Genomic DNA, 57,671 nt, shown 5'->3' with positions numbered 1-57,671 from the left:
TAGAAGTTAATAACGAAACTATTCCTGCTAGTATATATAAGAATTCTAATGCCATTTTAACACCTCTTTTTAGTTCTTATTTTTAGATTTTTCCAATTTTCTATCAAATATTCTAAACTGTATAACTGCCAATATTATTCCAATTATAGCTATTGGTATAGCCGCTTTAGATACATCTTTTTCTGAAACTTCTACTCCTAATTCATTTAAAGTTCCTACAATCAAAAGCACCCCTCCTGCAGCAATAAATACATTTTGTCCATAAAAATTGGCGTAGTTTTCAACAGATGCTGACAAGCCTTTTATATCTTCTGTTTCTTCTTCTGAAAGCTCTCCATATTTATTTTTTGCTGCTCCTTCTGCCATTGGATATATAAGGGGTCTTATAAATTCAACATGGCCTCCTATTCTTAAAGACAGTGCTGCTGCTATAGTTCTAAGCACCATATAAAATGATAATATCTTTCCTGTAGTAGCCGCTTTTAAATTGCTTATAAGGGAAGCTGCTCTTTCTTTTAATCCGTACTTTTCTAAAAGTCCAATTATAGGAAGAGTAACAAAGAATATAGTCATATATCTATTGGTTATAAAGGCTTCTCCCAATGTTTCTAATATTTCTCCAAAGCCTAATCCTCCAACTATTCCAGTAATTACTCCTGCTGTTAGTACTACTGCTATAGTATCTAATTTAAGCAAAAAACCTATAATAATTATTAAAATTCCTATAAGTTTTATCATATTTTAGCTCCTTTCTATTTATAATTATCTTAATATTAGGAATCATTCTATATGAATAAATATTCTTTTTCTGTATCCTAGGATACAGACTATTTCCATTTAACATATTTAGATAAAGCTTCCTCGTTCCTTATAATAATCTTTCCCATTTTTATATCTATTATTTGTTTTTTCTTAAACTCATTTAATGCCCTGGTTACAGATACCCTAGAACATCCTATAAGTTTAGCTATTTCTTCATGGGTCAATCTTTCATTGACCATATTTACATTTCTATCCCCATTGCTTTCTTGACTAGATAGCCTAATGAGAGTATCTGCAACCTTTCCATAGGAATCACTAAATGTCATGTTTGCCATTTGAAACATTAGGATTCTAAACTTTCGCGTTATACTATGAATTATATATTTATATATATAAGAATCCTTGTCCAATATATTTTCCATTACATTCTTATTGATTATAGATATAGTACTTGGTTCTATTATCCCATTTATAAAATGGGAGTCTCCTTCACAGAAATATTCCATTTCTCCAAATATTTCACCTGGTTGGAGAATATATAGTATTTTTTCTTCACCTTCCTTACTATAGATAGACTGTTTAATTTTCCCTTCCATTACTATATAAAAATTATCAGTATTATTTATTTTTATAATTTCGTTTTTCTTATAAGATTTATAGATACCTTTTTTACCAATTTCTAAAAACATATTTCGCATTTCCTCTTGCCTATCTTCATCGAAAAAATCATTATATATATTTTCATCTTTAAAATTTTTCATATTTATCACCCAATATAATTATACCAACAGTAGATTATTTTGAATAACTTTGTGCTATAATATAAAAAGCAAATTATATGAAAGGGAGCGTATATAATGGAGAAAAAGAGAATTATATTGGCTTTAGGAGGAAATGCACTTCAAAGAGATACAAAGGATAGTTCGGCAAAATCCCAACTTGAAATGGCAAAGCTTACAGCAAAATCTGTTGTAGACCTAATATCAGCTGGACACGAAATAGCTATAGTACATGGAAATGGTCCTCAAGTAGGTCAGATAGTATCGGCGTATGAAGAAGCTAAAGATAGGGAAATGCCTTTTCCTGAATGTGGAGCTATGAGTCAAGGCTATATTGGATACCATCTTCAACAGGCTATAAGAGGAGAAATGAGAAATAGAGGTATAGATAAGGGTATAGCTTCAATAGTTACACAGGTATTAGTAGATAAAGATGATCCAGGCTTTTTAAATCCAACAAAACCTATAGGCTCTTTTTTCACAGAAAAAGAAGCTAAAAAATTAGAAGAAGTAAATGGATATACTATGAAAGAAGATGCTGGCAGAGGCTTTAGAAGGGTAGTTCCTTCTCCAGAACCTATAGATATAGTTGAATCTTCCACTATTAAATCCCTTGTAGAAGCAGGTAATATTGTAATTGCTGCTGGTGGAGGAGGAGTTCCTGTTATAGATAAGGGAAATAACTCCTTAGAAGGCATAGCGGCAGTTATAGACAAAGATTTTGCTGCTGCAAAATTAGGAGAAATATTAGAAGCAGATATGCTAATAATACTTACAGCAGTAGAAAAAGTTTATATAAATTATAATAAACCAGAACAAAGAGGACTGGATAATTTAACAGTAGCTGAAGCAGAAAAACTTATGAAAGAAGGCCATTTTGCTGCTGGCTCTATGTTGCCTAAGATCAAAGCTGCAATAAAATTTGTAAAAAATAATCCAAATAGAAAAGCCCTCATAACTTCCCTGGAAAATGCAAGTGAAGGAATTGAAGGCAAAACTGGAACTTTAATTATAAATCAATAAAGCTATAGACGTGGAAATCCACGTCTATAACTTATTTTACAGGAATTTTTATCCTATCTCCTGGATAAATTTTATTTGGATTTTTCATTCCATTGTACTTGGCTATTTCACTCCATCCCACACTATATTTTTTCCCTATTCTAAATAGTACATCTCCTGGCTTTACAATATATGTTTTTTCCCTTGGTTTCCCAGTTACCTCTGCTGATTTTTGCTTGTTTTCCTCTATTATCTCATCTATTAACTTTTTAATTTCCTTATCTTCTTCTAATTCTACTGCCTCATCTTTTCCAAACAATCTAGCTTTTTTAGATATTATTCTACTGCCTAAAAATTTAATATCTACTATACCTAGATTTTCAGTATATTTTCCTGATTGGACTATTAAAGTATTTCCTACTTTCAATCCTTTATCCAATTCTTTATGGCTATGACCATCTACTATTATATCTATACCTTTTACATTTTTAGCTATATCTATAGAAGAGTAGTTTCCTCTTTTACTTATACCTATATGGGTCAATCCTACAATCATATCTACTTCCTTATCTTTTAGTTGTCTTACTATTTCCCTAGAAGCTATGGTAGGATCTAAAAATGTTATTCCTTCTATGTTTTTAGGACTAGTTGCATATTGGGTATCTGGAGTAATAACGCTAAATATCCCTATTTTTATACCATCCACTTCTTTTATAATATAAGGTTTAAAATCTTTCTTTCCATATTCATTTGAAATATTTCCCGATATCATTGGAAAGTTTGCCATATCCTTTATTTCTAGAAGTCTCCTATATCCATAGTCAAATTCATGATTACCAACTGCCATCGCATCATATTTCATAGCATTCATAAGTTTTATAATACTTTCTCCTTTTGAATCTTTAGCTATTTCAGAGCCTTGAATAGCATCTCCTACATCTAATAATATTGTATCTGGATTTTCTTTTTTCATCTGTACAATCTTTGTATTTAGCTTTCCAAAACCCATTCCACCATCTTCCTCTAGTATTCTTCCGTGCATATCTGTAGTGTGAAGAATGGTTATCTTCCTTATTCCTATTTTTTTCATTCTATTTTCTTCAGCAAAAGTTTTGTTATTTAATGAAAATATACTTAGTATAAATATTACAAACAATATTAGTCTAATTTTTTTCTTATATGTGAAAGACAATTTTTTGCCTCCTCTGATGCAAATAGTATATTGTTCTGCATATCTTTATTTTTTCTATATATAGATTAAAAATTCTTTATAAACTATTAAAATAATGTATAAACCACCTTAGGTAGCCATATGTCCCAATGTCTTCCACAGAATTTTTTATAAAAAAATGGCGAATAAGTAGTTACAATCATTTCTATATACATACCCTAAAACCCTTTTAATAAAGTGAAAATTCTTAATACTATATATGTACTAGTTCATAAAATAAAAGGAACAAACTTTTGACAACTATCAAAAGTTTGTTCCTTAATATTTATTTATTAAATCCAATCCGGCTATCTACTACTACTCTATAAGTAAAATCTGGATAACTTTCCTTATCAACATCAATACTGCAAGGCATGGCGGAATAAGACGGAATTTCTAATGGCGACTTAAGCTTGTACCCTTTCATATCTAATATATATCCTTCTTTTGCTATAAATTTTACTGGTATTTTTTCTAATTTTATAATTTCAGAAGTTGCATTTCTTATAAAAAAACCTAGTTTTGTATAATCTTCTTCATCTTGAATGTGAGTAGTATTTATAGATACCTCTCCATCTTTAATTGGTCTTTTCATATTTAAATCTTCTAGTTCTTTTTCTAAAAACTTAACCCTTTTTTCTTCCTCAGCTAAATTTAATTCTGTCTTAATAAAAACCTCAAGTTTCTTATTCATACAAACCACCTTCATAGTTTTATAAACATAATAAAAAAGACTCCCTTCTACATTATACATTATTAGTGAAAATTTATCTTTCTTTTTTTCTTTAGTCTAAAAATTGTAATAAAAAAAGCAATAAGCTAAAATTTCTATTTTAACTTATTGCCTTTTTATTATTTTAATTTATCTATTTTATAAATAGTTTCTAAAGCTAATTTTATTTCTCTTTTTTCTCCTTCTATACAGATCTTTTCTTTAGATACATAATCTGCAACTCCATCTTTCAAATCACTTTCATACTCTACTACTGTATTCAATATACTTGCTGCTTTCACCCCTTTTAGTTGAGCCAATGAAAGGAATTAATAAAAAAGATAGTTGAATACATTAAATTTTACAACGAAAAAAGATTTCAAAAAAATTGGTATGTATAGATTCTTTAGAATATCGAAACCATGCATCCAGATTTGCATAATATTTTAATTAAATTATATGTCTACTTAATATAGAGCAGCTCACCCAGATTCTAAAGATTTTTAAATTCGTGATTCGTTTTATATTTTTTATTTCTTATTTAAAATTAATTTTCGTTTCTGCTATAACAAATACTATCTGTTTCTACTGTAATAGGTGCTACCTGAAACTGTATCATAAAAATTTTTAGCTCTACTAATATTAAAATTAACAGTTTTACCTTGTCCTACACTTGCTTGTCCTCCTCCACTAATAGTAGTGCTACCAGAAGAATATAATTCTCCCGATACTGAAAAATATATTCTCAATGGTGACTCCAATTTATAATAAACTTTTCCTTTAAAAGCTTTTTTACCAGCATCAACGCGGACATGTTCAATAGATTTTATTCCCCCATATGGTCCCCATGAAGTATATTCGCAATAAGCATATAGATATATCTTATGTTTCTTTCCTTTTGATAAAACAGGTTTACTTGTTTTAAATTCCATATATTTTTTTCTTGATGAACTGTAAGCTTGTCTATTATATGAATTTTCACATTCTAACCCAAGTTGTTTTATAGCTTCTTCTTTTGTATAACCATCTTCAACTAAAACTTCTACCATTTCATCATAACTTAAAGTCCTAGATTCGATCATCTCTTGGGAATTTAAATTAACTAAATCATTCTCAACTTCTTCTGAACTTAATTCTGGATATTGTTCATCTGCAAAAGATGCTAAAGAATTTGTTAGTATCATAGTTAAAACCAAAGCACATCCTAATACTTTTTTAAACTTCATAAGCAAATCATCCCCTTATCTATTTTTAATTAAGTAACCGCTTCGAAATCTATCATATTATTTACCATTTAGTTTGTCAAGTGATTTCCATATAAGTAATAAATAGTAAGTTGCTATCAATTCACTTTTAGTTAATCCTTCATAAGCAGTCTAATAGCACCTGAATACCTGATATTACTATATTCTTTTATTTTGTCAGGTAGATTAAAAGCCTTAAATTATTACATATATTTAATACGCTTTTTTCTATTCATTGTTGTCATTAATTTTTTCAAAAATAAATTAAGACCTATTACTAAACAAGGTCCCAATCTAATGCATTATGTTCTATAATGTTTTTTTAATTCTCCTTGTGCTTCCTTTATATATACTTTAAAATATATACCCATTTTTATTAATACTAATATTCCTTTATATATAAGGTTATATATTCTTTGTCTAGATACTCCTAGACTTCATTTGTATCCATAATATTTTCATCAATAAGCTTAATAACTCATCTCCATTCATAATTCACAAGAACAGGAATTTGACCCATATATTTTATCATATTATAGTAGTTTATTTAAAAATTATGTCATACTAAAAAATATACTAAATTCCTTTTTTGTCTATGAAAATCTAAGAACAGTTATATCTATTATATATAACTTCAAATAATAATCATACTATAGAAGAAAGTTTGTACCAAGAGCAAAAGCCTTCTTGATACAAACCTTCTTAATATCCTTCTAATATAACTAGATTATTAGTCTTTCTTTATGAGTCCTTTAAATTCCTTAATATAGACTTTATCATCTTTTCCTACATGTGCAAAAAATTTCACTCCCACATCTTCATCTACTGGCTCTATTTTGGCTATATAATTAATTATACTTCCATCTTCTGACTTAATAGGCTCTATAGTTATTAGCTCTTCATTTTCCGTAGTCCAATTTAAAATATTATACCCTTCTAATGTAGTTCCTGGAAGTTCTATATCTTCAGCTATTGCTTCCCAATCAAAAGATACTTCTATATTAAAATCTTCCTCAGTCTCATCAACTTCTTCATCAACTATATCAACTGTCAACACTTCTGATATACCTCCATTGGAAGCATAGTCAAATCCTACTATCTCTATATTGTATTCATTCCCTTCTTCAATAAATTCTCCTATATTATACTTATACTCTTCCATGCCCTCTTCTGCTTCTATATATTCTACTGTTTTCTTGTCATTGGACCAGATGGTGAAATATCTTATTCCACTGCCTTCATCTTTCCCTTTCCAAGTCAAATCTCCACTTTCCTTATCAAAAGCTATATCTGTTATTTCTGGAGCTTTTGTATCTACATATACTGGTATAGACTTTTCTTGCCATTTAGCCTTATTGCCATAATGGATTTTAGATTTTATTTTATAATAGTACAGTCCATCTTCTACTGTACGTATCTTGCCTCTACCATCCCACCTTCTCAATATGCTATAAGAATAAGGTGTGTTTTGTCCTCCTCCAACATAGTGCTTCCTTACAAAACTTTCATTCCTAATATTTCTAACAAGATTTCCCTCTTCGTCTTCTATACTATATTTCACTTCTTCTGCATTTCTTAAGAAAGACAGTATAGGCGTTATAGAATCTGTTCCATTCTTTCTACCTGTCTTAATTCCTGGATTTATAGCAGCTTTTCCTGGCTCCATATAATAATCCTTGCCATTTACCATTCCAGATATATTATAATAAGACTCTTCATTTAAATCCTTCATGCCATCTAATATTTCTGGTCCATTCCAATCACCATAGAACCCTACAAATGGGATACTTAGCTCTGGGTAAGTATCTGTTATTTCTTCTAATTTAACAAACCCTTCTATAAACATATTTTCATATATATTTGAATCCTTTGAAAAATCTATATTAATTTTCAAGTTTTTAGATCCATTTGCTGGAACAGTAATAGTTTCTTCTGATGAAATATTGGAATCTACAACCCTAGATTTTAAAGTATTTACCTCTTTACCTTCTACCTCTTGAATATCATCTGCAAGTACAACCCCATCTATTTTATAGCTTATATCTTCTTCAGAATCATTGAAAAGACTAAGCTCTACACTAATTTCTTTGCTACTAAAGTCTTTTAATTCTAGTTTTGCTTCATTATCAGCCCTATTAACTACCCTTACAGGGGTATTTACTGCTCCATTTAGATTCATAATACCTGCACCTTGTCTTCTTGGTGAATAAGGTATTCCATTTTCATCTTCCAATATTTTAGCTGTATTCATCATAAGTTGTTTTGCAATTCTAGACTGTAGCTTTGGATTTAGTCTTCCATATTGTGAACTTTCTTTTATATACTCCATTACTAACGCAGATCCACCTGCTACATGAGGTGCTGACATACTAGTACCGTTCATACTTCCATATTTATTATTGTTCAATGTAGAATATATCTTTCCTCCTGGTGCCGTAATTTCAGGTTTTAACTCTAGACTTGGTGTAGTACCCCAAGATGTGAAATCAGACATTTGCCACTCTTCAGGATTAGGAATATCTATAGTATCTTTATTAAAGGTAACAAATTTTTTCTCTTTTTTAACCATTTCAGAACCAGAGCCATGTCCTATAAATACAGCTGGAATTTTCCCTTTATTAGGATACATCATATTGATTAACTCTTCTCCACCTGCTTCATTGTTATATATAATAACTGCCGCAGCTCCTGCCTTTTGAGCATTCATTATTTTGTCTGTAAAGGCTAGTTCTCCCCTCTCAATGAGAGCAACTTTTCCTTTGACTTTCTTTCTATTTATTTCATCTTTATTACCAAGACCACAGTCTATATATTCTACTGGTCCATTAAATACATCTGATGGCTCTATAGTACTAGCCAATGCCATTGGAACTATAGCTTCCTCCACTTTCTTGCCATTATTTTTTCTTTCCCTTATTCTATTTCTAATAAAGCCTCTTTCCTTTTCTTTCTTTCCCTCAATCTCATAGGTTAAATAAGGAGTAGTTATCTCAGTATTTTCAACAGATGCTACTTGAATAGACTCATAAGCTAGTCCTGGTGTCCCTACAAGGCCTATATCTGGATTTTCTTTAAAAGGAAGACCGTCATACCCTTCCCATCCCCAGGTAGAATATCCTTCATTTCCTGCAGAAATAGAACATACTATACCATTATTTACAGCATTTGTGATACCTACATTTACAGCACTATCCTCTTGGTAAAATCCAGCTGGACTACCTAAGCTCATATTTATAATATCAGATTCAAGTACTATTGACTCCTCTATAGCATCTAAATATATATCATCAAAAGTGCCTATATCGATTTTATTGCTAAAAACTTTCATAGCCAAAACCTGCGCTTCTGGAGCAACTCCCTTTATACCATTGTCCTCTATATTTCCATTGGCTGCAACAGTTCCTGCCACATGCATACCATGGGCACCACCAGTTTTGCTCTTGTCTACTATTTCATTATTCCTATCAAAATAATTGTATCCATATGGTACTTTTTCTGTATAGTATTTGCCTTTTAAATTCTTTTCTCCTATAAGTTTATTTATATTATCTTCGTCTAATTTAGTCTCCATTCCTTCACTTATTACAAAATCTTTATGGTTAGGATCTATACCAGAATCTATAATAGATACAACCATACCTTCACCTTCGTAGCCAATATCCCAGAGAAGTTCAGAACCTACCATACTATTGCTAGAACTCATATCTGGTTTAGCTATAGGACGTTTATACTCTTTAGATATATAAACCTTTTTAACCCCTGGCAATTTTTCTATAGCTTTTATATCTTTAAATTTAGTCTTCCCACTAAATCCATTAAATGCTGTAGTATAATTAGTCATTTTTTTGAAACCTATCCTTTTAGATTGAATATCATTTTTAATTTTCTCCTGATTATTTAGCAGTTTCTTTTCTTCATTTCTTCTTTCTTTCACAGTCATTTTAGAGTATCTTTTATTAGATTTTGTGGCCTTGACAACTATTGGATCTTCCTTTAATTCTACAATAACCCTTACCTCATCTTCATCTTTAAATTCTTCTGTAGTATTACCTCCAAACTTATTCCTATCTGGAAACTCATCTACAAGCTTTCCATCTCCTTCGGCAAATACTAAACTAGGTAAAAGCAATGTTAAGATAATAAGAATAGATAAGAATTTTCTGACATTTTTCAAAAGATCTCCCCCTTATTTTTTAAAAAAATACAAACTATCCCCCTTTCCTGTCATTTTAAATATAAAAAGGCCGCAACTATCTTAAAGAGGTTGTCCTTAAAAGTTGCAGCCTTTTTATTAACTTAATTGTCTTATTTAAAATAATAATCATTTATAAATAGCTAACTCTACCCCTTTTGAACTATTTATACATTATTAAATCTGTATTGAATACATTCACAAACCCTGATTAAACTTCATTATACTACAACAATGTATCATGAATACTATAAAAATGGAATAGGATGTATTTACCATTTTTGTCCTACTATGTTACTATAAGAACCTTATAGTTTGAAATATAAATGCCTCAACTATTTATCCTGACAACATCATCAGCACCCCACATGCCAATGAAGAAAACCCTATAGTTTTATTTGTTAATATATATACATACAAGTATTGGATAAATTAAAATACTACTTTAAAATAACTTATTCCTTGTAAACTTCTTATTATTGTAGTATAGCTATATTAAATGATTTTATAGAATTTAAAAATATTATTTTTTGTAAATTTTTTCAGTTTTTTAAATTTCACTCTATCATTTTATAAAGTACTATGATATAATATTAACATATAACGTTATATTTTTAACTATTTGGATGTGGAGGAGGTATTTATAATGTATAAAGAGAAACCACAATACAAAAAATTTAGAGTAACCAGTTTGATCATAGCTTTTGTAATGATAGCTTTAATAATAAGTTTTTGCCTAATAGAAAACGATTTCACTAAATCTGAAAACTTTAAGTATAGAAAAAATACCCCAACTTACTTTAGCTATGTAAATATAGAAAGTAATCCGACAACTGTAGATAATAACTTTCTACATATTATTAGTTAAAATAATATAGATTATAAAACTAAAAAGCCTAAAATTATCTCTAGTGTACAACACACTAGAGATAATTATTTTTTTGAGATTTAATATACCTCTTTACTTTTATTGACTTTTATGGATTTTATGTTAAAGTATATGTAATAAGTACCAAAAAATTTAAAGGGGGAGTATTTAATGAAAAAGAAAAGTTTATTTTTGCTTTCCTTGTTACTTATAACATTTAGTACAAGCCATGTTCTAGCTAGTAGTGATGACGTCATCCCAACAGATGAAGTGGAAGTACTGGAGTTAGAGGAGGAAATTGAAGGTCTCATTGAAGAAGTGGATGAAATCATTGAAGAAAATCAAGAAATTATAAACGAAGAAGAAGAGATTGAAGAAGAATTGGAAGAAATCGAAAATCTAACTGAACTTGGAGATAAAATTGAAGATAGCATAAAAAAAAGCAGATTTATTCTAGATGCCATTGAAAATCAGTATAATATGAAAAGACAATTTGTTCATAATTCTAAAGATGCCTATAATCTAACTATTCAATTAAAAAACAATTTAAATGAAGTAAATGGAGAGATAAAAAATATAATAAAAGATAAGGATAAAACTATAGATAAAGAAACCTACGAAGAAATTAGAGAAATAACTAGCCATATTAGCTCTGCTATAAAAGAAAGTGAGTATATCGCTGGAAGCATACTACGTGAAACCAAAAATTATGCAGGATATCTAAAAAACAGACAGTTTAAAGAAGCATCAAAAAGTTTCCAGAGAATATTGTCACTCCAAAATGAACAAATAAATTTATTAAAAACTGTAAATGAAGATATTGAACAACTTAATATAATACTTGAAAATATTTAATTATAAACTTTATTTATGCCCAATAAGAAAGCTACTCAACAATTGAGTAGCTTTCTTATTTTTATATCATCTTTCAACAAAATAGGAAATAAAACAATCTTATTATTTCCCGAGAAATATTTCTTGTCATCTAATAGGAAAATATAGATATATTAGTCAAAATATTTGTCTAATATATGGAATACTCCTTCTTCATTGTTGTCATACTTAGATACTTTGTCCCATTCTTCCAAAAGAATTCTATCTGAATTTTTCATTGCTATACCAGTACCAGCATATTTGAACATCCCTAAATCATTTAAGCTATTACCTATTGCCAATATTTCTTTGCTTTCAATACCATATTTATCAGCCAATACCTTCAAAGCATTCCCTTTATTGACTCCCGGAGCACCAAATTCTAAGGATCTAGGAGTAGACATTGTATATGAAACATTTTTTATATCCATACTATCAATCTTTTTACGTATTTCCCTTATCCTTTCTTCATCTTCTATGAGAATAATCATTTGAGCACCTTTTTCTATATTTTCACTTAACTTTCCAATAACTTTATAGTCAATCTTATGGTTTTTACATATTTCCCTTGTTCTTTCATCATCTTCTTCTACATAAAGGGTATCATCTGTATAAACCTTTATATCCAGTTTTTCTTTTTCTCCAAATCCTATTATTTTCTTCGATATATCTAATGGTAGTCTAGCATCATATATAATATTGCCATTGGAATTGTCCTTAACTAGTGCTCCATTATAACAAATAATGGGATCATCTATATTTAATATATCTGCATATTGTTTTGCCGATCTATAGGTTCTTCCAGTAGCAAGGGTTACATTTACCCCTCTATCCCTTAAAGCCCTTATTTTATCTACAGTTCGTTTTGAAACTTTAAAGTCATCATCTATAAGAGTACCGTCTATATCTATAGCTACTAATTTAAACAAATCACTTCCTCCTTTGTTCAATTATTTTCAAATTAAAATTAAATCACATTAATATCCTTTACCCTTTAACTATTTTATTAAACTTTCAACTTATTTTTATCTATTTCTACAATATAAAAGCAACCTATTTAAAAATAAATTCCTGTATATATATTTATTATTTTACCTCTGTATTATAAAGCTTAGTTACATAGTCCCTCATTATAGATGCACCATAGTCAGGATTTGGAGCCCATTTTCCTCCTAAATCTTCTACTAACTGTACTTGGCCTTTCCATCCAACAGTACTTGTAATATACCATCTAGGATGCGGCTCTCCTACTGGATCTACTCCACAATATATTCCCAATATATAGGAGCTATATTTATAAATCTTTCATACACCTAATTATTCCTAGCCCAAGCCTGGGCTTGTCCAACTGTTGTTCTTGTTTTAGATATTATAGAGGTTTTTACTTTTGGTTTAACCTCTTCTTCTTTAACTTCTATTTCCTTTATAAAAGCATCAAATCCTTTACTTTTAACATCATTTAAAAAAACTTCTGCCTTGTCCTTTGTAGGAAATTTGTCAACAATAACAAGATAACTATTATTATCTAGGTTTTGCAAAATGAATGCATCATTAAATCCAGCATTTATTAGATCATTTACATGTATTAAAGCATTATCAAGTCTGTAAAATAGTTTGTGCTTTTAGTGGAAAAGCAATATCTCTATTCTTACAGGAAATATTTAATTGGACATAAATGTTAAACTTGTATCTTTATTTTAGCTTGCCAAAGTTTTAGGATAATATACATAAAATCTTATAACTTTGGCAATAATTCTTATAATGGATAAGTGGGCTTAATAAGTAAGAGGTAATGCTACTTTTTTACTTATTAAATTGCTAATTTTCAATAAAATTATAGTCTTATTTTATAGGTAAGGTTCTATCCTTCCCTCAAAATATACAATTAGCTGATTGAGAATATAATCCCAATTTTTATAGCGCCTACTCTACTTTTTCTAAAGATTGATCCGAAAGAAAGACTGATTTAGTCTTTGTAACCTTTCTAATATGTTAGATACTATTTACGTACTACTGACTTTTCAGTTCCAATCATTTTAGCAATATCATAAAAACTACCATAATCTTTCTCATAATCTTCACAAACTTTAATTTTTACTTCTTTACTATACTTTGGCTTTCTTCCCATAAAAAATACCTCCAAGTAGATAATCTAATTTTAATTAATTAGACTGTTTACTTTGGAAGTATCATATGATTCTCCATTGGGGGCCTTCTTTACCTCATTAACAAATATCGACAAAACTTGGGTGGAACCAGGTATATTTATTGTATCTGCACCAGTGCACCATTAGCTTTTGGTAATTTATTTCCATTTATATGGTTAACTTTACAAAAATATTCAAAAAATCTCTGTGCAACCTCACGTTCTTCAGGTTTCTTTTTCAAAGAAACAATATCCTGTAAAATTTGAGCCATCCATATATTATCAAAATAACGTTGTCTTCCTGAATTCCATGTTATCTTAGTAGGAAAATTTTTATTCATATAGTATTTCCAAAAAAGCATCTTATGCGATTCTTGTTCTGAAAGACGAAGTCTATACTCTGGATGAGCTGGAATATATCCATCCTTACATGTCTGTCCATTAAAACCTTCCTCTGCCATAAATACACCTAAGATGTGCCTATACTTTTCTGGCATACCAGGTTCTCTTCTAGTTAAAAGACATCCGCTTTTCCAATTTATTCGAGCCAGTCGCCTTGGCTGTCCTTTGTTTTTCCCACTTTTAACTTTCCCTATAAAAACCCTACCCTCTGTGAAAATCTTATCCTCTTCTCCTGTTTCACACCAGAAGACGGCTTGTTGTTTGGGATGAACTTTACGACTTTGCATAGTTTTTTTCTGTTCTAAAATATGTTGACGTTCCCGTTCTAAAGCTTTATCCTTTCTTAGCCTTAATTCTTCTTTCTTTTTTTCTTCTTCTCTTTTTTGTATTTCCATCTTTACTAAATTAACCGCTTCTTGATCAACAAGAGTCATATATTCTCCAAATACATCAGGAAAAATGAACTTTTTAACACCTGATTCAAAATCTATTTTTATATAATTATCATTGTAGTCAACCACACTTCCTTTACCAAAAATCTCATGTATTACTTCCTTATCAACTAAATACATTAACTTATACCCCTCCATTTTATATATGCAACCTTTTATAAAAACCACCTTATTTTCATTTATATTTAATTTAAACCTGTTCTTACCAATATTATAACATTAAAAATAAAATAATTCAAATTTCTATTGACACAACTATATTCTTTGTTGTATAATATATTATTTAAACAAAAATATCTCACAAAAGTACCGAATATCACCCGACTTTTGTCGAAACTTACTGACGAGATAAATAAGGGGAACTGACCTTTCAAGGTTGGTTCTCTTTTTTTTATGCAAAGAAAAAAGGACTATGCCTTATTTAGCATAATCCCTTAAAATAGAATGTCATCATAAGCATTGTCCTTAGCTACTGCATCTTCATCTTCTGCTTTATTTAATTCAATTATATTTTTAGCCTTTTGCCAATCTTTTTTAATAAGCCCTCTTCAAAGAAGGTAGTTGGCATTCCACATAATCTAGGTTGTTTCCATTTGGATCAACTATAGTTTCACCAAGGCAGTAATTATAGAACCTAAAGCCACAGATTTTGCAGTATTCGGCGTATGCTTTTTTATGTTAATTTTATAAACTTGTTATTTTTCAGTATAATCATATATTCTATAAGCCGATCATATAATGGCTCTGCATCTTCTCCAAATTCAGCCTTTACAAGTTTTGATATTTCATATACAGATTTTTTCCCATCTATGGAGTGCCAAACGAAACTCCCTAGATTATCTAGATCGACTACATATTTATCTGGAGTAAAGAATAACTTTCTCATAATTTTATCTAGAAGGGAATCCCTATATATAATAAGCTGAGTAAGACCATCATCTCTTTTTCTCCAATCTATTTTTTCAGATTTTAAAGGAATATAGTCTAAATAGTTTTCTTTCTTTTTAGCCAAGTTTTCCCCTCCTAAGCTAGTTTTATTCTTTGTCTGTCTTTAACCAGAAAGAACGTCTTATAAGGGTTATGCATAGTAATGCAAAGAATATAAGTGAACCCCATTGGCCCAATGCATTATTACCAAAGGCAATTGCATCTCCTAAACTTCTAGGATCTCCAGCTGCAGTTACTCCTGCAGGTATTATTGCAAATATTGCAAGTAATATACCTATTAAACCTTCACCAGCTATTAATCCAGAAGAGTATAGTACTCCACTATCAACTTTCTTTCTAATAGTTATTTCATCTTCTTTTCTTCTTTCTAAAAGACCTCTCAAAACTCCACCTACCATTATAGGTGTACTTAAGTGGATGGGTAGATAAAGTCCTACTGCAAATGGAAGAACTTGAATACCTAGAAGTTCAACTACAATACCTATTCCTATACCAGCAAATACTAGTACCCAAGGAAGGTTTCCACTCATAACTCCTTCTATAACCAATTTCATAAGGGTAGCTTGTGGTGCTGGAAGTTCTGCTGAACCAAAGCCCCAAGCCTTGTTTAGTAATGATAATACAAAACCTATAGCAAGACCAGAAGCTAACACTCCTATAAGTTCTCCATATTGTTGTTTTTTAGGTGTAGCTCCTACTAAGAATCCAGTCTTTAAGTCTTGAGACATATCTCCTGCCATTGCTGATATAATACATATTACAGTACCTACAGATAGAGCTCCAATCATTCCTGCCTCTCCATCAAAACCTATTGCTTTAAATATAGCACTTGTAATAAGAAGTGTAGCTATAGTCATTCCTGAAACTGGGTTGTTACTACTTCCTACAAGTCCTACTAGTCTAGCTGATACTGTAGCAAAGAAGAATCCAAATATTGCAATTATTATAGCACCTGCTATACCTACTGGTATAATAGATGTACTTGCTATGAATACAACTAAAATTATAATTCCTATAAGTGCAACTTTTCCTGACATATCTTCATCTGTTCTAATACTTCCACTAGTACCTCTAGATTCTTTAAATCCTCCCATTGCTTCTTTAAATGTTCTAAATATTAAAGGTAATGATTTGATCAAACTAAATATTCCTCCAAATGCAACTGCTCCTGCTCCTACATATCTTAAATAATTAGACCATATATCCCAATAACCTAATTGGCTTAGTGGGTCAGTTGCTGGATAGATTATATCTGGTATAAACTGTCCTAAGTGGGTCATTAGTGGAATAATAACTAACCATCCAAGTACGGCACCAGATAACATATAAGCTGAAATCTGTGGACCTACTATGAAACCAACTCCCAATAGTGCTGGAAGAGTATCCATACCTATAGCAGCGCCTTTATAGCCTTTTAATCCATATTCTATTTCACTTGGGAAAAGCTTGATTCCATCAGTTATAAATTTAAACAATGAACCAATTCCCAATCCTTGAAATACAGTCTTTGCTTGATTACCACCTTTTTCACCTGCCATAAGTACTTCAGCACAAGCTGTACCTTCAGGATAAGGTAGTACTCCATGTTCGTTTACTATCAATGCTTTTCTGAGAGGAAGCATTAAAAATACTCCCAATGCTCCACCTACTAATGCTATAACTATTATATTTATCATACTAGGTGGGGCCATGCCTAATTCTTGTGACCAAATAAATAGTGCAGGTAATGTAAATATAGCACCTGCTGCCAATGATTCTCCAGCAGAACCTATTGTTTGAACCATATTATTTTCTAGTATAGAGTCTCTTTTTAAAATACCACGTATAATTCCCATAGATATTACAGCTGCTGGTATAGAAGCACTTATAGTCATACCAACTCTGAGCCCTATATAAGCATTTGCTGCTCCAAATATTACAGACATTAATATTCCAATAATAATAGATGTTGCAGTCATTTCTGGCATTACCTTATCTGCTGGTACATAAGGTTTAAACCCTTTTGGATCTTTCACATTATCACTCAAAATTTCCCCTCCTTATTAAATAATTTTAATATTTTTAATACTTTGTTAATAAGTATAAGCTTGTGTTTTACAAGCTTATAAAACTTATCAGAATATTTAGATGTAACTTTATTATATGACAATTCATTTTCCTAGTCAACTTTAATTTGAAATAAATCTATAGTTTTACTTTAATGACTTTAACTAGGAAAATGTTTTAGGAGGATATTTAATATATAATAAAAAATTATAACACTTTATCATGGTAATGTAAAGAAGAAACAAGCGGAGAAATCCTCCGCTTATTTATAATACTTAATCCTCCTCAGTTTTAGAAAAGTTTCTTAATAAACCAAAACATTCCTCCTCTTGTACTTATCCTTCCTTCAGCTACTTCTACTACAGTATTTCCATAGGTATCTGTAAATTGAATTTCTACTATGGCTTCTTTTATAGATACTCCCTTTGGTACAGTCCAGGTTCCCTTGTAGAATCCCGGCTCTTCTTCTATCATTTCTATTCCCGAACCATTACTACTTTGTAATGTAGCTGGAAGTAGTATTCTAAATTCACCTTTTCCTCCTGTTGTTTCACTCCTGAAACTAACCTCTACTTTACCCCCTGGTCTAACTTTTATATTTTTATCTGGTTTAATATCTGTTATAGTTGGTACATCATTACTTAGATATACCTTTCTTTCCACTACAGTTTCATTTCCTGCCAAATCTGTAGCTTTAACAACTATATTGTTTTCACCTGAATTTATTAGTACCCTTTCTTCAAATGTTCCATCTTCATTTACTTTTATTTCTTTTTCATTGACAAACAATTTACTGAAGTGTTCATCTTCTGCCGATCCTACTATATGAACTACCTCTTTATTTGTCTTCATGCCTTCTTCTGGTGATAGTATATTTAATTCTGGAGGAGTTTTATCTTTAATAACTTTTACTGGGGTTGACGGTTCTGTTTCTTTCCCGTTTGCTGCCGCCGTTACAGTAATATTGTTTTCATCTTTTGGTAGCTCTACCTCTCCTGAGAACTTCCTGTTCTTTGATTGCACTTCCAGTGCTTTCTCCCCATTAATATATATATTCACCTGGGCATCTTTTATTACTGAACCTTCAACTTTTATACTGTCCTTATTTACATAGTTCACTTCTTTAAGGTTGGTTATATCTGGTGCTTCTAGAGAGTACTCCATTATTCCTCTAATCATTACATTTCCATAGTCTTGTGTTAGCTTTTGGAAACTGCCATCTGAATGTAGATAGGATCTGCCTTCAAATTTACCATTTTCATCTATTCCAGTACCTGGCGATTCATCTCCAATTTTATTTTGGAATGTAGCTATATAGAAATCCCTATCTGTAGCAAATCCAAAATCTGATAGTTCTATATAGTTCCATTTACCCCTTTCAATAGTTACATATTTAGGTTTTCCTATCATTTCTCCTGGTTCTCCATCTGGTTTGCTATCAAATAGTACTACACCTATTTCATTACCACCAGGGCTTGGCCAAGAGTTGTCCCAGAAATATATATTTGCTCCTTTTACCTTTCCATATTCTGAAGGGGTCATCCTAGTTGCTAGTCCATCACCAGCAGCTCTCAATACCAATGCATTTTCAGCAGTCCCATCATCATAGACTAGATCTTCTTCATAGCCTACAAACCTTTTAAGGGGTATCTCTACTTCATTGTCTTTATTTGGCTCTACCTTTATAGATATCTCTCCAGGTTCAAATCCATCAGCAATGACTTTTAATGTGTAGCTTCCTTCAAATATATCTGGCATTATAAATCTTCCATTTTCATCTGTTACTACTTCTTCAATTCTTGAGTCTTCTTTAATCCTAATCTTTGCATTTTTAGCTGGTTCTTTTGAATGTCTATCAAATACTTTTCCTACTATTCTTCCTGTAGGTATTGGATCTAGCTTGAAGTTCTGCTTTATAGTTTCCCCATCTTTTAGTTCTACTTTTGCTTCTTTTGGATAATATCCATAGGCTTCTGCTCTAAGGGTCCAATTTTCTCCAGTTTTATTGGCAGCATGTTTCAACATATAGCTTCCATCTGCCGGATTGGTCCTTATACTTTTACCTGTTTCTAAAACTGTTATTACAGCATCTATTGGAAGGCTTGATGTTTTTATTTCTCTATCTTTAGCTTGGTCTAAAATCTTTTCATATTTATCTATAGTTCTTTTGTTGCTTTTTTCAATCTTATATTCTAAATCTCCAGGTTCTACATAACCTTCTTTTATTTCTTCTCCGTCTTCCAATTCTTCATTATTTTCCATTTCTTCTTTCTCAATTTCAATATTTTCATTGGCTTCTACTGATTTTAAAGATACACTATCTATATACCATCCAAGTTTATTTACAGATATATCTGATGTAAATCTAAATCCTATAAACACTGGATCTTTTGAGCCTATATAATCATTTAAATCAATAGATACTTCTTCCCAACTCTTCCCATCTCCTGAATATTCAGGACCTATTTTTGTCCAATTTTCCCCATAATCATTGGTTATAAGAACCTGTCCTTTATCATATCTGGCCTCAGTCTCATACCAATGGAAAAAATTAAAGGCAACCGATTCTAAATTTTCATTCCTTAAATCTATAGGTGGAGTAATGAGCAAGCTGTCTTGCTTGTTAGAATATTTTCCATCTAATTTTGTGCCTATTAGATTTTCTCCAGCATATGGCTTTGGTCCTCCACTATCTGAAGGGGTTCCCCACTCCCATTCTCCCGCTATTTTCCAACCTAATGGATAATCATCAAAATTGGTTTCATATTCATCTGGAAGTATACCAAACTTCACCCCTATTTTATACTCTTCTGTCTCTACTATATTTCCCCCAAAGTCTCTTGCCTTAATTTTATATGAAATACCTGGTTCCTTAACTAAATCTGCAGGTATTGTTCCTTTATATATACCTTCTTTTTCATTTCCCGATTCTAATTTTAAAGGTAGTACTATCCAATATTTACTTGAATCCTGTTTTACATATAGTTGAGATTCTACTATAGACACATCATCTTTTATCTTAGCTTCTATAGATATATCTGAGCCTATAAAGGTTTCCTTTATAGGTTTATGTTCTATTTCTGGATCATCTAAATCTTCTCCATCTATTGAAACCCTTCCTTTAATAGTTCCACTGCCTGTTGAAACCTTTGAAACTGCATCAAATACATTTAAAAGCCCATAACCATATCCAAAGTTTGGTGACTCTTCATATTGAGTATCTGTAAGTGGAGTAGCTGTCTCTTGAATAATATTTTCTATCTCATCTGGTGAAAGAGAGTTATTTGCTGATAATAACAAGGCTGTAGCTCCTACTACATGTGGAGTTGCCATACTTGTACCATTCCATCCACCTTCATATCCTCCTGGTACTGAAGATCGTATACCTACTCCCGGTGCTGATATCTCTGGTTTTATATCCTCACCATAAGGTCCTGGACCTTGTTTAGAGAAACTTGCTCTTTTATTCGATTTATCTGTAGCTGCTACTGCAAAACTTTCTGGATAGTTAGCCGGGTTAGGGATTGAACCAGGTTGTGATGGACCAAGTCTTTCATTTCCTGCTGCAAATACTGGAAGTATACCTGCCGCTCTCCAAGCTTTAACCATATCCCTATACCATTCATCAAGGGTATTTCCACCACCACTACTCCAAGAGTTATTTATTACATCTGGTGCCAAGGATGGATCTCCACCTGGTGCCAGCATCCATTCTCCTGCTGCTAAAAGCCAGTTATCATATCCACCTTCTTCACTAAAGGCTTTTGCTGCAATCCATTTAGCTCCTGGAGCTACACCTATTTTATTTTTTCCTTCTGGTCCCTGCCCAAGTATAGTTCCTAAAACATGGCTACCATGAGGTGAACCAGCTTCATCATAAGGCATATCCCTATTGTTTACAGCATCGAACCAGTTGCCTTCTGAATTTGGTTTTTCTGGATTGTTTGGATCGTAGCCTCTCCAACCCTTTCTTAAAGCTTCATGGGTCCAATCTGCTCCTGTGTCAATCAATCCTATTACTGCTCCTGAACCATCTATACCTAGATCCCAAGCTAGTGGTGCTCCTACTTTTTCTATATTCCATTCTATTTCATCATCACTTTCTAATATACCTTTCATATTCTTAGGATTAGGTCTATTATTATCAATTTTTCTATTTAGATATATTTTTTCTACTTCGTCCATATAAGATATATTTTTCACAACATCCCTATTCCCTTTTACATATACCATATTTACTATATAGTAGGACTCAAAATTTGATACCCTGTTTTTTTCCTTTTCCTGTTCTAAATACTTTATTAAATCTAACTGGCTAGTTTCTGCTTTGTCCTTTAAAGTATTTAGTAGAGCTTTTCTACCTGATAGTTTCCTTTCATAAGGAGTTTTCCCCTCTAAATTTGCCTTTGCTACCTTATCTGGATCTACTCTATCTTTTAAATAAACCAAAACCTCTACATCTTCATTTTTGTCAGTGACCTTCTGTACATCTGGATGGATCTTTTTCTTTGCTTGTTCTTCTAGCTCTTCTTTTAAACTATTTACACCTTCATTTAAATTCTTTTCGGTAAATGCTGTAAAAGAGCTAAATAAAAGTATAAATACAAGCAAAGTTGAAAGTACCTTTCTAATATCTCTTTTCCCTTTCATATATCCCTTTACCCCCTGTTTTATATTAAATATAAAAGATATACCTATGATTGATCCTTATCTCACCACCTTATAAATATATTTGTATATCTTTTTTATTTGTAAACTTCTTATCTGATTTCCAGGGTTTTCCTTATATGAGATTATAACACTTGCCTTTTTTATCTACAATGAAAACCGTTCTAAATTTTCTGACATTTTAGGATAGTTTTTTAACCTATTTTGAAAATATCAGATTTTTATCTTAAAAAGAGACAAAAGTCTCATGAAGACTAGTAAAAATGAGTCCTTTGTCTCCTTGTTTTTTGTCTATATGTCAAATAAGATAACAATAGTAAGAAAAAAATAGCAATTTTTAGAAAAGATTGAGGGGGATATTTAATGAAGGAAAAAACCTTAAAAACAGTTAAAGTAAGGCGTTGGAAGTTTACTATTCTACTTATATTGGTAGGGATTTTAACAGCTGGGCTATTCTATACCTCATACTACGAAATATCAAATTTACTTAAAAACAATAACCTTCAACTTACAGGTTTAAGCAAATACATAAATAGTTTCACAATTAGTCTATCCGTTGCAATTGTTTTGGTCATATTTTTATTCTCTTTTCATAAGGACTTTAGTCACATTTCCTCCCATATTAGAAAAGTGAGAAGAGGAGATTTTACAGAACAAATTGATGTAGATAGAATTCATAAAAACAGCAAATTATATAATACTGCCAGAGAATTCAATGTTATGAGCAATAAGTTAAACAATACTATTAAAGATGTTGTGAATATGACCAATAGTGTAAAACATCATTCTAAGACCTTAGAGTTGATATCAAAAGAAGAAGAAATAAATGGTGGAAAATTAAACTATATGACTGAAGATATCAAACTTAGCTTAGAAGCTCAAGGTGAGTATTTAGATGATGCCTTTAATGGACTTTGTGGGGTATATGAAAAGGTTGATGTAGTAGATGAATCTCTTTTGGTTATGAGAGATGATGTAGAAAAAAAGATCAAAATAGCTTCAGCAGGAAAGGATTCTTTTAACTATTTAAACCGTGAAATCAACAGTTTAGTTAATCTATTAGAAGAAAATATAAGTAGAGCAGATAGTTTAAAACTTCATATTCACAATTTAAAAGAGTTTGTAGAAAATGTTGAAAATGCAAATGAAAAAGTTGGTATCTTAACTTTAATTGCAAATGTAGAAGATGATAACGATAAACAACCTGAAGCTAATAAAGAAATTAAAGCCTTAAGTGATGAAATTGAAGAATCTATAAAATCTATTTCTACTACTTTTGAAGATATAGATAAGGATCTAAGAAATTTGCATCATGATGTAAAGGGGACTAAGGATACTCTTCATAGTCAAAATAAAAGATTTAATAGTATTAATAAATATAGTTATGCAATTGATGAGTTTTTAAAATATAGCCAATACAATATAGATAAAAACTTGGAAGTATTAAGGGACATTGTAGATAGCAAGGAAGAAATATTTGCTTTTAGAGAAAATATTGCTAATGCAAATATTTGTATAACTGAGAAGGTAGAGAATGTTTCCTCCATCTCTAATAGACAATTAGAAAATACATGGAAAATAAAAGATTATTCTAAAGATTTATTCTCCCTATCCAGGAACTTGAAAAAAGAATTAGAAGAATTTAAAGTAAAGTAGTATAATTAAGATGGGACACTAAACAATATAGGAAGGAGAATTTATATGAAGTATAAAACAAAGGACTTAGTTATGGCTGCTGTATTACTTGCAATAGGTATTGTACTACCAATGGCTTTTCATATGTCTGGAATTAAAGGATCTATTTTTTCACCTATGCATCTACCAGTATTACTTGCAGGACTTATACTAGGCCCATCTTTAGGATTAGTTGTAGGGATACTTGCACCAATACTTAACTCTTTAATAACTGGTATGCCTCAAATACCATTTCTTTGGATAATGGTTGTAGAACTAGGGTTTTATGGACTTATATCTGGATTATTATATAAAAAAATAGGAATGAAACTTATGCCATCTTTAATATTCTCTATGATTATAGGACGAATAGGAGGAGCCCTTTCAATAATACTTTTTACTTTAGTTTTTGGGCTAAAATTGCCTTCTCCTATGCTTTTTCTTAAAGGATCAACTATTACTGCAATACCAGGGATTATAATTCAAATTTTACTTATCCCGATTTTAGTTAATTTTTATTCTAATAAAAATAGGAGCATCCTGGGCCAGTGAGACTTTTCTCACTGGTTTTTATTTTAGAATAAATAAATCCAACTATATAGTACTATATAGTTGGATTTATAGTATAAAACTTTCTATTTCTTCAATATATCTATCCCATTCCATTTTAGTTGTATCTATAATTAACTTTGAAAGGGATGTTTCTTTTGAAAAATTTAAAAGTGTTCTCTGCATATTCACATATTTTTCTACTGCTCCATCTATTCCTCCAAAGGATAAACAATAGTTTTTCCAAGTTGCAGGTCTTCTAGGAAAAGTATCTATAAGCCTTTCTTTCACTACATTTTCATCCATCATAAGGAGTATAAGTTTAAAGTTCATATTGTTTAGTCTATTGTCTATATCTTTAAAGGCATTGAAAGAACTACCTTCTACACTATGGGTCATATGGAACCTCTCTAGTATAAAAAAAGGTTTCACCCTTTCCAAACTAGTATTTTTAAATCGGGAATTATAGAAATTGAAATAAACTTTTTCTAAGATATCCACATATCCTTCTAAAAGCTCTACCCTTTTATCCACAGTTGGCTCAATATTTTCCACAATTCTTTCTGTTAAATATTCACTTAATTGTATCTTACTCTGCTTTTCTCTATACCAGTCCCTATTAGTTAGCTTTTCAAATATAATGGATTTTCCTGAAGCAGATATTCCTTCAATTATAACTCCTGACATCTACTATTTAATTCCTCCAAACCTTTCCAGTTTATTTATTTCTCTTTCCATTTTTCTATTTAATTCCTTTACTTCTTTTGTTAATCTCTCAATAGATTCTATGCCATCCCTATCCCCACTACAGATTGTCTTTAAATCCTTATCTATTTTGCTATCCAATCTGAGAACATACCCTTTTAAAGATGTAATATCGTTTTTTATTCCAGAAACTTCAGATCTTAATCCTAAAATATCCCTTCTAAGCTGAGATATTTCCATTCTCATATTATCGTCCATATCTTCACCTTCTTCTAGTTTTATGTCTATATAGACTATAATATCAAATAATACTAGAATTTAAAAGCAAGTATGCTTCAACTTTTAAAATGGATATGCTCTTTTTAATTATCTTATTTAACTTTTTCTAAGGCTATTTTCAATGTATGCCAAGACAGGACTCCGCATTTTACCCTTGCTGGCATATTAGAAATGTTCTTTAAAAATATAGCATCTCCTAATATCTCTAGTTCTTCCTCATTATCTATTTCTTTCCTTATCATCTTCAAAAATATATCTACAATTCTTTCAGCTTCATATATTTTTTTACCTCTTATCAGGTCTATCATCATAGAAGTAGAGGCTTGTGATATTGCACATCCCACTCCTGAAAAAGAGGCGTCTACTATTGTATCTTCTTTTACTTTTAAATGGAGTATTATCTCATCTCCACAGCTAGGATTATGTCCTTTTTCTGAAATAGTAGCATCTGGCATTTCTACTTTATTTATAGGATTTTTATTATGTTCCCTTATAAGCTCTGTATATATTTGATTAAGATCCATATCCTAAAACACCCCTTACTTCTCCAAGAGAATCTACTAATCTATCTATATCTTCAAAAGTATTGTAGAAATAGAAACTAGCTCTACATGTTGAATTAAGTCCCATATATTTCATAAATGGTTGAGCACAGTGGTGACCTGCCCTTATGGCTACATTGTTATTGTCTAATATAGTTGCTACATCATGAGGATGAACGTCTTTAATATTGAAGGATAGTATACTCTTCCTATTTCTTAAATCTTCTCCTCCATAGACTTTTACATATTTATTCCTTTTTAATCTTTCCAATGTATATTTTAATAGTTCTTCCTCAATAGCCTCTATGTTTTCAATTCCTATATTTTCAATATAGTCTATAGCCGCTGATAAAGATACTACTCCTTCTACATTTTGAGTCCCTGCTTCAAATTTATATGGAACTTCATCAAAGCTTGTCTCATAAAGATCTACATATTCAATCATATCTCCACCTGATAGGAAAGGTTCCATTTCTTCTAGTTTTTCAAGTTTTCCATAAAGCACCCCGATCCCCATAGAAGCTAGCATCTTATGTCCCGAAAACACTAAAAAGTCTGGTTTCAAATTTCCTATATCTACTTTCATATGGGGTACACTTTGAGCTCCGTCTATTATAGTAGTTGCTGAATATTCTTTTCCCTTTTCTATTATATATTCTATAGGATGAACCATTCCAAATACATTGGTTAGGTGGGACAAGCTTATGATCTTCGTATTTTTATTTATCTTTTTATCTATATCTTCTTTATACATCTGTCCATTTTTATCACAATCTAAATATACAATTTTAGCACCAGTTTTTTTAGCTACTATCTGCCATGGAACTATATTGCTATGGTGATTAGTAATAGCTAAAAGAATCTCATCTCCAGCATTTAAATTATTCACGCCATAAGAATAAGCTATAAGGTTTAGAGCTTCTGTAGCATTTTTGGTAAATACTATTTCTCTTGGATTCTTTGCTCCTATGAACTTAGCTACCTTTTTCCTTGTATTTTCATATAGTTTTGTTGCATTGATACTTAAATAATGGGCTCCTCTATGAGGACTCCCATTATAAAGTTTATTGTATTCTTCTATGGCTTCTATTACTTGTAAAGGCTTTTGAGTAGTGGCCCCATTATCCAAATAAGCTATAGTACTGCCATTTATTTTTTGTTTGAGAATTTTAAAATCTGCTTTATAATCTTTCACCTAATCCCCTCCTAACCTATCCTTTACAAGATTTATTATGTTTTTTTTCGTATTCTCTTCAGGTAAACCTTCTAATATTGGGACAAAGGATGATTCTACTACGAGGATTTTAGCTGCTTCTTTATCCAATCCCCTATTCATCAGATAAAACATTTTGTTCCCATCTAATTGACCAGCACTAGCTGCATGATCCCCTATTACATCATCTTCTGTGCAAAATAATGCTGGAATAGCATGGCTTTTTACATCTTTATTCAATAAGGTTACATATTCCTTAGCACTGCCTTCTGATTTTTTGCAACCTTTTTTAAAGTTTTCTGTACTCCTAAATACTTTCCAAGCCTTATCTGTTAGAGCCCCTACCGATTCTACATAACCTTTAGCATTTCTACCTAAAAAGTTAATATCATAATTAAAATCCATTTTATCCTTATCTGTTCCTAGATATACGTTCTTTATATCGCAAAAACTCCTATCCCCTTTAAGCTCTACATCATAATTAACCCCTTTTAGTTTCGAGCCTAGTTGAATATCTATTATATTTACTTCTGCATCTTCATTTACAAATATTACACTAGAATCAAAATGTTGAATTTTTTGAGAATAGTTCTGTATTCTATATAGATTTAATTTTGCCCCTTTTTCTACATATATCTTTGTGAATCCATTATGAAAACCATTAGTCTTTTTATCATCTTCATAATTTATAAATATATCTAACTCACTATTTTCTCTACATATAATAAGGTTATGATCTACTAAAATAGGGTTTTCTGAATCTATATTCAAATCTATTCTTGCCCTATTTCCTTTATCTCCAGCTTCAATATCTATAAAAAGACCAGTATTAGAAAAACCTTCTGAAAATCTTAAAAACTTCTCTCCTAATCCATAGTTTTTATCTAGTTCTAAATACTTTATATATTTAAAGCATAGCTCTTCATCTACATCCATTACATTGTTAAAATTCTTTTCAACTATAATATCCTTGTTGTAATCCAACACCTTTTCTGGGAATAGTATCTTTTCATTTATTCTCTTCCAATATGGATTAGGAAGCATTTCATATTCTTTTATATTCTGAGCCCTATAATTTTTCAACATATTAATCCTCCTAACCTATTGTGCCTTCTAATTCAATATCTATAAGGTTATTTAGTTCTACAGCATATTCTAGAGGCAACTCTTTTGTAATAGGTTCTACAAATCCTCTTACTATCATGGCCTTAGCCTCTTCTTCACTCATTCCTCTACTCATAAGATAGAATATACTTTCGTCAGATATCCTTCCAATTTTTGCTTCATGCCCTATATCTATATTGTCATTTTTAAATTCCATAATAGGGAGAGTATCTGATTTTGAATCATTATCTAGCATCAACGACTCACAGTTCACTGCAGCTTTAGCTCCACTGGCTTCTTTAGTTGCTTGAAGAAGTCCTCTATACATTGCAACTCCTCCTGATTTTGATATGGACTTTGAATTTATAATGCAAGAGGTTTCCGGGGCAGCTAATAATACTTTTGCTCCAGTATCCAATATTTGACCTTCACCTGCAAAAGTCACTCCTGTAAATTCTGATTTAGCTCTTCTTCCTTTCAGAATACTCATAGGATATAGCATAGATATTCTGGAACCAAAAGAACCAGATACCCATTCTATTGTTCCTTCTTCTTCAACTAATGCTCTCTTAGTGTTGAGATTGTACATGTTTTTTGACCAATTTTCTATTGTAGAATATCTAAGTTTGGCACCCTTTTTTACAAATAACTCTACTGCTCCAGCATGGACATTTTGAACATTGTACACTGGTGCTGAACAGCCTTCTATAAAATGAAGTTCTGCACCTTCATCTACTATAATCAATGTATGTTCAAACTGGCCTGCCCCTTTTGCATTAAGCCTGAAATAAGATTGGATAGGTATATCTACTTTTACATCTTTTGGTACATATACAAAAGAACCACCAGACCATACTGCACCGTGCAAGGCAGCATACTTATGGTATGATGGGGGTATTAGAGTCATAAAATATTTCTTCACTATATCTTCATACTCTTTAACAGCAGTTTCCATATCAAGGTATACTACGCCTTGTCTAGTTAGTTCTTCTTTAGTATTGTGATAGACAACTTCTGAATCATATTGGGCACCTACACCTGCTAAAGATTCTCTTTCTGCTTGAGGTATTCCAAGTCTTTCAAAGGTATCCTTTATATCTTCTGGTACTTCTTCCCAACTATGACTCATATCTGTATCTGGTCTAATATAGTGGACTATATTGTCCAAATCAAGTTCAGAAAGATCTGGTCCCCAAGTAGGTACAGGCTTACTATTATATATTTCTAAAGACTTCAACCTAAGGTCTAACATCCATTTAGGTTCATCTTTCTCTTTAGATATTTCTTTTATTATGTTTTCATTTAAACCTTTTATAGTTGCAAATCTATGTCTCTCTTCATTAGCTATATCATAAATAGTTCTATCAATATCCTCTACATAAGTCTTCTTCCTAGATTCCATTATTATCTCTCCTTATTCAAATTACTTCTTGAAGTGTTCATAGCCTAATTCTTCTATCCTATTAGCAAGATCTGCACTTCCTGTTTCAACTATCTTTCCATCTACCAATATATGAACAAAATCTGGATCTAAATAGTCTAATATCTTATTATAATGGGTTATAACCAAGAAGGATTTTTTACCATCTTTTAAAGTCTTTATACCTTCATATATGACCTTTATAGCATCTACATCTAGTCCAGAATCAGTTTCATCCAATATAGCTAATTTAGGATCTAGAATGGCCATCTGAAGTATTTCATTCTTTTTCTTTTCTCCCCCTGAAAACCCTACGTTTAAATATCTTTCTTTATATTCTTCTGGAATTTGTAATAAGTCCATTTTTTCTTTAAGCTGTTTTTGAAATTTTAATATTGGTATATTCTCTCCTGTAACAGCCATTTTTGAAGTCCTTAAAAAATTTTCTACAGTTACTCCTGAAATTTCTTCTGGATATTGAAAAGAAAGGAATAATCCTTTTTTAGCCCTTTCATCTACTGAAAGCTCATTTATGTCTTCACCATTGAAGTAAATACTTCCATCATCTATCTTATACTCTGGATGCCCCATCAATACATTGCCAAGAGTAGATTTCCCTGCTCCATTTGGCCCCATTATTAGATGGGTTTCCCCTTCATTAATTTCTAAATTGAGTCCCTTTAATATATTTCTATCTCCTGCTGAAACTTTCAATTCATCTATTTTTAATAGTAGGTTATTATTCATAATTATCCCCTTCCATTTGAGAATGATTTTCATTGTTAATAATATTATATATCTACTACTAAAAAAGTCAACTATATAAAATAAAATCAGGGGAGGTTAGTACTAACCTCCCCTGATTTTAAAAAAATGGATAGACTTCCGGACGTCTATCCATTTTCATAATATTTTATATTGTTATAGTCTTATATAAGGTCTCTGTTAACTATTTCTGTAACTATAAAGCTAGCTACGTCTTCTGCAAAGCTTCCTGTTCCAAATCCTGCATCATAGCCAAGTTCTTTTGCTAATTCATGGCTTAATCTTGGTCCACCACAGCAAAGAACTACTTTATCTCTTAAACCTTCTGCTTCTAATAGTTCAACTAATTCTGTTAAGTTTGGTATATGAACATCTTTTTGAGTTACTACTTGGGAAACTAATATTGCATCTGCATTTAATTCTATTGCTTTTGCTACTAATTCTTCATTAGGTACTTGGCTTCCCATATTTACTGCTTCTATTCCTTCATATCTTTCAAGTCCAAAATGGCCTGCATAGCCTTTCATGTTCATAATAGCATCTATACCTACTGTATGAGCATCTGTACCTGTACAAGCTCCTACTACTACTACTTCTCTTTTTATATTTTCTGCTATATATTCTTCTACTTCTTCTTTACTCATAGTATCTACTTCAACTTTTGGTACTTCTATCTTTGAATAATCAACAGTATGTTGACATTTTCCATAAGCAACAAAGTAAGTGTATCCTATGCCTAAATCTTGGTGATAAACCACACTTGGTTCATTTAATCCCATTTTCTTTAATAATTGTTTTGCTGCTTCAACTGCTTCGTCTCCATCTGGTACTGGTAATGTAAATCCAAGTTGCATCATTCCATCGTTCATTGTATCCCCATAAGGTTTTACTTTTGTTAAATCCACTTTTTCAGTTTCTATTGTTGCCATTATCTTTCACCTCCAAGCATTAATTCAATGAATGGGTTAAAGTATCCTTCATCTTTTTTAGCTACACCTTCAAGTCCTTTTCCGCCATCTCTAGCTCTCTTAACGCCACCGAATTTACCTTTTTCGATAGTTGAGAATAATCCTTCTTTTTCAATTTGTCTTAGAAGTTCTTCTGCATCTCCTAATACTTTTTGTGCTCTCTTTTGAATGATTCCGCCATCTTTAAATGTTATTTCATTTCCTAAATCTCTAGCATTGTTAAAGATATACTCTGCATTTTCTATTGATAAGAATCTATCATGTAAATGTGGAGTATGAATTGCTTCAGTAAGCATTCCAAGAAGTTGAATTCCTTGGTTAGTCATTATAGCTACCATGTTAAACAATGCGTCTTGTACATGTCCTTTGAATATATTACCTGTCATAAATTTAGTTGGAGGCATGTATTTTAATGGTGCATTAGGGAATATTTCCCTTGCCATTTGAGCTTGTGAAAGTTCATATAAGAATCCATTTTCTACATCTGGATCCATTTCAAATGCATGACCAAGTCCCATTTGTTCTTCTGGAAGTCCTGCTTTTAGTGCAAATTGTTCATTTATAAATTGACTAGCAAGTACAGTATGAGCTGCTTCTACTGCGTCATCTGTAGTTAGATAGTTATCTTCACCAGTGTTTATAATAATTCCTGCATATCCGTTTATAACTCTTGAGAAGTATTGGTCAACTAATGTTCTTTGCATGTTGATATCTCTAAATAGTATTCCATAAAGAGCGTCATTTAACATCATGTCTAGTCTTTCCATTGCTCCCATAGCTGCAATCTCTGGCATACAAAGTCCTGAACAATAGTTACAAAGTCTAATGTATCTTCCTACTTCTTCTCCTACTTCATCTAATGCTTTTCTCATTAATCTAAAGTTTTCTTGTGTTGCATAAGTTCCACCAAATCCTTCTGTTGTTGGACCATAAGGAACATAGTCAAGTAAACTTTGGCCTGTAGTTCTAATAACCGCTATAACATCTGCACCTTGTTTTACTGCTGCTTTAGCTTGAATGATATCTTCATATATATTTCCTGTAGCAACTATAACATAGATATAAGGTTTTTCTCCTTCACCTATTGTATTTAGATATTCATCTCTTTTTTCTCTATTAGCTTTAATCTTTGCTACATTTTCTTCTGCTATTGGATAAATAGCTTCTCTAATTTTTTCTTCACTAGCTATATCTAATCTAGTTATATCTAATTCGCCTCTTGAAATTTTTTCCGCTATAGTTTGTGGGTCATCTCCTGTTTGAACGATAGCATTTCCAATCCAGAATGCTGCTCCTCTTGGTAGTCCGCCACCTTCTTTTATATTGTCTACCAATACGTTTGGTAATGGTTTTTCGATTTCATCTACTCCATCAACTCCAAGAAGTCTTGTAACTGTTCTTTCTGTAGCTGTAGTAGTATGTGCATCTATAAATTCTTGAACATCGTCTGCAATATTTGCAGCTGCTGTTCTAGCACTGTCAATTATTTTTGAATCAAGATTTAATTTGCTTTCCACAATGTCTACCTCCTTTATTTTTCTTCTAATATGTTTTCTGCTTCATGTATAATTTTTTCATCTAGTCCCATTAGCCTTGCAATATTTAGTGCATCCTTTGGAACTTCCTTTTTACTTTTTACTTCTACCAGTCTATAATCCATATACCTATTTATTATGTCCATTTTGTCTAGCTCTCTATCCTTCAATTCTTCGTTAAGTTTTTCAAACTCTATATCTGAAAGCCCTACTACTTGAAGATGGGCTACGCCTTCCATATCTGCAATATTGTCATAATGTGTTGTTACTAATGTTATTGAATTTTTATCTTTTAAGAATTTTATAAGTGCTTTGGATATAGCATATCCTTCTTGTGGATTGGTTCCACGGGCCAACTCGTCTATAAGGATAATCCCTTTCTTATGAGCTATTTCAATAGCTTCTTGAACCAATTTTATTTCTCCGCCAAAGGTACTAAGGCCCTTATCTGTAGATTGCATATCTCCTATAGATGTACATATAAAGTTACTTAGTCCAAGTTTCATACTATCTGCTGGTACAAATAAGCCATGTTGAGCCATTGCCGCAAGAAGTCCTACTAGTCTCAAGCTAACAGTTTTCCCGCCCATATTAGCTCCTGTAATACAAGCTGCACCTTCTTTTAGATCTATAGATATTGGAGTGAATTCTAATTCCTTTTTATTTAAAAATTCTTCTACTTTTGGATGCCTGCCTTCTTCAATGACTAAACAATGTTCCTTTACAATCTCTGGCTTAACTGCATTAGTTTCTATGGCAAACTGAGCTTTTCCCAGGATAAAATCCAGTTTACCAATACTAGCCATATTTCTGAAAAGTTTTTTTCTAGAATTGGCTATTTGCTTACTTATTTCTTCACGCACTTTGTACTCTTCTTCTTCTTCTCTTTCTTTGAGATTGAAAAGTTTTCTTTCTAAATCAGAAATTTCTTCCGTTGACTTTATAGTAAACTTCACGTTCATATAGGTTTCCGAAACATAGGTTAAATAGGGGTTAGTGTCAATTTTATCTAAAACACTTTGGTTCTCTTTAGGAACTACTATAGAACCGTCTGGACGAAATCTCATATTTAGGTCTTCTTTAACCTTATCTTTTATTTCTTTTTTCCTTTTCTTTATCTCTCTATCTACTTCTTTTTTTTCTTTTCTTATATTTTTAAGTTTTTTAGAATAAGAATCATATATATAAAATGTAGCAATCTTTGTATCATCCGGGTCTAACAATTTTTCTAACTTTTCTATAGGTTCTATTTCTATATCCTTCCAATCATCCATTCCGTACTTTTTTAAAATTTTATCTAAATCCCTTATTAAGAAAAGAAAAGTTTTTATTTCAAATAACTCTACTTCTGATAGGACACAGCCTTCCATAGTCCTTTTAACTGAAGTTCTTAAATCTTTTGTATGTGCAAATATATCATTTATTTCCCTTGAAAAGTCATGATCTTTTGCATATTTTAAAAATTGTTCTATTCTTTGTAGCTCCTCTTCTAGCCTTTCCTCTTCACCAGGTAAATAGGGTCTCATATTTTCCTTATATCCTTTACCATAAGGGGTATATGTCTTTATCCTGCTCAACACATAATCAAAGTCCAAACTTTTTCTTGTCAATTCATTCATAAATTCCATATTATTCACCACCAAGAACTACGTCTATAACTGGTACTTCTTTTACGTAGCCTTTCATTTTTTCTAAAAATTCCCTTGGGTCAAAATAATATCCTTGAGGAGCATAAGGGTTTGTTGTAATGGCTACAAGCTCTATACTATTTAGCACTTCTACCTTAACGCCGTATCGCTGAAATCTAAGCCAGTCTTTTGGTTTAATAAATACTTTAGTACCATCACTTATTATTATCTTTACATTTTTATATTTTCTTGTGGTTTTAATCATATCTTCTATCGTATTTTTAACTAGGGAGCCAGATACTACTACGTATTTAGTATCTTCACTTATATGATCTCCAATGATATTACCACAACTTAAAGCCGTTCTCACTTTTAATGGTTCTATTTCGTAATCTTCGTTTATTAAGCAAACTTTTCCGGACTCAACGATCTCTTCAATTAAAGGTCTTGCTTTTTCATCTTTAACTTCTGGTAATTTTAAAAGGTTCACTACATGTAGTGTTTCTTCTATAACTTTATTCATGTTCCTACTTAATGTAGCACCTGTAGATAGGATAGTGCCTTCCGAAACAGAGGGGGCTGCTGAGGATATCCTATCTAGGGCTCCATCAATTATTACAAATTCCGCCCCAAGTTCTAACATTATATTGGCAACTTCTTTAGTCTCTTTTACAGTTTGGGGGCCTCCTATTTGAACATATCCGCTATCCTTTACACGACCAATGATTATAGAACCAAGGGGGGTTCTATAGTCTGTTACGCTGATAATCTCTACTTTTGCATCTCCTAAAAGAAGCATATCTGAAGTAGTTGCAACCAAAGTCCCTTCTTCAACAAATATCTTTGGTTTTTCCGTTTCAGTTACTAGGTCTAAACTTTCCCCGTCCCTACCTATAGATGTGATACCGACTACTACCGATTCATCTATGGCTTCTCCTATAAGATGGTTCAACGTCATGGTTTTTCCTGTGTTTTTGGCCATTCCTACTATAGATACAGTTTCATACTTTCCTCTTATCAGCTTCAATAAAGACAATTAGAACACCCCTTCTTTCTATTTGAAATCAATTAACTGACTATTTATTAATTACTTATTTCTCTTTTCAGCTCTTTCTCTTCTTAATAGTTTTGTAGGTTCTAGTACTTTTACATCTTTACCTTCAAATAATCCTGCTACTCCAGTAGAATATTGTTTCTTTTCTTTTTGACATGCTTCACAGTTACATTCTTCTTCTATATATTGTGGTTCTGTATAAGTTGTAATAACACCTTCAAAGTTTCTTAATACAACTTTTGATGGTGACATACTGATTAGATATTGTGGCATAACTGGAGTTTTTCCTCCTCCACCTGGAGCGTCAACAACAAATGTTGGTACTGCATATCCTGAAGTATGTCCTCTTAATGATTCCATGATTTCTAATCCTTTTGAAACTTTAGTTCTAAAGTGTTCAATACCCATGGATAGGTCACATTGGTAGATGTAGTAAGGTCTTACTCTCATCTTAACTAATCCATGCATTAATTCTAACATAGTATTTGAACAGTCATTAACTCCTCTTAGAAGTACAGATTGGTTTCCTAGTGGAATACCAGCATCTGCTAATTTTCTACAAGCTTCTGCTGCTGCAGGAGTAATTTCTTTTGGATGGTTAAAGTGTGTATTTAACCAAACTGGATGATATTTTTTAAGCATGTTTACTAGATCATCTGTAATTCTCATAGGCATAACTACTGGTGTACGTGATCCTAATCTAACTATTTCAACGTGTGGGATTTCTCTTAATTTCTTGAAAATGTATTCTAATTTGTCATCTTCTACTAATAAACAGTCTCCACCTGAAAGTAATACGTCTCTTACTTCTGGAGTATTTCTAATGTATTCTATACAAGCGTCGATTCTTTCCATTGGTACTCCAGAATCATTTTGTCCAGCAAATCTTCTTCTTGTACAATGTCTACAATACATTGAACATTGGTCAGTTATTAAGAAAAGTACTCTGTCTGGATATCTATGAGTAAGTCCTGGTACTGGTGAATCTGCATCTTCATGTAGTGGGTCTTCCATGTCACCAAATCCAGCATGAGTTTCCATTATAGTTGGAACTGCTTGTTTTCTAACTGGACAGTTTGGATCTTCTGGGTCCATTAATGAAGCATAGTATGGGGTGATACCCATTCTAAATTTCTTTAATACTTCTCCTATATCTTTTGCTTCTTGATCAGTTAATTTAATAACCTTCTTTAAATCTTCTACATCAGTGATTCTATTTTGTACTTGCCAATGCCAGTCATTCCATTGCTCTTCTGTAACATCTTTCCAAAGTTCAATATCTTTATATGATCTCATCTTAAAAAATCCTCCTTTTAATTATGTGAATTTAAATATATTTTATTTAAGTCAACATCAATATAATGTTTGAGTTAACTTAAAGTGTACTTTAAGCATATAGTTTTTCAAAGATATCTCTTAGTGCTTTTGATTCTCTCATGATTTGTAATGAAATTTCTGCATGACCTTTAGTATATCCATTTCCTACTACCATTTCTACGTCTTTTCCTACTCCTTCTGCTCCTAATGCTGCTTTTGTGAAGCTTGTTGCCATACTGAAGAAGTATACTAATCCTTCATCTTTTGTTACTAAGATACTTGCCATTTCTGTATTTGGTATATTAACTATATTTATAGTTACATCTGCCATTTTTCCATCAGTTACATCTGCTATTTTGTTCATTACTGATACTGCATCTGTTGCATCTGCTTGAATGTATTCGTCTGCTAAATCTGCTGCCTTAGCTCTTTTTAGTCCTTCTTCACTATAATCTAAGCAGATAACTTTTCCTGTAACTCCTGCTCTTTTCTTTGCTTCATATAGGCAAAGCATTCCTGCTTTTCCTGTTCCACCTATTATTACTACTGTGTCCCCAGGGCTTACCATTTTAGCTGTTTGAGCTGGTGCTCCTGCTACGTCTAATACTGATAGTACTAAGTTTTCTGGTAGATCTTCTGGAATCTTTGCATAAAGTCCTGATTCAAATAGTATTGCTTTTCCTTTTATGTCTACTTGATCTATTTCTGGTCTTATATCTGTTATTTCATCAATTCTTAGTGGAGTTAAAGATAGTGATACTAATGTTGCTATCTTATCTCCTACTTTAAGGTCAGTTTTTCCTTCTAATGCTGGTCCAATTTTTTCAACTGTTCCTATAAGCATTCCACCTGAACCTGTTACTGGGTTTTGGTGTTTACCTCTTTCATCTACTATGCCTTTCATTATCTTCTTGATACCTTCAACATCGCCTTTTGCTTCATCACTTATTTGAGTAAAACTTGCTGAGTCAATATTTAATGTTTGTACATCAATAAGTATTTCATTGTCGTAGATTTCCATATCATTGCTGATTTTAAATGCTGGTTGTGGTAATACACCCTTTGGTTCTAAAACTCTGTGTGTTCCATAAGGACAACCTTTTTTCATTATGCTCTCCTCCTTATTTATAAAAGTAGATAAACTGTGTTTGCCAATATATTAACAATTCACAAAGCAACTATAAAATAATGCAACTAACGTGCCAAAAAATATAAAAACTTGTTAAACCCCTTTAAATTGGGTATAAGTATTTTTTAAGGGAAAATAAATTGTGCCAAAAACGTTTTTTTAGCCTAATATTCGGCATTATTCTACTAAAGTTTTGGCACTAGAATCTTATTTTAGATTATATTTATTTATTTTGTATTGAAGGGTTTGCCTTGGAATTTTAAGCATTTCTGCTGTGTGAGTTATGTTTTCATTATTTGTTTTTAAAGCATTCAATATTATATTTTTCTCAGTATCTTCTAAAGTCTCTTTTAAAGATTTTGTTCCATTCTGTCTTATATTCTTTTTATAATTTCTAAATTTAGAAGTTAAATGTTCTACTTCTATTGTTTTTACATCATAAATACTCATTATTCCTTCAAGCAAATGCTCTAATTCTCTAACGTTTCCCTCCCAATCATATTCAAAAAATATTTTCATTACTTCATTAGAAACATTTTCTACATTTCTCCCTAATTTTTCATTGAATTTTTCGATGAAAAATTTAGTTAGTATAGGAATATCATCTTTTCTTTCTTTAAGAGGGGGTATTTCAAAACTTACTACATTCAATCTATAGTATAAATCTTTTCTCATTTGCTTTGTTTCCACTGCCTCTTCTGGTGGTACATTGGTTGCTGTAATAATCCTTACATCTACATCTACAGTCTTTATATCTCCTACTCTTCTTATTACATTATCCTGTAGTACTCTAAGAAGTTTGGCTTGTAATTCCAAAGGCATTGAGTTTATTTCATCTAAAAATAATGTGCCGCCGTTAGCCAATTCAAATAAACCTGGTCGGTCTTCAGCTCCTGTAAATCCTCCCTTTACAGTTCCAAATAGTATTCCTTCTAATAAATTGGCTGGTAAAGCTGCACAATTTTGAGCAATAAAAGGTTTGTCTTTTCTAGAACTTGCATTGTGAATAGAGTGAACAAACAACTCCTTTCCTGTTCCTGTGTCACCATATACCAGGACAGGGGCATCTGTATCTGCAGCCCTTAGGGCTAAAGATTTAAGATCTAACATTTCCTTATTTTCTCCTATTATATCCATGAATGTATATTTAGCTCTTTTATTCTTTTTATTCTTTTTTTTCTCTTTTTTCTTTCCATTATACAATTCATCTTGCAATTCTACTATAGTTTCTGACATTTGTTTTACTTGGGTTATATCCCTTGATATTTCTAATGCACCTACAATTCTTTTTTTAGACTTTATAGGTATGGATGAGTTTATAGTGGTTATTTTTTTACCTTTATAGTTTATAAAAGTCTGTTCTACATTTAATATAGGTTCTCCAGTTTTCATAACAGTGAGAAGGGTGCTAGTTTCATACGAAAGGGAAGGATATACCTCTAATATATGTCTTCCTATAGCTTTGTCCCTATCTATATCATCAATAAGTTGAGCAAATCTATTATAATAAACTATTCTACCATTCTTATCAATAATATGGATTCCTTCATCGATATAATCTAATATCTCATAAACATTTTCCTTTATAAAACTATCGTTCATTCTACACCTCCTATAAATGCTAGATTTTGGGCAGTACCTGCTAAAGATTAGGCACTATTTAGTGCCTTTTTTTATATTAATAGTACTAAAGTACTTCTATATTAACCTTTTGAATTGTGGCAATTTCTTTTCTCAGTATATTTCCTCCTATTCTTCTAAACTTTTCTGGATCATCACTAACATAAAATTCGTATTTAGCTCCATCTACTTTTTCTGATAAAAGTCCTTCTTCTTTGAGAAGTTTTTTAGTACATTTTGCTGTTTCATAGGCTGGATTTATAAGTTTAACCCCATCTCCCATAACTTTTCCTACAGTATATCTAAGTATTGGATAATGAGTACAGCCTAAAACCAAAGTGTCAACGGTATGCTCTTTTAATCCTGAAAGGTATTTTTCCGCTGTTATAAAGGCTACGTCTGTATCTTCCCACCCTTCTTCTACTATAGGAACAAATAGAGGACAAGAAATTCCAATTACTTCTGATGAAGGATGAGCTCTTCTTATTTTCTTCTGATAAGCTTCACTATTTATTGTCCCTGTAGTACCTATGACACCTACTTTATTATTCTTTGTTGAAGATACTGCTGCATTAGCTCCTGGATCTATTACTCCTAGTATAGGGACTTCGAAAACTTTTCTTGCTTCTTCCAAAGCCATAGCACTGGCAGTATTGCAGGCTATTACTATTGCTTTTATGTCTTTGCTTAAGAGGAATCTAATACATTGAAAAGAATATTTTATAACTGTTTCTCTCGATCTTGTCCCATAAGGGATCCTAGCTGTATCACCAAAATATACTACATCTTCTCCTGGAAGTTGTTCCATTATTTCTTGAAGGACTGTAAGTCCACCGATTCCTGAATCAAAAACACCTATGGGCCTATTGTCCATTAAAATTCCCCCTTTTATCTATATTGTACAGATAAAAGGGGGAATTTACAACTATTTTTTTAAAAGGTCAGTGTACCATTTTCACTTTTAATTATTTGAAGTATATCTTCCTCTTTCCCATTTAGAGCATTTATATAAATGATAAAATCTGAACCTTTATATTTTCCTTTAAATTCATAACAGAGTATTTCTTTACTTCCTTTTGGTATCATTGCCAATCGAGTACTATCTATATCAAAATCTATTTTTACAGATTCTCTTGCTTTTTCTGGAGTAATATTTGGCTTTTGTATATTTCTCTTTTTGTGATTCATAAGATAAGCAGCTGAATCAAAACCTATTATTTCTCCATTGTCTAATGCCACTTTTAATTTTATAAGATCTGGATATACTGTTACATTTCCTTCCTTATAAGCAAAGTTAAATACTGCTACGCCATCATATTTTAAAGAATAATTAGGCTCCATATTGGTAAATCCTTTTTCTTTTAAAAATTTTAATGCCTCTTGTTCTGCCTGTTTCATAGATAGATTGTTTTTAGAAACCCTCCTAGGGTTTACCATCCATACTACATTGCCACCTTGTTTACTTACCCCCATATATATTGCCATATCTTTTGAAGTGTTTTTAGGCAGTACATTGAATGTATGTGAAGGTATGGCAACTTTAGAAATATCCTTACCTTCTTCAAAGGAAGTTATTTCATCTACTTTTTTATCTCCTACAAATTGTTTTGCAATCCTTTTGGCCTCGTCTTTTGTAACCTTTTTGTTCCCCAATCCTACAGGCTTTTTATTTAACCTTTGGTCTGAAAAAGGTCCATCATATATTAGTTCTGGAGATTTCCCCATCTGTTTTTCAAAACTTACAAGCCTTGTTTGTAACATTTCTTTATTTACCTGTTGCAATTTATTCCTTTCCTTTGCACTAGTTCTTGAAGCATTAAAATCTCCTTCCAATATTTTATCATGTAAAGCAGATAGTTCTTTATTAAAATTTGATGTGTTTCCTTGAAGGTTAAATAAAGTCTCTCTTTGTTTATTAGTCAGTTCTTTTCCATCTAAATGATCTTGTATGAGGGAATAACTATAATCTGCTACCTGGGTTAAAAACTTCTGTGTTTTTGCTATATCTGCATGAGTTACTGGCATCTGTGATAGTTTATCTTGAGCAAAATAGGCCTCATTCATAACTTGGGATAATAATAAAACATTTTGTTCTTTAGAATCTGATACTAAGGCTTTAGAAAGAGATACTTGCACATTTTCTACGTGTTTTTTTGTGTCATAAAAAAGTCTTTGATAATGGTTGGTTAGTGCTGTTTCATAATCATTCTTTGTATTGAACTGGTTATATCCCCATACCAATGCTACAACAAGAACCAAAGACAACACGGTAGGAATTATCCATCTTCTATTATCCACTAAAATCCCTCCTTATATTCCAAACCAGTGTTTACCTATTTTAAGTGTTACTTTTCTAGACCAAATCCACTTACTAGTAGCTGTAGCTGGATTCCAATAGTATATCGAACCATAGGTTGGATCCCATCCATTTAAAGCATCTCTTGCTGCCTTAATAGAATCTTTACCAGGGGCTAAATTTATCTGACCATCTGCTACTGCTGTAAAAGCTAGTGGTTGATATATAACTCCAGCTACTGTATTAGGAAAAGATGGATGTCTAACCCTATTTAATATTACTGCTCCTACTGCTACTTTTCCTACATAAGGCTCCCCTCTTGCTTCACCGTGTATAGCCCTTGCTAGAAGATATACATCGTCTTTTCTATTTATACCTGCTGTAGATGTAGCAGGAACTGCACCCCTAGAAGCAGTTGCAAAATTTAGTCCCATAGCCCTTGCTGTAGACAATCCTACAACTCCGTCTACCTTTAGCCCATTTTTACTTTGAAATCTTCTTACAGCCCTATAAGTATCTGCCCCATATATACCATCTACCTTGCCATTATAATATTTCCAATTTCTTAATTTCCACTGAACATCTTTAACATCTTGACCAGTAGTTCCCCAATATAATACTTTTGAACCTTGATAATATTCATATTTCGTTGAACTTTCCACAGGTTTTTTAAATTCATAAAAAGTCATTATTGAGAAAACACTTATTGCCACTAAAAATATAGCAAGAAATCTTTTATTAAGTAATCTTTTTTTCAAAAGTATCCTCCTCTCAATTAACAAATTATTTTCTTCCTTATTTTTTGTAAAATTACGTTTTTTATTCAAGAATATAAATATAATGTAATAAAGGGCGAGTCAAAGTTGCTTGACTCACCCTTTTATTCAATTACAAACATTTTTGCCATTTGAGTTTTTGTTTTCTCAAATAATTCTGCTACTTTTGATTTTAAAACTATCTCCTGTTCTTCTTCCTCTTCTTTTTCTACTATTATAGTATCCGTTTCTTCTTCATTTTCTTCTTTTATTTCTTCTTCTAAATATTCTTCCTCCATCACTTTTACTTCTTTTGCTTCTTCATCTTCCTTTTCTTGTTTGTTAATTTCTTCTTTAAATTCTTCTTCATCCACAGAAGATACACTATGGGTTATATCTACAAAGCATAGAGGTGGAAACATTACACACCACCAATTTTTACCTTTCCCTTCTCCTATGACTACTTTCAATGCTTCATACTCTCCTGCAGGCAATGTTAAATCTCCATAGGTCTTTGTAGGAAAATTATCATTTCCCAAAGAAACTTCTACTTTATAATCTTTCCCTTCTTTTTTTATTTGATCTTCTGCTATGTTTTTAATCTTATTTAAATTTTCTTCTATTATTTTTCTAGATTCATCTATATTTTTAGAACTATCAAATTCTCCTCCAACTTCTTCCAATATTCTATCCCTAACTTCTAGTTTTAGTTCTTGATCAGGTTTAGAATCACTATTTGCTATAACATGAAATCTTATTATATTATCATTTCCCTGAAAAGCAGCTTCCTCTTTTTCTAAGGATATATATGGAAATATTATGTATATTATTAAAACTGTAATTAAAGAACATATAAGAATTGTCTTTTTATGTTTCATCTCTATTTCCTCCTTTTTCCAACCTTGTCCAGCTTCTTTTTCTTTATCTATTACTAAGTATTGGCTGTTTTAATTTTTTTATTCATTTTTAACAATTATTTTGTAAGTCCAGTTCTCCTTATCTTAACATCAGCATGGACATTTATATTTAAAGTAGGAAATATTTCATCCCAATCCTCTTCTATTTCTTTCCAAAGGTCAGGCTCAAATTTACTTATATGTTCCCCTATACATAGGATATCTGCATTATATTTATTTTGAATATCCCCTATTATCTTTTCTAAATCCTTCTCTATCTTATACTTAACCCTTTTTTCAACTGTTTTTAAAAATTCTTGGTCAAAAGCATTGGTTTCTCCTTCATACTTATATTCTTGAAGATAACCTTCAGTAAATATATTTATATCTACATTTATGTTTTCATTATCGGCATGAACATCTTTTTTGCATATAGCATTAGATATTATATAAGAAACTATAGTGTCTTTGTAAGGAACATTTACTATTTCAGATATTACATCCCCTTTAACCAACGCAACTAAACTGTTTTCTGTTTCTCCAAGCCATCCTATCAGCCTATAATCTTTTATAATAGCCGAACCAGATAGTTTAAATTCATCTTTTTTAGGAACAGCCCTAGGAATCATAGAAACATTAGAAACCTGTAAATCTTTCATAACATCCGAGAAGGTTCGATTTGAAAATCTTGCAGCTAATTGTTTATTCTTAAGCATACCATTTAAATATCCACCTACCACAAGCTCTTGTTCAGTTTTTGTACTTAGAACATCTTTAGCCTTTCCTTGGGCTACAATTATTTGAACCTTCCTATTTATTCTAGGATCTCTTCCTAATCCATCAAAAAACTCTTTTATTTTATCTGGTTTTTTTAACAATTCTTCTCCTATAACTATTACCTTCATATGTCTGAAAAATAGAGGTTTATCTAATCTAGTAGTTAACTCCCTACTCCCTTCAAAAGGCGTTTCTACAACAGTAGATTTTACAAATTTATTCTCTTTTTGACTTCCACCGTCTTTTATGGAAGCAATATTTGGATAGACATATGTAACTAAATACTCATTTTCTATATTTGGATCTTCATTCAAATCTATTCCTACAGCTGTAACAAATATTCTTTCGTTTATTTCTATTACATCCCAACAGCCTGTGAGAAAAATTGCCATCAAAGCTATAATTATTATTAAATATTTTTTCATACCCTTTTCCTCCTTTTCAGAAGGGATACTATAAATAATATTGTTGGCGCTATGATTATGGCAAAAATGGCTAGGTATCTTACTATCATATCCATAGTTGAATACACTTGGGTTAAACTTTCAGGAATTAATGCTATTATCATCACTATAGTTACAAGAGGCAGTACAAAAAAATTGTGTTTCCTAGTATTAAACAAATTAGATAGTACAACCCCTGATGCATACATTAAAGGCCCCATAGTGGCAAATACTACTAGTACCCAGCTAGCCATCATAATTCCATCTAAATTTTCTATGAAAAATCCTGGCAGCTCTATCTCTCTCATAATAGAAATAGAGGGCCATATTTGTTTTTTTAGTTCATGTATTCCAAATTGGCTAAGGGTTATAAAGAATGTAACTAAATATATAAGAATAGTATAAAATATACCAAGAAAGCTAAACTTTAATGTAGATTTACTATCTTCTACATATGCTAAAGCTATAAGTATTATTTCAAATCCTACATAGCTAAAAAAAACAGTTGATACACCTTTAGGTATATCTTTTATATCGAATTTAAAAGCAGGAAACAAATTAGTAAGATCTAGTGTAGGCAATGAAAGTATAACAAAAATTATAGTTGATATAGCTATAATATACAGTATTAAAAAAGCCATTCTAGATATGCTCTTAATATCACTTCTACCTATATAAGATGTAGCTAAAAGCATTGTAAGTATTATAACTTCTATTGGTGTATTCTGTAAAAGATAAGCCTCTATTACTTCTCCAAATATTCTAACTACAAAAGCTAAAAAAACTAAAAAATAAGTTAAATACACAACATTAAATATTTTAAATAGTATATTTCCAACTACTTCTTTCCCATATTCATAAAATATTCTTCCCCTATACATTTCTGCTAATTTGTTCATTATATATACAAAGGGCAAAGTTGCCAATCCTCCAAGTACAATAGCAATCCATCCAGCATTATTCATAATATCAGCTATAGAACTAGGTAAGGATAATATCCCTACACCTATATTAGCAGTTATAATAAGTGCTTTTAATTGACCATTAGATATCTTATGTTCTTCCATATTATCACCCTATTTAATCCTCTTTTTATCTTTTGGAAATGTAAAATCTGGTCTATGTTTTGATTTGCTAACAGGAACTCTAACTAATACATCCTTTAAATCTCCTGTTTTAAATCCTAATCCTGAAAATGGAGAAGTAAAAGGTATTCCAAAACTGTTTAGCTTGACTAAATGGGTTCCCATAACAATAAGACCTAGCATGACTCCATAAATTCCTAATATAGCAGCTAAAATCATAATAATAAATCGATAAAATCTAAGTCCTGCAGCAAATTCATAACTAGGGAGGGTAAAAGAAGCAACTGTAGTTAAAGCTACTACTATAATCATTAAAGGACTAACTATGCCTGCTTCTACTGCTGCCTGGCCTATTATAAGTCCTCCTACTATCCCAATAGTTGTACCAATAGGCCCAGATATTCTAGTTCCTGCTTCCCTTAAAAACTCTATAGTAAGTTCCATAGCAAAAGCCTCTACAACTGCAGGAAAAGGTACATTTATCCTAGTTGAAGCTACATAGAAAGCTAATCCTGTAGGAAGTAGTTCCGGATTAAATGCTGTTGTGGCAATATATAGGCCCGGTGCCAACACAGCTACAAATCCAGCAATATACCTGATGATTCTAGCTACACTAGCTATTGCCCATCTTGTGTAGTAGTCTTCTGATGATTGCATGAAAGTTCCTAAAGTAGCTGGAAGTACAAGTACAAACGGGGTATTATCTACTATCAAAGCAACCCTTCCTTCTAATAAGGATGCAGCAACTGAATCTGGTCTTTCTGTATTTTCCATTTGAGGAAAAGGCGATATACAATTATCTTCTATAAGCTCTTCTAAAACAGAACTTTCTATAATTGCATCTATCTTTATTCTTTCTAGCCTTTCTTTTACTTCAGATAATAATTTTTCATTTACTATATCCTCTATATACAAAACTGCTACATCGGTTTTACTCCTTTCACCTATTTCAACCATTTTTACCTTTAGTCTTGGATCTTTTATTCTTCTTCTAATTAAAACTGTATTGGTCCTTAAAGTTTCCGTAAATCCATCTCTTGGTCCCCTAATAACAGTTTCAGTTTCCGGTTCATCTATACCCCTCTTTTCCCAGCCCCTTGTAGATAGTATAGCTACTTTTTCATAGCCATCTATCAAAAGGGCTGTTTCTCCTACTAAAACGGCATCTACTACTTCATTGATAGTTTCTGCTTCTTTAACTTCACTTATAGATATATTTCCCTCTGTAATTAAGCTATAAAGATTATCCCTTATAGTTAGAGGGGTTGGTTCTACTTTTCTGGCAGTTTCTAAAAGGGGCCTTAAAGCAAAGTCACTAATTGCATCACTATTTACAAGACCGTCTACATATATTATGGCCAAGGAAAACTCTTGATTTATTCCCACTTTAAATTGCCTATATACTACATCATCACAGTTTTTAAATATATCCTTTATTTTTTTCATGTTTTTATCTAATTTTTTATGTACAGGATCGCCTTTCTCCATTAAAATCCTCCTATATTATTTTAAAAAATAAGTAGGTTGCAGGACCTACTATTATGTATGTAATAGCAATTATTTTGGCAATTTGGGCTTCTTTATTTAGGTTTTCTCTTTTTAGATTTGGTATATCCACAAAAAAAATAAATAAGGATGGAAATAGAACAGATATTAAAAAATAAATATCAAAAAAATTTTTAAGCGCAATTTTAAAATACAATATTCCCACCTCTTGTAGTTAGTACTAATATATATTTTCTACAAGAAGTGGGAATATTATTCAATAGTTTTAGTTATTATAACTTTAGCTACTTTTTTCTCTAAATATTCCTTACATTTCACTAGTTTTTTTTCATCATCGAATAGTCCAAATACTGTAGGTCCACTGCCGCTCATTAAACTGCCTAAGGCTCCATATCTTATCATATCTTCTTTTATAGTTTTAATTTGACTAAATTCTTCAACAGTTACTTGTTCTAATACATTTCCCATATTTTTAGCCAAGGTATATATATCATCATTTTCTACTGCCTGAACTAACATGTCCATATCAGGACTTTTTTCTATCTTATCTAATCTCAGGCTATTGTATACATGTGCAGTAGATACCGATATTCCTGGATTAGCTAAAAGAATAAGTTTGTTTGAGAAGCTTTTTAATATTTTTAACTTTTCTCCAATTCCTTCTGCTAAAGCTGTTCCTCCCATTATACAATAAGGAACATCTGCACCTATACTAACGCCTATATCCATTAACTCTTTTGTTGAAAAGTTTAATTTCCAAAGCTTGTTCAATCCTTTAAGAACTGCCGCTGCATCTGTGCTTCCTCCAGCTAGTCCAGATGCTACCGGAATATTTTTTTCAATTATTATATGGACACCTCTATCGATTTTAGCTTTTTCTTTCATCTTCTCCCAAGCAGTATAAACTAAGTTAGAGGAATCTACTGGAACTTCTGGATTATCACATTCTATTTTTATTCCTTTCTCTCTATCCCTAATAGTTACAATGTCTTTTAAATCAATTTGCTGCATAATTGTATTTATATCATGATATCCATCATTTCTTTTCCTTATAACATCTAATGCTAGATTGACCTTTCCATAAGCCTCTATTATGAGTTCTTCCATATATCTTTCTCCTTCTATCTTATGTTTTAATAAGTTTATTATAACATATATAAATCTTGTAATAAATAATAAAGGCCTTTAGGTAAAGCTCCTAAAGGCTAAAAATTCATATCTACATTTTTTTCTATTATTATTTTTTCTCCTGGCATCAGTGTATCTGGAGATGAAATATCATTAGAAGAAATAATATCATCTACTGTAGTATTATATCTTTTAGCTATATTCCATAGAGAGTCACCACTTTGTACTATATATATAGTAATACTTGGTCTTCTACTTTTGTCTATATACTCTTCTTTTTCTTCCAAGTTTAAAATAATATTTATATTCTTTCTTCTATTTAGTTCAATTAAATTGTTTAAATGAACTTTTAATATCAATTTATTATCATTGATTTTATAATCTATATCTTCTACCATGCTTTCTACTTCTGGAGCCATGGTTTCATCTATTCCTTCAGATTCTACATAAGTTTTAAAAGGTATTTCTTCCCTTAATGTGTTTATTTCCTCAGAATCAGAATCTAGATATATAATGTTTAATATGATTAATCCTTCTAATATTAGTTTATCTTCTACTATTCTACTATCCAATATTGTAGAACTTCCTTCTATACTATAGACTTCTTTAAAATAGGAATGAGCAATATTTCCCTCTATAATTTCTTTGTTTTGCAATCCCTTTACATTTTCTACAACCTCTATATTTTTTCTTTCAAGATCTATTTCTTTCTTAGTAGAATAGGCATCCAATATTATCTCTTTTTCTCTTTGTTCATATACTTTTCCATCTATTTTAACCTTTATCTCCAAATCTAAAATTCTTAAATTTCCTTCTAGATTCTCCTTTATTTCATAATTTGCAAACTCTATATCCATTTTTACTTGACTTTCTGAATCCTTAATTGCTCCTTCTATGTCCACAAAATGATTAAAAGATATTTCTTTTTTTATAGAGTTTATTTTCTTACCTCCATAATATACCAAAGAACACTCTAAAGTCCCCGAAACTATTATTTTGTCATCTACTACCTTAGACTCATTTTCATAGGCCATTAAATCAAATTTTAACACTTCATCAATATCTGGCATACCATCGTCCACTTCAAAAGCTTCATGAATGAGAGTATGGGTATAGCCTTCTCCCAAAAGATGATTATACCTTACTTTTTCTTTTAATGTCTCTAATCCTTCTCCACCTTTTATATCTTTAACTATCTCTATTGAACTACTACTTTCTACCTTGCCTTCAATATTGACTAAAGCTCTTAATGATATTTTTCTTTCATCTTCTTTTTCATGTTCTATATGTTCTATATTAACTTTTCCTTTGCCTACCATTTCTTTATTTATTCCTTCAATATCTATTTCTTCTCGAAAGTCGCTAGTGGTCTCTACTTGCTGTATAGATGAACTTTCTTCAGTTGATTTGTAAACCACCTTAAAATTTACTACCCCGCTAATTAACAGTTTATCTTTGACTATTTTAGTGCTAATTATTTCTGGTTTGCCTTGAGCCCAAAGTATTTTGTCTATGTCTGGCTTAGTTTGTTCTAAGTATATTTCTGCCTCTGCCAATGTTTGTACTTCTTCCTTTCCTTTTATCTCATCAATATTTAAGCTATCCTTTATTAACTCTACAGCCATTATATCCCCCCTATAACTCCATTTATATATTATATGAAGAAATATATGCTTTAATGTCCCAAAAAATTACTAACCTATACTTATATTCTTTATTAATACTTTAACAAAAAAGTGAATTAATCCCAAAGGCCTATTTACTTACATGGACAATCTCATATATAATTAATCTTGGAAGACTTCCAAGTGGTCTTTCTTCCCCGTAAGAGCTAGCTATATAGCCAGGCTCATTTCCCTATTTTATATGAAATACCGACTAAAGAGTCGGTATTTTTTTATTCAAAATACTTAATAACAAAATATCTCTGCCTTTATATAAAGGCAGAGATATTTTTATTCTATAATAACTAATGCTCCATCTGGTACTTCATCATATATATATTTAGATATATTTACTGGTAATCTAATACATCCATGGCTAGATGGTTCTCCTAATTTTTTTGCTTCTTCTTCTATAATTTCCTGATCTTCTGTAAAAGGAATAGAGTGGAATAAGTATGAGCCCTTAAATCCAACCCAATACTTCATACCCTGCTGAAAACGAGGAACATAAGCCCATTCTCCTCTTCTTCCTTCTTCTATATGAAATACTCCCTTAGGTGTAAAACTATCCTTTAATCCTCCTGAAGCTAAACTTTCTAATACAAGCTTTCCTTCTCTATATATTCGTACAGTTTGATCCTTTTGATTGAACTTTAAAACCCATTCTGAAGAGTTTTCATCATATTCATGAGGTGGAATCTTTTCAGCCCTTATGTACCTAGCATCTCCATAACCAATTTGTCCATTTTCCAATTTAACTTTAAACCAGCCATCAGGCAAAGTCTCTAACAATTCTATTTTTTCATGATCTTTAAGTATACTAATCACTTGACTTTCTTCATCATTCTTTTCATATATTTTTGTCTCACCATTATTTTCAACAGTATTTAGAACTTCCCCTTCATATTTTACTTCATCAGGTATATCCCTATTCTCATTTTTAGATCTGTTAGCAGTTACAATTTTTTCATTTCCGGAATTTTTCACATACTGTTCTCTTCCTTCTTTTATTTTCTGTCTATCAATATTGTTAAGAACAACAGATGTGATAACAACAGCTACAACAGTTAAAAATATGAAGATTTTCTTTTTCATAACATACCACCTTATCTTTATTTGTTTGTTTCATTATACCATAAAAATTATTATTTTTTATCATTTTTATATGCTATATCAGAAGTTTTGCTAAAGTTAAAGGAAGAACAAAGTAATACTCTGTTCTTCCTTTCTCTTAACTTATTTTTGTTTTTTGCTCTCCACATATGGTTACTTCAACAGTTTCTGTCAGTATATCTGAATAGGTATAGGATACTCTTCTGATGCTATTATATTCATTAGATATTTTAACAACAAATATACTTGGATATGCGCTTTCTAATATTCCTTCTCGTATAGTCGTCTTTTTCCTCCCTTTGTTAGCTTTTAATATAACTTTCTTGCCTACGGAATCTTCTACATTTTTTTTAATTTTGGCCAAAGAGCTTTTTTCTAACAAAGTTATCACCTTCCCTAAAATTCTCCCTTTGTAAAGGGGTAGAAGAAGTGCGATTAGACACTCATAACTGATATTATAACACAGGAACCTTATTCTGTCAAATAAATTATTATTATACTACTAATACTGGATGTTGTCAATCTTTTTTCCTTAAAAACTAATATTCGAAATATTGTAAAATTCCTTTTCCTATGGCTTCAGAAAATTGTTTTATAAATCTTTTATCTGAAAATTTCTTTTCTTCTTCTAAATTAGATAAATAACCTAATTCTATAATAAGTGAACTAGTATTTAAATTTTTCAATAAATAAAAATCGCCTTCCCTAACCCCTTTGTTTTTTATATTTATATCCCTTTCTATTTCTTCTAAAATCTTAACACCTAACTTTTTACTTTCTTCATCTCCTCTGAAATAATAGGCTTTACAACCTCTATTATTGGAATTGGCAAAAAAGTCCATATGAAAAGATATAAAAAAATCTGGTCTGATACTATCAGCCATTTTTGTCCTTTTATTTAAAAGCATATTTTCATCTTTATTTCTTGTTAGATATACCTTTGCTCCCAGTCTTTCTAATTTAGGTTTTATTTCTTTTGAAAGAGATAATACTATGTCTTTTTCTTTTAAACCGTTATTTCCAACATATCCAAAATCTTCTCCACCGTGGCCAGGATCTATTAATATTACTTTTCCCATTAATGGCTTTTTTATACTTGGAAGTAAACACCTTTCCACCTTAATTCCTGTATAATAATAGTCCAATATTTCTTTGTAGGTATGTCCTCTTCTAGCCATTTCATTGCCTCCATACTGACAATATCCTAATCCTTCCCCACTACCTCTCGATACAATTTTTATTGATACAGGACATATATAAAATCTATTAGAACTTAAATCAAGCAATTCCATTATCTCACTTCCTGTAAACTCCTTACCTCCTATTTTTATTTTCCTAACCCTATTTTCTTCATCCCTTACTATATTGTCTATATATCCACTTATCTCTCCTTTTTTAAAAAGATCATCCTTAGAAAATTTTATATTTAATTTTTTTTCAATTTCTTCTAAAAAATATTCTTTACTTTCTTCCCAATTAGGTGATTCTATACAATAATCACATAAAACCTTCCTTAAATAAACAACTTTATTTTTTATAATATTTTCCGAGTTTTCTGTGCTTCCCCCACAAGTGTTGTGGTATAAGGCCATAATAGGTTTTCCCTCTATAGTGAGAATATCACCTTCCGTCTCTTTAACTGCCTTTTCTATCTTTTCTATATTCATTTCAAAATCTTCTTTCCAAATATCTTTTAATTCTTCTAAAGAATAAAAATCGTGGCAATGGTCTGATTTACATAGGTCTACATTTTCATATTTTTCACAACCTTTGCCACCTAGTTTTAAAGAATTTCTAATTAAATTTGTTCTTATTATAACTGCTTGAGCTTTTAAAGATTCTAATTGAAAACTTATATCTATCTGAGAAGGAAGTAATATCTTAACCATGTCTTCAAGGGGCCTTTTAACAATTTGGTCATTTTCTGGGTCAAAAAAACAAATTAAAAAATCTTCACTCATATTGGATTCCCCCTTTTTTTAAAGTACTACTACTATATAGTATGAAAAGACTATTCATAAGTGAATATTGTGATATAATTATTATTATGGGGAGGTGATCACTTGAAGGGAACCATAGTTTCTGCTTGGGTAAAAACTTGTAGAAAACTTTATGGAAATGAATTAACCAATGAGGCAATGGAACACTTTGGTATGAGCTCTGATAAAATATTTACTCCTACTGAAGACATTGAAGATATTAAAGCTATAGGTATTTTAGACTATATAGCTAAAAAGCTAGACAAGCCTTCTTTTGATGTTTGGAAGGAAATGGGTAAAAATAACATTATAACTTTCTCAGAAGATTATCCTGCTTTTTTTAAATACAATAATTTATATTCTTTTTTAAAAGCTATGTATGATATTCATGTAGTAGTAACTAAGATAATACCAGGATCAAAGCCTCCTATTTTAAATGTAGAACCTATAGGGAGTCATAAGGCAGCTATGACTTATTCATCTCCAAGAGGAATGTTTGGATACTTTCAAGGTCTACTAGAAGGAGCCAGTGATTTTTATGGAGAAAAAATAGGTATAGAGATTATTGAGAAAGAGGAGGGTTTCATTAAACTACATATAACCTTTCCTGAGAAAATTCATGAGCATAAGGATTATAGAATAAATAAATTTTTCTCCTTTGGGTTTGTCAGAAGTTTAGAATTAAAAATAGGATTAGGTTCTTTAATATTTTTAGGTATTCCATACATTATAGGGACAAGGTTTTTACAGAACAATATACTTATACCTTTGACTCTAATTTTAACTTTTATTATACCTTATATAATTAGCAAGCTTCTTTTTCTGCCTAAAGACAATATACTTAAATCTTTAGATAATATGGAAGATAGGAATATATCTATGGAGTCTACTATTTCTACAAGAGACTTCTTTGAAGATATCAATGTAAAAATTAACAACATAAAAGGGGTAATAAAATCAGACTTTGTAGGATATAACGGAACTACTGATGAGCTAAATGTTTTCGCTGATAAATTTAATGAGATATCTGCAAATATGAACTACACATCTCAGGAAATTTCCAATGTAATGGAGCAAGTTGCAGAAGGCGCTGTAAGTCAGGCTGATGAAACTGAAAACTCTGCCCACCTACTTAACAATAGCATTAGCTCACTAAACAATGTAGTCAGTAGGGAAAACAAAGGAAAAGAAGATTTAGAGCTTGCTGTTAAAAAGATAAGTAATGGATATGAAAACTTAAAAAACACTTCAAAGAGCTTGAACAATATTCTTAAGGAATTTTCTCTTGTTAAAGAAAGAGGATTTAAACTTCAAAACAGGGCAAGAGATGTAAACAATATTGTAGACACTGTAGAAAAAATTTCTGATAAAACCAATCTGTTAGCCCTAAATGCTAGTATTGAAGCCAGTAGGGCTGGAGAATATGGCCAAGGCTTTACAGTAGTGGCTATGGAAATAAGAAAATTAGCTGAGAACTCTAAAGAAGCAGTAAAAAGTATTAATGATAATTTAGAAACCTTTATTGAAGAAATAAATGAATTAGTAAAAGAAATTGAAACACAATATTTTGTACTGGAAAAAGAAAATGAAACTCTTTCTGATATTGCCAGTGAAAACTATGAAACTGTTACATCTATAGAAAATGTATCTAATTTAATAATCGAGCTAATAAATGAATTAAATAATGAAAGTAGAGCCTTAAATAAGATTTCATCAAATATTGAATCTTTAGCTGCCATTGCCGAAGAAAATTCTGCTTCCTCTGAAGAAGTAAGTGCAAATATAACTACTTATACAGAGGAAATTAAAAAAATGATTGAAAATATTGATGAATTTAAAAAGGTCTCTGAACAATTTGGAAGAGAACTTGAAAAATATATAATTTAAAAGTAAAAGGCTGTCTTAAAGTGATTACTTCAAGACAGCTTATTTTAATTATTGTGTTTCTATTTAACTCCACTTTCTAATACATATAGCTTTTTATTATCTGCATCTAATCTGGCTTTAGCCCCTAATGGTAAGGTGATCATAGGTTTACAATGTCCCGATTTTAAATTGTATATAGTTGGTATATTAAGTGGTTTTATTATATCTTCAAATACTTCTATTAAAGTTAAGCTTTCGTTATATTCATCAGATTTGGCTTCACAGCCATTCCAATCACCAAGTATAATCCCATTTGCCTCTTCTAATTTACCTGATAACCTCAATTGAGTAAGCATTCTATCTATATTGTAAGGTTCTTCTCCTACCTCTTCAAGTAAAAGTAATTTTCCCTTAGTATCTATTTCGTAAGGGGTTCCTAAAGCATCTACTACTAGAGATAAGTTCCCCCCTACAATTTCTCCTTCTCCAATACCACCACTAATAGTTTCTATTTCCTCTCCCTCAGGATTTTCTACAAGTCCTATAGGTTCATTATTAAATATATTTCTAAATAAACTTTCCTTTGAAAAGTCATCAAATCCATCTATCATATTAGAGGCCACCATAGGACCATGGAAGGTTATTAGACTACATATTTGATTCATAGCTATATGTAAAGCTGTGATATCACTATACCCTATAAATATTTTAGGATTATTTTTAATTCCTTCATAATCTAATAATTCCAATATTCTGGGGGTTCCATAACCTCCCCTAATACATATAATTCCTTTAACTTCATCATCTAAAAACATACGGTTTAAATCCCTAGCTCTATCTTCATCAGAACCAGCTAGATAACCATAGGTTTTAGATACGCTTTCTCCCATCTTAACTTTAAATCCTAATTCTTTTAACTTCTTTTCAGATTTTTTAACATTTTCCTCACTAGTTGGACTAGAAGGAGATACTATACCTATAGTATCTCCAAATTTTAAAGCTTCTGGTCTAAACACTAAAATCCCTCCAAATTATGCACCAAAGAACAATCTAGAAACATATACTGCAGTTAATATTCCCGCTAAATCTGCAAGTAATCCTGCTGGTAATGCATGTCTTGATTTCTTTATTGAAACTGAACCAAAATAAACTGCTAATACATAGAAAGTAGTTTCTGTTGAGCCCATCATAACTGCAGCTGCTCTACCAATTAAAGATTCTGGTCCATGGGTTGTTATTAGTTCACTCATAACCCCTTGAGCCCCTCCACCAGAAAGAGGTCTCATAAGCGCCATAGGAAGCAATTCTCCTGGCATACCAATAGCGTTAGTTATAGGGCTTAAAGCCTTAGTAAGTAGTTCCATAGCCCCTGAAGCTCTAAACACCCCTATAGATACCAACATTGCTACAAGATATGGTATGATTCTTACACCTGTATTAAATCCTTCTTTAGCACCATCTGTAAAAGCTTCATAAACAGAGACTTTCTTAAACAATCCATATATAGTAATTCCCAAAAATATAAAAGGAATAGCATACTTTGAAATAGCTTCCACTATCTTTATAAACATAAAAATCCCTCCCCATAATCAATACTATTTAGCTTCTTCATATTCTATATCTTCATCATAGTTAATTTGATATTTAGGCAATTTACCTAGATATCTAGTTGCAATAAGGGCCACTGCTGTTGAAACTGTAGTAGCGATAATTGTCGGTCCTATTATTTCTGTAGGAGTCTTAGCTCCAGCTGAAGCCAATATAGCTATTGAAGTAGCCGGTACCAATGTTACAGATGATGTATTAATAGCTAAAAATGTAACCATGGCATTGGTAGCTGTATCTTTTTTAGGATTTAATGTCTGAAGTTCTTGCATAGCTTTAAGTCCCAGTGGAGTAGCTGCATTTCCAAGTCCAAGTATATTAGCTGCTATATTCATAACCATAGCCCCCATAGCAGGGTGTTCTGCAGGTACATCAGGGAACAACTTTAATGTTATAGGTTTAAGACCTTTTGCTAGTTTTTCTACAAGTCCTGATTTTTCTGCAATTTTCATAATACCCAACCACAACGCCATAACACCTACTAGTCCTAATGCAAGTTCTACTGCTGTGTTAGCTGATTCAATAGCTGCATTTGTTACTTCTTCTACATTACCAGTAATGATTCCCACAACAAATCCAACAATTAAAAGCCCTGCCCAAATAAAATTAATCATTAGAAATACCTCCTTGTACAATATAGTTATAATCAAATTACAGTTTTCCACTGTAATAATTATCAATTTCTTAGATACTAATATAGTCTTCTTTTCTAATCATTAAATACATTTCTTTGGCTTCTTATCTTAGCCATA

The 57,671-nt window shown here is 31.3% G+C and carries 52 protein-coding genes and 1 pseudogene (1 of these 53 running past the window's edge); 6 read left to right on the top strand and 47 right to left on the bottom strand.

Annotated features, from left to right (window positions below; translation table 11 throughout):
* From FYJ27_RS09655 to FYJ27_RS09645, 3 genes are all read right to left on the bottom strand, one after another.
* Nucleotides 1-55: the beginning of a DUF979 domain-containing protein gene (locus tag FYJ27_RS09655; protein ID WP_154484641.1), read on the bottom strand. Its footprint begins 851 nt before the window's first position; 55 of the gene's 906 nt are visible here — the first part of the coding sequence; the start codon lies at nt 53-55; its stop codon lies beyond the left edge, outside the window.
* Between the two features lie 14 nt (nt 56-69).
* On the bottom strand, nt 70-738 hold the full coding sequence (locus FYJ27_RS09650) for a DUF969 domain-containing protein (protein ID WP_154484640.1): 669 nt from the start codon (nt 736-738) through the stop codon (nt 70-72).
* Nucleotides 739-827: 89 nt separating this feature from the next.
* On the bottom strand, nt 828-1,523 hold the full coding sequence (locus tag FYJ27_RS09645; protein WP_154484639.1) for a Crp/Fnr family transcriptional regulator: 696 nt from the start codon (nt 1,521-1,523) through the stop codon (nt 828-830).
* A gap of 96 nt (nt 1,524-1,619) precedes the next feature.
* Between FYJ27_RS09645 and arcC the strand changes: the two genes are divergently transcribed.
* A complete protein-coding gene (gene arcC, locus FYJ27_RS09640) occupies nt 1,620-2,564 on the top strand; it encodes a carbamate kinase (RefSeq protein ID WP_154484638.1) in 945 nt (314 codons plus the stop codon).
* 31 nt (nt 2,565-2,595) lie between these two features.
* On the opposite strand, the gene FYJ27_RS09635 is transcribed toward arcC, so the two are convergent.
* The 5 genes from FYJ27_RS09635 to FYJ27_RS13045 all read right to left on the bottom strand — a co-directional run bounded on the left by FYJ27_RS09635 (nt 2,596) and on the right by FYJ27_RS13045 (nt 9,883).
* Nucleotides 2,596-3,735, bottom strand: a complete 1,140-nt coding sequence (locus FYJ27_RS09635) for a LysM peptidoglycan-binding domain-containing protein (RefSeq protein WP_154484637.1) — start codon at nt 3,733-3,735, stop codon at nt 2,596-2,598.
* Nucleotides 3,736-4,039: 304 nt separating this feature from the next.
* Nucleotides 4,040-4,447 (bottom strand): SLAP domain-containing protein, encoded by a 408-nt coding sequence (locus FYJ27_RS09630; protein WP_195839115.1) that lies wholly within the window; start codon nt 4,445-4,447, stop codon nt 4,040-4,042.
* 158 nt (nt 4,448-4,605) lie between these two features.
* The gene (locus FYJ27_RS09625; protein ID WP_154484635.1) at nt 4,606-4,749 is read right to left on the bottom strand and encodes a hypothetical protein; all 144 of its coding nucleotides are present in this window, start codon (nt 4,747-4,749) and stop codon (nt 4,606-4,608) included.
* A 291-nt stretch (nt 4,750-5,040) separates the two neighbouring features.
* Nucleotides 5,041-5,691, bottom strand: a complete 651-nt coding sequence (locus FYJ27_RS09620; protein WP_154484634.1) for a hypothetical protein — start codon at nt 5,689-5,691, stop codon at nt 5,041-5,043.
* Nucleotides 5,692-6,439: 748 nt separating this feature from the next.
* On the bottom strand, nt 6,440-9,883 hold the full coding sequence (locus tag FYJ27_RS13045; RefSeq protein ID WP_154484633.1) for a S8 family serine peptidase: 3,444 nt from the start codon (nt 9,881-9,883) through the stop codon (nt 6,440-6,442).
* Between the two features lie 664 nt (nt 9,884-10,547).
* On the opposite strand from FYJ27_RS13045, the gene FYJ27_RS09610 reads away from it, so the two are divergent.
* Both FYJ27_RS09610 and FYJ27_RS09605 read left to right on the top strand, forming a co-directional pair.
* Entirely contained in the window at nt 10,548-10,769 is a 222-nt protein-coding gene (locus FYJ27_RS09610) for a hypothetical protein (protein ID WP_154484632.1), read from the top strand.
* A 171-nt stretch (nt 10,770-10,940) separates the two neighbouring features.
* Nucleotides 10,941-11,624: a hypothetical protein gene (locus FYJ27_RS09605; protein WP_154484631.1), complete on the top strand. Its 684-nt coding sequence runs from the start codon at nt 10,941-10,943 to the stop codon at nt 11,622-11,624.
* A 152-nt stretch (nt 11,625-11,776) separates the two neighbouring features.
* Here the strand turns inward: FYJ27_RS09605 and FYJ27_RS09600 are convergent, their stop codons facing one another.
* The 9 genes and pseudogenes from FYJ27_RS09600 to FYJ27_RS09570 form a co-directional block, all read right to left on the bottom strand.
* Nucleotides 11,777-12,571, bottom strand: coding sequence for a Cof-type HAD-IIB family hydrolase (locus FYJ27_RS09600; RefSeq protein WP_195839114.1), 795 nt, complete (start codon nt 12,569-12,571; stop codon nt 11,777-11,779).
* A 157-nt stretch (nt 12,572-12,728) separates the two neighbouring features.
* A complete protein-coding gene (locus FYJ27_RS09595) occupies nt 12,729-12,920 on the bottom strand; it encodes a hypothetical protein (protein ID WP_154484629.1) in 192 nt (63 codons plus the stop codon).
* Between the two features lie 35 nt (nt 12,921-12,955).
* Nucleotides 12,956-13,180, bottom strand: a complete 225-nt coding sequence (locus FYJ27_RS09590) for a hypothetical protein (RefSeq protein WP_154484628.1) — start codon at nt 13,178-13,180, stop codon at nt 12,956-12,958.
* A gap of 309 nt (nt 13,181-13,489) precedes the next feature.
* Nucleotides 13,490-13,631: pseudogene (locus tag FYJ27_RS12775) on the bottom strand (IS256 family transposase); the annotation flags it as partial.
* A 10-nt stretch (nt 13,632-13,641) separates the two neighbouring features.
* Nucleotides 13,642-13,770: a hypothetical protein gene (locus tag FYJ27_RS12930; RefSeq protein ID WP_268234922.1), complete on the bottom strand. Its 129-nt coding sequence runs from the start codon at nt 13,768-13,770 to the stop codon at nt 13,642-13,644.
* 137 nt (nt 13,771-13,907) lie between these two features.
* Complete coding sequence (locus FYJ27_RS09585; RefSeq protein ID WP_154484627.1) at nt 13,908-14,762, bottom strand: malate synthase; 855 nt, start codon at nt 14,760-14,762, stop codon at nt 13,908-13,910.
* 553 nt (nt 14,763-15,315) lie between these two features.
* Entirely contained in the window at nt 15,316-15,654 is a 339-nt protein-coding gene (locus FYJ27_RS09580) for a PqqD family protein (RefSeq protein ID WP_154484626.1), read from the bottom strand.
* Nucleotides 15,655-15,676: 22 nt separating this feature from the next.
* On the bottom strand, nt 15,677-17,557 hold the full coding sequence (locus FYJ27_RS09575) for an OPT family oligopeptide transporter (protein WP_154484659.1): 1,881 nt from the start codon (nt 17,555-17,557) through the stop codon (nt 15,677-15,679).
* A gap of 370 nt (nt 17,558-17,927) precedes the next feature.
* Nucleotides 17,928-22,286 (bottom strand): S8 family serine peptidase, encoded by a 4,359-nt coding sequence (locus FYJ27_RS09570; RefSeq protein WP_154484625.1) that lies wholly within the window; start codon nt 22,284-22,286, stop codon nt 17,928-17,930.
* A 381-nt stretch (nt 22,287-22,667) separates the two neighbouring features.
* On the opposite strand from FYJ27_RS09570, the gene FYJ27_RS09565 reads away from it, so the two are divergent.
* Together FYJ27_RS09565 and FYJ27_RS09560 are read left to right on the top strand one after the other, a co-directional pair.
* Nucleotides 22,668-23,960, top strand: a complete 1,293-nt coding sequence (locus tag FYJ27_RS09565; protein ID WP_154484624.1) for a methyl-accepting chemotaxis protein — start codon at nt 22,668-22,670, stop codon at nt 23,958-23,960.
* Nucleotides 23,961-24,005: 45 nt separating this feature from the next.
* Nucleotides 24,006-24,530, top strand: coding sequence for an ECF transporter S component (locus FYJ27_RS09560; protein WP_154484623.1), 525 nt, complete (start codon nt 24,006-24,008; stop codon nt 24,528-24,530).
* Nucleotides 24,531-24,596: 66 nt separating this feature from the next.
* Here the strand turns inward: FYJ27_RS09560 and FYJ27_RS09555 are convergent, their stop codons facing one another.
* The 27 genes from FYJ27_RS09555 to FYJ27_RS09430 form a co-directional block, all read right to left on the bottom strand.
* Nucleotides 24,597-25,214, bottom strand: a complete 618-nt coding sequence (locus FYJ27_RS09555; protein WP_154484622.1) for a hypothetical protein — start codon at nt 25,212-25,214, stop codon at nt 24,597-24,599.
* Nucleotides 25,215-25,217: 3 nt separating this feature from the next.
* Entirely contained in the window at nt 25,218-25,490 is a 273-nt protein-coding gene (locus FYJ27_RS09550; protein ID WP_154484621.1) for a hypothetical protein, read from the bottom strand.
* Between the two features lie 113 nt (nt 25,491-25,603).
* Entirely contained in the window at nt 25,604-26,035 is a 432-nt protein-coding gene (gene sufU / locus FYJ27_RS09545) for a Fe-S cluster assembly sulfur transfer protein SufU (RefSeq protein WP_154484620.1), read from the bottom strand.
* Nucleotides 26,025-27,248: a SufS family cysteine desulfurase gene (locus tag FYJ27_RS09540; RefSeq protein ID WP_326831071.1), complete on the bottom strand. Its 1,224-nt coding sequence runs from the start codon at nt 27,246-27,248 to the stop codon at nt 26,025-26,027. The genes sufU and FYJ27_RS09540 overlap by 11 nt, the downstream gene beginning before the upstream one ends.
* Nucleotides 27,249-28,352, bottom strand: a complete 1,104-nt coding sequence (locus FYJ27_RS09535) for a SufD family Fe-S cluster assembly protein (protein WP_154484619.1) — start codon at nt 28,350-28,352, stop codon at nt 27,249-27,251. It abuts the gene before it with no gap.
* A gap of 10 nt (nt 28,353-28,362) precedes the next feature.
* The gene (gene sufB, locus FYJ27_RS09530; protein WP_154484618.1) at nt 28,363-29,772 is read right to left on the bottom strand and encodes a Fe-S cluster assembly protein SufB; all 1,410 of its coding nucleotides are present in this window, start codon (nt 29,770-29,772) and stop codon (nt 28,363-28,365) included.
* Nucleotides 29,773-29,793: 21 nt separating this feature from the next.
* Nucleotides 29,794-30,537, bottom strand: a complete 744-nt coding sequence (gene sufC, locus FYJ27_RS09525; protein ID WP_154484617.1) for a Fe-S cluster assembly ATPase SufC — start codon at nt 30,535-30,537, stop codon at nt 29,794-29,796.
* Between the two features lie 182 nt (nt 30,538-30,719).
* Nucleotides 30,720-31,484 carry a lysine 5,6-aminomutase subunit beta gene (gene kamE / locus FYJ27_RS09520; protein WP_154484616.1) on the bottom strand — a complete coding sequence of 255 codons (765 nt, stop codon included), beginning with the start codon at nt 31,482-31,484 and terminating at the stop codon, nt 30,720-30,722.
* Nucleotides 31,484-33,040: a lysine 5,6-aminomutase subunit alpha gene (gene kamD / locus FYJ27_RS09515; protein ID WP_326831070.1), complete on the bottom strand. Its 1,557-nt coding sequence runs from the start codon at nt 33,038-33,040 to the stop codon at nt 31,484-31,486. The genes kamE and kamD overlap by 1 nt, the downstream gene beginning before the upstream one ends.
* A 14-nt stretch (nt 33,041-33,054) precedes the next feature.
* Nucleotides 33,055-34,686 (bottom strand): lysine 5,6-aminomutase reactivase ATPase KamC, encoded by a 1,632-nt coding sequence (gene kamC, locus FYJ27_RS09510; RefSeq protein WP_154484615.1) that lies wholly within the window; start codon nt 34,684-34,686, stop codon nt 33,055-33,057.
* Nucleotide 34,687: 1 nt separating this feature from the next.
* On the bottom strand, nt 34,688-35,722 hold the full coding sequence (kamB, locus tag FYJ27_RS09505; RefSeq protein WP_226808344.1) for a lysine 5,6-aminomutase reactivase subunit KamB: 1,035 nt from the start codon (nt 35,720-35,722) through the stop codon (nt 34,688-34,690).
* A 51-nt stretch (nt 35,723-35,773) separates the two neighbouring features.
* Nucleotides 35,774-37,036 carry a lysine 2,3-aminomutase gene (gene kamA, locus FYJ27_RS09500; protein WP_154484614.1) on the bottom strand — a complete coding sequence of 421 codons (1,263 nt, stop codon included), beginning with the start codon at nt 37,034-37,036 and terminating at the stop codon, nt 35,774-35,776.
* Nucleotides 37,037-37,127: 91 nt separating this feature from the next.
* Entirely contained in the window at nt 37,128-38,165 is a 1,038-nt protein-coding gene (gene kdd, locus FYJ27_RS09495; protein WP_154484613.1) for an L-erythro-3,5-diaminohexanoate dehydrogenase, read from the bottom strand.
* Between the two features lie 228 nt (nt 38,166-38,393).
* On the bottom strand, nt 38,394-39,788 hold the full coding sequence (locus FYJ27_RS09490; RefSeq protein ID WP_154484612.1) for a sigma-54 interaction domain-containing protein: 1,395 nt from the start codon (nt 39,786-39,788) through the stop codon (nt 38,394-38,396).
* 85 nt (nt 39,789-39,873) lie between these two features.
* Nucleotides 39,874-40,680 carry a glutamate racemase gene (murI, locus tag FYJ27_RS09485; protein WP_154484611.1) on the bottom strand — a complete coding sequence of 269 codons (807 nt, stop codon included), beginning with the start codon at nt 40,678-40,680 and terminating at the stop codon, nt 39,874-39,876.
* Nucleotides 40,681-40,739: 59 nt separating this feature from the next.
* Nucleotides 40,740-42,104, bottom strand: a complete 1,365-nt coding sequence (ypeB, locus tag FYJ27_RS09480; RefSeq protein WP_326831069.1) for a germination protein YpeB — start codon at nt 42,102-42,104, stop codon at nt 40,740-40,742.
* Nucleotides 42,105-42,116: 12 nt separating this feature from the next.
* A complete protein-coding gene (gene sleB / locus FYJ27_RS09475) occupies nt 42,117-42,860 on the bottom strand; it encodes a spore cortex-lytic enzyme (protein WP_229775520.1) in 744 nt (247 codons plus the stop codon).
* Between the two features lie 122 nt (nt 42,861-42,982).
* Nucleotides 42,983-43,735 (bottom strand): stage II sporulation protein R, encoded by a 753-nt coding sequence (gene spoIIR, locus FYJ27_RS09470; protein WP_154484610.1) that lies wholly within the window; start codon nt 43,733-43,735, stop codon nt 42,983-42,985.
* Between the two features lie 95 nt (nt 43,736-43,830).
* Entirely contained in the window at nt 43,831-44,955 is a 1,125-nt protein-coding gene (locus tag FYJ27_RS09465; protein WP_154484609.1) for a Ger(x)C family spore germination protein, read from the bottom strand.
* A complete protein-coding gene (locus FYJ27_RS09460) occupies nt 44,952-46,040 on the bottom strand; it encodes a GerAB/ArcD/ProY family transporter (protein ID WP_154484608.1) in 1,089 nt (362 codons plus the stop codon). The genes FYJ27_RS09465 and FYJ27_RS09460 overlap by 4 nt, the downstream gene beginning before the upstream one ends.
* A gap of 9 nt (nt 46,041-46,049) precedes the next feature.
* On the bottom strand, nt 46,050-47,546 hold the full coding sequence (locus FYJ27_RS09455; protein WP_154484607.1) for a spore germination protein: 1,497 nt from the start codon (nt 47,544-47,546) through the stop codon (nt 46,050-46,052).
* Between the two features lie 10 nt (nt 47,547-47,556).
* Entirely contained in the window at nt 47,557-47,769 is a 213-nt protein-coding gene (locus FYJ27_RS13095; protein ID WP_412030655.1) for a CLC_0170 family protein, read from the bottom strand.
* A 47-nt stretch (nt 47,770-47,816) separates the two neighbouring features.
* On the bottom strand, nt 47,817-48,671 hold the full coding sequence (gene ispE / locus FYJ27_RS09450) for a 4-(cytidine 5'-diphospho)-2-C-methyl-D-erythritol kinase (protein WP_154484606.1): 855 nt from the start codon (nt 48,669-48,671) through the stop codon (nt 47,817-47,819).
* Nucleotides 48,672-48,769: 98 nt separating this feature from the next.
* Complete coding sequence (locus FYJ27_RS09445) at nt 48,770-50,317, bottom strand: DUF3794 and LysM peptidoglycan-binding domain-containing protein (protein ID WP_154484605.1); 1,548 nt, start codon at nt 50,315-50,317, stop codon at nt 48,770-48,772.
* 330 nt (nt 50,318-50,647) lie between these two features.
* Nucleotides 50,648-51,451 (bottom strand): L,D-transpeptidase family protein, encoded by an 804-nt coding sequence (locus FYJ27_RS09440; RefSeq protein WP_154484604.1) that lies wholly within the window; start codon nt 51,449-51,451, stop codon nt 50,648-50,650.
* 136 nt (nt 51,452-51,587) lie between these two features.
* The gene (locus FYJ27_RS09435; protein WP_237915725.1) at nt 51,588-51,860 is read right to left on the bottom strand and encodes a Veg family protein; all 273 of its coding nucleotides are present in this window, start codon (nt 51,858-51,860) and stop codon (nt 51,588-51,590) included.
* Between the two features lie 148 nt (nt 51,861-52,008).
* Entirely contained in the window at nt 52,009-53,430 is a 1,422-nt protein-coding gene (locus FYJ27_RS09430) for an N-acetylmuramoyl-L-alanine amidase (RefSeq protein ID WP_154484602.1), read from the bottom strand.
* A 102-nt stretch (nt 53,431-53,532) separates the two neighbouring features.
* Here FYJ27_RS09430 and FYJ27_RS09425 point away from each other — a divergent pair, with 102 nt between their 5' ends.
* Nucleotides 53,533-55,335, top strand: coding sequence for a heme NO-binding domain-containing protein (locus FYJ27_RS09425; RefSeq protein ID WP_154484601.1), 1,803 nt, complete (start codon nt 53,533-53,535; stop codon nt 55,333-55,335).
* 59 nt (nt 55,336-55,394) lie between these two features.
* Here the strand turns inward: FYJ27_RS09425 and FYJ27_RS13040 are convergent, their stop codons facing one another.
* The 3 genes from FYJ27_RS13040 to FYJ27_RS09410 are packed head-to-tail and all read right to left on the bottom strand — an operon-like array spanning nt 55,395 to nt 57,533.
* The gene (locus tag FYJ27_RS13040) at nt 55,395-56,330 is read right to left on the bottom strand and encodes a S66 peptidase family protein (RefSeq protein WP_326831068.1); all 936 of its coding nucleotides are present in this window, start codon (nt 56,328-56,330) and stop codon (nt 55,395-55,397) included.
* A gap of 15 nt (nt 56,331-56,345) precedes the next feature.
* Nucleotides 56,346-56,885, bottom strand: coding sequence for a spore maturation protein (locus FYJ27_RS09415; protein WP_154484600.1), 540 nt, complete (start codon nt 56,883-56,885; stop codon nt 56,346-56,348).
* A gap of 24 nt (nt 56,886-56,909) precedes the next feature.
* Nucleotides 56,910-57,533, bottom strand: a complete 624-nt coding sequence (locus FYJ27_RS09410; protein WP_154484599.1) for a nucleoside recognition domain-containing protein — start codon at nt 57,531-57,533, stop codon at nt 56,910-56,912.
* Nucleotides 57,534-57,671 lie beyond the last annotated feature (138 nt).

Origin of the sequence: Anaerosalibacter bizertensis, assembly GCF_009696605.1 — a bacterium.
Taxonomy (GTDB): Bacteria; Bacillota; Clostridia; order Tissierellales; family Sporanaerobacteraceae; genus Anaerosalibacter; species Anaerosalibacter bizertensis.
Note: the sequence above shows the minus strand (reverse complement) of the source record. Positions and strands in the feature narration are given on the sequence as shown.

Bases quoted from the DNA above. Each gene is read 5' to 3' on its own strand.
- sufC (WP_154484617.1), bottom strand. From the start codon at position 30,537: ATGAATAATAACCTACTATTAAAAATAGATGAATTGAAAGTTTCAGCA.
- FYJ27_RS09415 (WP_154484600.1), bottom strand. From the start codon at position 56,885: ATGTTTATAAAGATAGTGGAAGCTATTTCAAAGTATGCTATTCCTTTT.
- FYJ27_RS09490 (WP_154484612.1), bottom strand. From the start codon at position 39,788: ATGAACGATAGTTTTATAAAGGAAAATGTTTATGAGATATTAGATTAT.
- sufU (WP_154484620.1), bottom strand. From the start codon at position 26,035: ATGGATCTTAATCAAATATATACAGAGCTTATAAGGGAACATAATAAA.
- FYJ27_RS09465 (WP_154484609.1), bottom strand. From the start codon at position 44,955: ATGAAAAAATATTTAATAATAATTATAGCTTTGATGGCAATTTTTCTC.
- FYJ27_RS09605 (WP_154484631.1), top strand. From the start codon at position 10,941: ATGAAAAAGAAAAGTTTATTTTTGCTTTCCTTGTTACTTATAACATTT.
- FYJ27_RS09555 (WP_154484622.1), bottom strand. From the start codon at position 25,214: ATGTCAGGAGTTATAATTGAAGGAATATCTGCTTCAGGAAAATCCATT.
- FYJ27_RS09535 (WP_154484619.1), bottom strand. From the start codon at position 28,352: ATGTTGAAAAATTATAGGGCTCAGAATATAAAAGAATATGAAATGCTT.
- FYJ27_RS09585 (WP_154484627.1), bottom strand. From the start codon at position 14,762: ATGTATTTAGTTGATAAGGAAGTAATACATGAGATTTTTGGTAAAGGA.
- arcC (WP_154484638.1), top strand. From the start codon at position 1,620: ATGGAGAAAAAGAGAATTATATTGGCTTTAGGAGGAAATGCACTTCAA.
- FYJ27_RS09570 (WP_154484625.1), bottom strand. From the start codon at position 22,286: ATGAAAGGGAAAAGAGATATTAGAAAGGTACTTTCAACTTTGCTTGTA.
- kamE (WP_154484616.1), bottom strand. From the start codon at position 31,484: ATGGCAACAATAGAAACTGAAAAAGTGGATTTAACAAAAGTAAAACCT.
- FYJ27_RS09445 (WP_154484605.1), bottom strand. From the start codon at position 50,317: ATGGCTGTAGAGTTAATAAAGGATAGCTTAAATATTGATGAGATAAAA.
- FYJ27_RS09650 (WP_154484640.1), bottom strand. From the start codon at position 738: ATGATAAAACTTATAGGAATTTTAATAATTATTATAGGTTTTTTGCTT.
- FYJ27_RS09410 (WP_154484599.1), bottom strand. From the start codon at position 57,533: ATGATTAATTTTATTTGGGCAGGGCTTTTAATTGTTGGATTTGTTGTG.
- FYJ27_RS09455 (WP_154484607.1), bottom strand. From the start codon at position 47,546: ATGGAGAAAGGCGATCCTGTACATAAAAAATTAGATAAAAACATGAAA.
- FYJ27_RS09610 (WP_154484632.1), top strand. From the start codon at position 10,548: ATGTATAAAGAGAAACCACAATACAAAAAATTTAGAGTAACCAGTTTG.
- FYJ27_RS09620 (WP_154484634.1), bottom strand. From the start codon at position 5,691: ATGAAGTTTAAAAAAGTATTAGGATGTGCTTTGGTTTTAACTATGATA.
- murI (WP_154484611.1), bottom strand. From the start codon at position 40,680: ATGGACAATAGGCCCATAGGTGTTTTTGATTCAGGAATCGGTGGACTT.
- FYJ27_RS09560 (WP_154484623.1), top strand. From the start codon at position 24,006: ATGAAGTATAAAACAAAGGACTTAGTTATGGCTGCTGTATTACTTGCA.
- FYJ27_RS09430 (WP_154484602.1), bottom strand. From the start codon at position 53,430: ATGAGTGAAGATTTTTTAATTTGTTTTTTTGACCCAGAAAATGACCAA.
- FYJ27_RS09645 (WP_154484639.1), bottom strand. From the start codon at position 1,523: ATGAAAAATTTTAAAGATGAAAATATATATAATGATTTTTTCGATGAA.
- kdd (WP_154484613.1), bottom strand. From the start codon at position 38,165: ATGAAAAAAGGTTGTCCTTATGGAACACACAGAGTTTTAGAACCAAAG.
- kamC (WP_154484615.1), bottom strand. From the start codon at position 34,686: ATGGAATTTATGAATGAATTGACAAGAAAAAGTTTGGACTTTGATTAT.
- FYJ27_RS09550 (WP_154484621.1), bottom strand. From the start codon at position 25,490: ATGGACGATAATATGAGAATGGAAATATCTCAGCTTAGAAGGGATATT.
- kamA (WP_154484614.1), bottom strand. From the start codon at position 37,036: ATGAGATCATATAAAGATATTGAACTTTGGAAAGATGTTACAGAAGAG.
- FYJ27_RS09630 (WP_195839115.1), bottom strand. From the start codon at position 4,447: ATGAATAAGAAACTTGAGGTTTTTATTAAGACAGAATTAAATTTAGCT.
- spoIIR (WP_154484610.1), bottom strand. From the start codon at position 43,735: ATGAAACATAAAAAGACAATTCTTATATGTTCTTTAATTACAGTTTTA.
- sufB (WP_154484618.1), bottom strand. From the start codon at position 29,772: ATGGAATCTAGGAAGAAGACTTATGTAGAGGATATTGATAGAACTATT.
- FYJ27_RS09440 (WP_154484604.1), bottom strand. From the start codon at position 51,451: ATGAAAAAGAAAATCTTCATATTTTTAACTGTTGTAGCTGTTGTTATC.
- FYJ27_RS09575 (WP_154484659.1), bottom strand. From the start codon at position 17,557: ATGCCAGAAATGACTGCAACATCTATTATTATTGGAATATTAATGTCT.
- FYJ27_RS09460 (WP_154484608.1), bottom strand. From the start codon at position 46,040: ATGGAAGAACATAAGATATCTAATGGTCAATTAAAAGCACTTATTATA.
- FYJ27_RS09565 (WP_154484624.1), top strand. From the start codon at position 22,668: ATGAAGGAAAAAACCTTAAAAACAGTTAAAGTAAGGCGTTGGAAGTTT.
- ispE (WP_154484606.1), bottom strand. From the start codon at position 48,671: ATGGAAGAACTCATAATAGAGGCTTATGGAAAGGTCAATCTAGCATTA.
- FYJ27_RS12930 (WP_268234922.1), bottom strand. From the start codon at position 13,770: ATGGGAAGAAAGCCAAAGTATAGTAAAGAAGTAAAAATTAAAGTTTGT.